Raw genomic sequence first — 56663 nt, 5'->3', positions numbered from 1 at the left:
CTCTGATATAACACTAGCATAAATGTTATTCCAAATTGCATTGATATTACCAACTCTCGGTTCATATCTTGCTTCTTCGTTATACTGAACTTTAGACCAGTGTTGCGCCCAACATTCACCCATGTCACCACCTAATTGTGCTGAATACATGGTATTCATGAATATTCTTTGAGTTCCTCCCAACAAAAGGTGGGCAGGAATCGCTGTGGAGTTGTTTGGATCCACATTTAACTCTTCGAAGCCTTCATCACATCCTGTTAAAAGAATGAAGCTTAGAAAAGCATATATAATTATATTTATTTTTTTCATAATATGTTTCTATTTACTTTATTAAAATCTCATGTTAATATTGAAACCAATGTTTCTAGCTGATGGATATTGACCAAATTCTTGACCTTGATTTCCATTTGAGCTACTAAATCCTGTTTCAGGATCAATATGTGGAGCTTTCTTGTATAAGATAGCAAGATTTCTACCAACTATCGAGAACTTTAAAGATTGTACTATTGATTCTTTTAAAAATCTGTTTGGTAAAGTATACCCAATTGATATTTGTCTTAATTTAACATAAGAAGCATCAAATACAGAACTAGACTCTACACCATTAGAAAAAGATGCTTGGTTATATGCTTTTGCACTAACTGTTACGTTATTTGGCACAAAACCACCATTACCGTCAGACATTACACCATTACCAACTACACCAGTTTCACGACCAATAACAGTTTCTGATAAAGTACCTGCGTATCTACCCCATGCATAAGTCATACTGTGTACATCACCACCAATTTTCGCATCTAACAATGTAGATATATCAAAATCTTTGTAACGAAATGCGAAATTTGCACCACCTGTCCAGTCTGGAGCGATATTACCAATAACTTGTTGCTCAGAATTTATCAATGGTAAACCATTTTGATAAATTACTTGACCACTAGCAGTTCTCTGGAAATCTCTACCAATTAATGTTCCATAAGGCTGTCCTGGTCTAGCTTCTAAACTAACTCCCCATTGACCACCTAAAACATAACTATCTAATTCACCTAAAGAAACAACTTCGTTTACGTTAGCTGCAAAGTTTAAATCAACATCAAAAGAAAAATCTTCTTTTTTAATGATTGTACCACCTAACTGAAATTCAAAACCTGAGTTATTCATGTCGGCAACGTTATCCCAAACACTTGTAAATCCTGTAGCAGCAGATACTTGTATTGGTACTAATAAGTCCTCACTTCTTTGATCATAGTAAGAAGCACTAAAACGTAATCTGTTGTTAAACATTTTAGCATCAAGACCAAATTCTATTCCAGTTACAGTTTCCGCTTTTAAGTTAGGGTTAAACTGAGTGTTTGGAACACTAGCCTGATTTCCAAAACCTGTATTATTTAAACCAAAAGTTTGATTTAAAGAATAAGCACCTAGTGCACCTGTACTACCAACTCTAGACCAACCACCTCTTACTTTTAAGAAGTTTATGTTGTTAGCTTTTAATCCTTCAAATACATCAGACAATACTGCCGAACCTGTAACAGATGGGTAAAAGAATGAATTGTTAGCTACTGGTAAAATACTTGAGTAATCTTTTCTTCCTGTAAAATCTAAGAAGAACATGTCTTTGTAAGAAAATTGTCCATAACCATAAAAACTATTAATTTTTTGGTCACTATGAAAATTACTTATGTCAGCAGTAGATCCTGTTTGTAAATTTGATAAACTATATAAATTTGGTAATTCCAATGCTGGTAAACTTCCACGAACATTATCACCTTTTTGATACATGTGATTTCCACCTAAACTTAATGAGAATCCAATATCTTCAGATAAATTTCTGTTATAGTTTAATAAGAAACTAGCATTTAATTCCTCAAATCTTCTAATTCTTTCTTCATAAGCACCATTTTGAGCACTATTACTACCAACAGCTTGTCTGTTAGTTGTACGTTGGCTAAATTGATCTATACCAACAACAGTTGTAAGTGTTAAATGATCTGTTAATTGAGAAACTAAATCTACATTACCAATAATACGATCTTTTTCAAATGTATTTCTATTTGTTTCTAAAATCCAATATGGGTTATTTTGGAAGTTATGATTCCAGTTTAAAGGAGTTCCTTCTGCTGCAGTACCAACTGGTGCTAAAGGAAAGTTTCTCCAATCTCTTAATTCAGTAAAATTAACTTGTCTTGCAGACCAGATAAATTGTTGAAAAGGATTTTCATTATTATAACCACCAGTAGGGATGTTATCACTATCTTGATTAAAGTAGTTCAAAGATACTCCTGCTTTTACATAATCTCCAAGTTGTAAAGAACCACTAACACCTACAGAAAATTTCTTTAATTCTGTAAATGGCACCATTCCTTTTTCTTCACTGTTACCAATAGATAATCTAAAAGCACCACTAGTTACAGAAACGTTATTAGAAATATTAACACCTGTATTCAAGAAATCTTTAACATTATCTGGGCTAGAAACCCAAGGAGTTGCTAAACCATTATTTGTTAATTGAGAATTCCACTGTACAAATTCTAATCCAGCATCTAAAGCAGGACCCCAGCTCTCATCAACACCATCACCAACACCACCACTAGCACCATCAACATATTTAAAGAAAGTTGGATCACCACCTTGTCCATAAGAATTTTGATAATCAGGTAAAAGTAAAGGATTAGAGAACGTAATATTTGTATTTATAGAAACACTAAATTTTTTGTTTGCATTACCTCTTTTAGTAGTAATAACAATTACACCATTACCAGCTCTAAGACCGTATAATGCAGCAGCATTTGGTCCTTTTAATACTGTGATAGATTCAACATCATCAGGATTAATATCTGCAGCTCCGTTTGGTAAATCAACTCCACCACCAGAACCAGCATTACCAAAAGAAGAGTTATTAATCGGTATACCATCAACTACATACAAAGGCTCATTATTACCTGTAATAGAAGAGTTACCTCTTAATACAATTCTAGAAGATGCTCCAACACTACCAGATGTACCAGTAACTTGAACACCGGCAACTTTACCACTAATAGCGTTTGTAATGTTGCTTTCTCTTGCCTCTGTCATGTCATCTCCTTTGATGCTCTGTACAGAATAACCAAGTGCTTTTTCTGATCTTTTGATACCAAAAGCAGTAACAACTATTTCATCAAGTACTTCACCACCTTCTTCTAAGGTAACGTTAATTACATTTGATGCTCCAACTGTTTTCTCAGAAGATTTATAACCAAGATATCTAAAAACTAAAACGCTTCCAGATTTAGCTTTGATAGAATATTTACCATCAAAGTCAGTTTCAACACCTTTTACAGTACCCTTAATTGTTACACTAACTCCAGGTAAAGTTCCTGACGAATCAGATACCTTTCCGGAAATAGTCTTTTCTTGTGCAAACGAAATTTGCACGACCAACGCTAGTAATAGCGTTAAAATTCCATTAAACTTTGTCTTCATTTTATAATTATTTGAATTAATTAACCCCAAAAGTCTTAAATAAATCTTAAATAAACAATTTTTTAACATAAAAATGAACTATAATTCTTAATAAAGATGTTTTATGATGTAAAAAAGGATATCTAATGCACAGAAAAACAATTTATTAGACTTTTTATTGCTGACCATTTTAATTCTCGAAAACATTAATTTGTCTTCTTTTTATATGATATCTATGGTTTAAAGTGTGCAATAATTAGAATAATACCTTCCAATTAATAATTATTTTCGCATTTTTAGTTAGAATTTGTGAGTTATCTTCTTTGTTTACAACAATACCTAAATCAATGATTGTTTTGTTATTTATAAATTTAAAACCAAGACCAAAACTTACCAAATTTCTCTTTTCCTCTTTAACTTTTCCTAAATCTGTAATAGAGTATAAATAGGATGTTTCAGAAGTTAGAAACCTGTATTCAATATTAAAAAAAGTGTAGTTTCTTGTAAAAACACTTTGTTCATTAAACCCTCTAATAGAATTTGCCCCGCCAATTCTAAAAAGTTCGTTGTTTAAATAAGAGTCAGAATTTAAAACCCCTGTGTCATTTTTAACATATATGCTATTTCTATAATTTATATCCCAAATATAAGAAGTTATGGCTTTAATTTTAAATTGATTCGAAGATGCTATTGCTATTTTTCTTTTTCCAAACTCAGGTTTTATCTCTAAATGAAACTTATTGTTAAAAAATTTATCATTCTTTGGTATTGTGTAAGATAAATAGAACCCAATAAAATTACTATTAAAAGTATCAATTTCATCTGTAGAACTTAAAGTTTGTAAAATGTTAGAAGTTTCTGAGTTGTAAGATACGCCAACTTTTAGTTTATCATTAATTTGATATTTTATTTTTGAATTAAATGTAGTGTTTAAAAAACTTGAATCTTGTTTATATATAGAAAATGAAAGCTCTGGTGTTATCAGTGTATTAAATACATACGGAATTTCAGTTAATATTTTAAACTCTTGTCTTTCATAGCCTATACTATTCCAAAACATCTCAAATTTCTCTCCACTGTCTAAAATGTTATTAAATTTTAAATCAATAGTACCATTAAACAATAATTTACCAGTTTCATCCGAAGCAAAATTAACCAAACCATCAAAACTATTGTTTGGATGTTTTTTTAGATATAGGTATAGCAATGTAGAATCTTTTGTGAAAAGAATTTCAGGAGTTTTAATTTGTTGTATAAATTTTATTCCTTTGGATAAATTCGAAATTTCTGTTATTTTTTTTTGATTTATTTCTGCGTCTGATTTTATATTGAAATAGTTTTTTATAAATGATGCAGGGAAGTTATCATAACCTTTTACAAGTATTTTGTTTAGAACTCTTTTTTCTGATGGTTTAATTTCTAAGTCTGCAAATAGGATTTTACCAGTAATTAAAATATTCTTTAATTTAACCTTAGAAAAGGATCTTCCATCTTTATCTAATAAACTCGAAATTTCAAGCAGAAGTATTTCTAGTTTTTCTATAGGTACATAAATTAAGTCCTCTACAATTGTATGTTTTTTAAGTAAAAATATTATATCAGAATTCGATTTTAAAACTACTTCTTCGATCCTATCTTCTAAATTGAAGTAAGCATTATATTCTTTAGTTGTTTTTGTAATGCTATCAAGAGAGTGTGTAAAATAACCTATATTTTTTAAATGGATCGATATTCTATTTAATTCTATATAAATTGAAATGGAATCAATATGTTTTTTTTGATATGCTATTTTTTCTAAAACCAAATTATCATTAACATTTAAAGACGTTATGTATAAATCTAACTTTTGAGCAAAAAAGGTGCTAGTTAAAAATATAAAAAATACCATATTAAAAAAATGTCTAATTTTTCGATTCAAAGTAGCTGTAATGTTAGGTTCAAATGTAAAATAAAATAGTAAAAAGGCATCGAAATTAAATCAATTTAAAAAAATAACTAGTTGATATTTGAATAATTAGAATTTATTTGTACATTTGCGGACTCTTAAAAAAGAGATAATGTTTAATTATAAACGAAAAACAGGAATAATTTAGTATGCCAACTATTCAACAATTAGTTCGTAAAGGAAGAACCAAAATAACTAAGAAGAGTAAATCGGCTGCTTTGTCGTCTTGTCCGCAAAGACGTGGAGTATGTACTCGAGTTTATACCACAACACCAAAGAAACCTAATTCTGCAATGCGTAAAGTAGCCAGAGTTAGATTGACAAATGGTAATGAGATAAACGCGTACATCCCAGGTGAAGGACATAACTTACAGGAGCACTCGATAGTATTAGTTAGAGGTGGAAGGGTAAAAGATTTACCAGGTGTTAAATATCACGTAGTACGTGGTGCATTAGATACAGCAGGTGTTGAGGGTAGAACCCAACGTAGGTCTAAGTATGGTGCAAAACGCCCAAAAAAGTAATTTAGTAACTTTTTTAATGTAAAGACATGAGAAAAAGAGCAGCAAAAAAAAGGGTCTTATTACCAGATCCGAAGTTTAACGATCAGCTTGTAACGCGATTCGTTAATAACTTAATGTGGAGTGGTAAAAAGTCTGTAGCGTTTAAAGTATTTTATGATGCTTTAGAACTAGTAGAAGAAAGAAAAGGAGAAGGCGAAGAAAAATCGGCTTTAGAAATTTGGAAAGACGGTTTGTCTAATGTAATGCCTCATGTAGAAGTAAGATCTCGTAGAGTAGGTGGTGCAACATTTCAAATACCAATGCAAATTAGACCAGATCGTAAAGTGTCTATGGCTATAAAATGGATGATTTTATATACTCGTAAGAGAAATGAAAAAACCATGGCGCAACGTTTAGCAGCAGAAATTTTAGCAGCAGCTAAAGAAGAAGGAGCAGCGGTAAAAAAACGTACAGATACTCATAAGATGGCAGAAGCAAATAAAGCATTCTCTCACTTTAGATTTTAATATAAGAAATGGCAAGAGATTTAACTTTAACTAGAAATATTGGTATTGCTGCACATATTGATGCAGGAAAAACCACTACAACAGAGCGTATTCTTTATTATACAGGAGTTTCACACAAAATTGGAGAAGTACATGATGGTGCTGCGACAATGGATTGGATGGAGCAAGAGCAAGAACGTGGTATTACTATTACATCTGCGGCAACAACATGTGAATGGATGTTTCCAAGAGTTGATGGTGAGCCAATCGAAGGGTCTAAAGAGTATCACTTTAATATTATCGATACTCCAGGCCACGTTGATTTTACGGTTGAAGTAAACCGTTCATTACGTGTTCTTGATGGTTTAGTATTTTTATTTAGTGCAGTTGATGGTGTTGAGCCTCAATCTGAAACTAACTGGAGATTAGCTGATAACTATAAAGTGCCAAGAATTGGATTCGTTAATAAAATGGATCGTCAAGGGTCAGACTTTTTAGGAGTTTGTCAACAAGTAAAAGACATGTTAAAATCTAACGCAGTGCCAATTGTTTTAAACATTGGTGATGAAGAAGATTTTAAAGGAATTATAGATTTAGTAAAAAACCGTGCTATTGTTTGGCATGATGAAACTCAAGGGGCAACTTTTGATGTTATTGACATACCTGAAGAATTAAAAGCAGAATCTCGTAAATATCGTGCACTTCTAATTGAAGAAGTTGCAAGTTATGATGAGAACCTTTTAGAAAAGTTTATGGAAGATGAAAATTCTATTACAGAAGAAGAAGTGCATGCTGCACTTAGGGCTGCTGTAATGGATATGGCTATTATTCCTATGATTTGTGGTTCTGCATTTAAAAATAAAGGTGTTCAGTTTCTTTTAGATGCTGTATGTCGTTATTTACCTTCTCCAATGGATAAGGAAGGTATTATTGGTATAAATCCAGATACAGACGAAAAAGAAATTCGTAAGCCAAGTGTTCATGAACCATTCGCTGCATTAGCTTTTAAAATTGCAACAGATCCTTTCGTAGGTCGTTTAGCATTTTTTAGAGCGTATTCAGGTCGTTTAGACGCTGGTTCTTATGTTTTAAATAATCGTTCAGGTAAAAAAGAACGTATTTCTAGAATCTATCAAATGCATGCTAATAAGCAAAATGCCATCGATTTTATCGAGGCTGGAGATATTGGTGCGGCTGTAGGATTTAAGTCTATTAAGACTGGAGATACTTTAACGGATGAAAAACACCCAATAGTGTTAGAATCTATGGATTTTCCTGATCCAGTAATTGGTATTGCCGTTGAACCTAAAACAAAGGCAGATGTTGATAAGTTAGGAATTGGCTTATCAAAATTAGCTGAAGAAGATCCAACATTTACAGTTAGAACAGATGAAGCTTCTGGACAAACTATTATTTCTGGAATGGGTGAATTACATTTAGATGTAATTGTAGATCGTTTAAGACGTGAGTTTAAAGTAGAAGTAAATCAAGGTCAACCTCAAGTAGAATACAAAGAAGCTATTACAGCAGAAGCAGAGCACAGAGAAGTTTATAAAAAACAATCTGGTGGTCGTGGTAAGTTTGCTGATATTGTATTTACCATAGGTCCAGCTGATGAAGGTGTTCAAGGTTTACAATTTACATCTGTTATTAAAGGTGGAAATGTACCTAAAGAATTTGTTCCTTCTATTGAAAAAGGATTTAAAGAAGCTATGCGAAATGGTCCTTTAGCAGGATATGAGATGGATTCAATGAAAGTTACATTAAGAGACGGATCTTTCCACGCAGTGGATTCTGATGCACTGTCTTTTGAACTAGCTGCAAGAATGGGGTATAAAGCTGCTGCAAAATCTGCAAAAGCAAAAATTATGGAACCATTAATGAAGGTAGAAGTGTTAACTCCTGAGGAAAACATGGGAGATATCGTAGGTGATTTAAATAGAAGAAGAGGTCAAGTTAATGATATGAGCGATCGTGCTGGTGCAAAAGTTGTTAAAGCTTTAGTCCCATTATCAGAAATGTTTGGTTATGTTACTGCTTTAAGAACAATGTCTTCTGGTAGAGCAACTTCTACTATGGAATTTTCACATTATGTTGAAACTCCTTCTAATGTATCTGAAGAAGTAATCGCAAAAGCAAAAGGTTAATCTACTAAATAATATAAGATGAGTCAAAAAATTAGAATTAAATTAAAGTCTTACGATTACAACTTAGTAGATAAATCTGCTGAAAAAATTGTAAAGACTGTAAAAAGTACTGGTGCAGTTGTAAATGGACCAATACCTTTACCAACACATAAAAAGATTTTTACTGTTTTACGTTCACCTCACGTAAATAAAAAATCTAGAGAGCAATTTCAGTTAGCTTCGTATAAAAGATTATTAGACATTTATAGTTCTTCTTCGAAAACTATTGATGCTTTAATGAAACTTGAATTACCAAGTGGTGTTGAAGTTGAAATTAAAGTATAATTAGAAAGTAAATGATTAACTTTCGGTTTAATTTTTTTAAACCGAAAGTTTTTTATACTTTTGCAACCCGAATTAGAGTAGGGTAAAGCTATTTTTTGAGTAAAATTAAATAATAGTTACATGTCCAGAGCGTTTCGCGAAGGAAAAACGGAAAAAACAAAATCAGCGTTGAATTTGTTTTACGCTGTTTTTTTTGCAACAAACTCAAAGGATTATTCGAAACGATAGTTTCAAAAATAAATATTAATAATAGACGCGCTGGATAATTATATTTATCGTCTAAAATTTTAACTAAATGTCTGGGTTAATAGGAAGAAAAATTGGGATGACCAGCTTATTTGATGCAAACGGGAAGAATATTCCTTGTACTGTAATCGAAGCGGGTCCTTGCGTTGTTACCCAAGTCAGAACCAAAGAGGTTGACGGCTACAATGCATTACAACTTGGTTTCGATGACAAAAAAGCAAAGAGTTCTAACAAAGCGTTAGATGGCCACTTTAAAAAAGCTGGTACTACTGCTAAAAAGAAAGTCGTTGAATTTCAGGGATATGAAGGAACATTTAAATTAGGAGACTCTATCACAGTAGCACATTTTGCTGAAGGAGAGTTTGTTGATGTTTCTGGAGTATCAAAAGGTAAAGGTTTTCAGGGTGTTGTTAAACGTCACGGTTTTGCCGGAGTTGGACAAGCTACTCATGGTCAACACAACCGTTTAAGAGCTCCTGGTTCTATTGGTGCTGCGTCATATCCTGCAAGAGTGTTTAAGGGAATGCGTATGGCCGGAAGAATGGGTGGAGATAAAGTGAAAGTACAAAACTTAAGAGTATTAAAAGTGGTTGCTGAAAAGAACTTACTTATTGTTAAAGGAGCAATTCCTGGACACAAAAATGCTTTTGTAACTATTCAGAGATAATGGAATTAGCAGTTTTAGATATTACAGGAAAAGATACAGGTAGAAAGGTTCAACTTTCTAGCGATGTATTTGGTATAGCACCTAACGATCATGCAATTTATTTAGATGTAAAGCAGTACTTGGCAAATCAACGTCAAGGAACTCATAAATCTAAGGAGAGAGCAGAGATAGCGGGTTCTACAAGAAAGATAAAAAAACAAAAAGGAACTGGTACTGCAAGAGCAGGTTCTATCAAGTCTGGAGTTTTTAGAGGTGGAGGTCGTATGTTCGGTCCAAGACCAAGAAGTTATTCATTTAAATTGAATAAGAACTTAAAGCGTTTAGCACGTAAATCAGCTTTAAGTATACAAGCAAACGATAATAATTTAGTAGTTGTAGAAGACTTTGATTTTGAAAGTCCGAAGACTAAACATTTTGTAAATGTTTTAAAGGCTTTAGAACTTGGAACTAGAAAATCATTGTTTGTGTTAGGTAGTGAAAATGCAAATGTGTATTTATCATCACGTAACTTAAAAAACTCTAAAGTTATAAACGCTTCAGAAATTAACACTTATGGTGTTTTAAACGCTAGTAAAATAGTGATTACTGAAAGTTCTTTAGAAGAAATCAACACTAATTTAAGCAAATAGGGATTCAAAATGAGTATTTTAATAAAACCTATTATTACGGAAAAAGCAACAAATCATAGCGAATTATTTAATCGTTATACTTTTGTAGTAGATAAGAAAGCTAATAAATTAGAAATTAAAAATGCTGTTGAGTCAGCTTATGGAGTTTCTATTTTAAGCGTTAAGACTTTAAACTACCCAATTCAAAGAAATACAAAGTTTACTAAAAAAGGTTTAGTTACAGGTATTAAGAGTGGGTACAAAAAAGCTGTCGTTCAATTAGCAGATGGAGAAAGCATTGATTTTTATAACAATCTTTAAGAACAAAGACACAAAATGTCAGTTAGAAAATTAAAACCAATAACACCAGGTCAGCGTTTTAGAGTTGTAAATGGGTTCGACGCCATAACAACTGATAAGCCGGAGAAAAGTTTACTTGCTCCGAAAAAAAGATCTGGAGGTCGAAACAGTCAAGGTAGAATGACAACTCGTAATATAGGAGGTGGTCATAAACAAAGATATCGTATTATCGATTTTAAGAAAGATAAGAATGGTATTCCTGCAACAGTAAAAACGATAGAGTACGATCCAAATCGTACAGCATTTATTGCACTCTTAAGTTATGCTGATGGTGAAAAACGTTATGTGATTGCACAAAACGGTTTAAACGTAGGTCAAGTAGTTATTTCAGGAACTGGAGTTGCTCCAGAAATTGGTAACTCTATGGCTTTAAGTGAAATTCCTTTAGGAACTACAATTTCTTGTATAGAATTACGTCCAGGTCAAGGTGCTGTTATGGCGCGTTCGGCTGGTTCTTTTGCTCAATTAATGGCAAGAGCAGGTAAGTATGCAACTGTAAAATTACCATCTGGTGAAACAAGATTAATCTTGTTAACTTGTACAGCTACAATTGGAGTTGTATCTAATTCAGATCATCAATTATTAGTATCTGGTAAAGCAGGTAGAAGAAGATGGTTAGGTAGAAGACCAAGAGTAAATGCAGTAAGAATGAATCCTGTGGATCACCCAATGGGTGGTGGTGAAGGTCGTGCTTCTGGAGGTCATCCAAGATCTAGAAATGGTATTCCTGCTAAAGGATTTAAAACTAGATCTAAGACTAAAGCTAGTAATAAGTATATTATAGAACGTAGAAAGAAATAATAAGTTATGGCAAGATCATTAAAAAAAGGACCTTACGTTCACTATAAGTTAGAGAAAAAAGTGTTAGCTAATGTAGAAGCTGGTAACAAAACTGTAATCAAAACTTGGTCTAGAGCAAGTATGATTACTCCAGATTTTGTAGGACAAACAATTGCCGTTCATAATGGACGTCAATTTGTACCAGTTTATGTTACTGAAAACATGGTAGGGCATAAATTAGGCGAATTTTCACCAACTCGTTCATTTAGAGGACATGCTGGTGCAAAAAATAAAGGAAAAAAATAGCAGGAAATGGGAGTTCGTAAAAAAAATATGGCATATCAGTTAAAAGCAGATAGAAAGCAACGTGCTTTCGCGAAGCTGACTAACTGTCCTACGTCACCAAGAAAAATGCGTTTAGTAGCAGATCAGGTAAGAGGTGTTGAAGTTGAAAAGGCTTTACAAATCTTAAAATTTAGCCCTAAAGAAGCATCGATAAATTTAGAGAAATTGTTATTGTCTGCAATTGCAAACTGGCAAGCTAAAAATGAAGATGAATCTATAGAAGAAGCTAAGTTATTTGTAAAATCTATTTGTGTAGATAGCGCAGGGATGTTAAAAAGATTAAGACCAGCTCCACAAGGGCGTGCTCATAGAATTCGTAAGCGTTCTAATCACGTTACTTTAGAGTTAGGTAGTAAAAATGTAAGTAATTAATCAAAGTAGAAATGGGACAAAAAACTAATCCAATAGGAAATCGTTTAGGAATCATCAGAGGTTGGGAATCTAACTGGTATGGTGGTAATGACTACGGAGATAAATTAGCTGAAGATTTTAAGATAAGAGAGTATGTGAATGCTAGATTATCTAAGGCAAGTGTTTCTAGAGTAATTATAGAGCGTACACTTAAACTTGTAACCGTTACTATCACTACTGCTAGACCTGGTATCATTATCGGGAAAGGTGGTCAAGAGGTAGACAAGTTAAAAGAAGAACTTAAAAAAATTACTGGTAAAGAAGTTCAAATAAATATATTCGAAATAAAACGTCCAGAATTAGATGCTAAATTAGTAGCAGTTAGCGTAGCCCGTCAAATTGAGAATAGAATTTCTTATAAGAGAGCTACTAAAATGGCTATCCAAGCTACAATGCGTATGAATGCTGAAGGAATTAAAATTCAAATTTCAGGTCGTTTAAACGGAGCTGAAATGGCACGTTCAGAGCATTATAAAGAAGGTAGAATTCCTCTTTCTACTTTTAGGGCTGATATCGATTATGCACTTGTAGAAGCTCATACACAATACGGAAGACTCGGTGTTAAGGTATGGATTATGAAGGGTGAGGTTTATGGTAAAAGAGAATTATCTCCATTAGTTGGTTTGTCTAAGAAGCAAAGTGGCGCAAAAGGAGGAGATAGAGCAAAACGCCAACAACCTCGTAGAAGAAAATAATTTTTAAAATTAGAAATTAAAAATGTTACAGCCAAAAAGAGTAAAATACCGTAAGGTACAGAAGGGGAAAGGAAATATGTCTGGTTTATCTGGAAGAGGAAGTCAACTTTCTAACGGAATGTTTGGTATCAAATCTATAGACCAGAATCTATTAACTTCTCGTCAGATTGAGGCAGCGCGTATTGCAGCAACTCGTCACATGAAAAGAGAAGGTCAATTATGGATTAAAATATTTCCAGATAAGCCTATTACTAAAAAGCCTTTAGAGGTTCGTATGGGTAAAGGTAAAGGAGCACCAGATCATTTTGTTGCGGTTATTAAACCGGGTAGAATTTTGTTCGAAATTGGTGGTGTACCAATCAACGTGGCAAAAGAAGCTTTACGTTTAGCAGCTCAAAAACTTCCAGTAAAAACGAAGTTTGTAGTAGCAAGAGATTTTGATATTAACGCATAATTCGAGATATAATGAAACAATTAGAAGTAAAAGAATTATCTACAGCTGATCTTAATGAGAAGTTGGGAGCGTTGCAAAAGAATTATACTGATCTTAAAATGGCTCACGCAATAACTCCTTTAGAGAATCCATTGCAATTGAGAGGTTTAAGAAGAACTGTAGCAAGAATTGCAACAGAATTAACAAAAAGAGAATTACAATAATTCTATAGTCAGTTTTAAAGATGGAAAAAAGAAATCTTAGAAAAGAGAGAATTGGTGTTGTTTCTAGTAGCAAAATGGAGAAATCTATTGTTGTAGCCGAAACTAAAAGAGTAAAGCACCCAATGTACGGAAAGTTCGTATTAAAGACTAAGAAGTACGTTGCACACGACGAAAAGAATGATTGCAACGAAGGAGATACTGTTAGAATCATGGAAACTAGACCTATGAGTAAATCTAAACGTTGGAGATTAGTAGAAATCCTAGAAAGAGCTAAATAATATGTTACAGACAGAATCAAGATTAAAAGTAGCAGATAATACTGGAGCAAAAGAAGTTTTAGTTATCAGAGTTTTGGGAGGAACGAGAAAACGTTATGCAAGTATTGGAGACAAAATTGTTGTAGCTGTTAAGTCTGCAACTCCTAACGGAACTGTAAAAAAAGGTCAAGTATCTAGAGCAGTTGTTGTAAGAACAAAGAAAGAAGTAAGACGTAAGGATGGATCATATATCAGATTTGATGACAATGCTTGTGTTCTTTTAAATCCTACAGAGGAGATGAGAGGAACACGTGTATTTGGTCCAGTTGCTCGTGAGCTTCGTGAGAAACAATTCATGAAAATAGTATCATTAGCACCTGAAGTGCTTTAAATCATTATACAAAATGAAGAAGTTCAAAATTAAATCAGGAGATACTGTAAAAGTAATCGCAGGAGATCATAAAGGGTCCGAAGGAAAAGTTTTACAAATCATAAAGGATAAAGATAGAGTTTTAGTAGAAGGTGTAAACTTAGTTTCTAAACACACTAAACCTAGCGCTCAAAGTCCTCAAGGTGGAATTGTAAAAAAAGAGGCATCACTTCATATTTCTAACTTAATGTTAGTTGAAGATGGTGTTGCTGTAAGAGTAGGTTATCAAGTTGATGGAGATACTAAAACTAGAATCTCTAAAAAAACTAAAAAATAAGAATAATCATGAGTTACGTACCAAGATTAAAAGCAGAATACAAAGAAAGAGTAATTAAAGCTCTTACTGAAGAATTCAGTTATAAGAATGTAATGCAAGTGCCTAAACTAGAAAAGATTGTTATTTCTAAAGGTGTTGGTGCTGCAATTGCAGATAAGAAATTAATAGATTACGCTTTAGAAGAAGTAACTAAGATTACTGGTCAAAAAGCTATATCTACGATGTCTAAAAAAGATGTTGCAGCGTTTAAATTGCGTAAAGGAATGCCAATTGGTGTCAAAGTTACCTTACGTGGAGATAAAATGTATGAATTTTTAGATAGATTAGTTACAGCTTCTTTACCTCGTGTAAGGGACTTTAACGGTATAAAAGCTAGTGGTTTTGATGGAAGAGGTAATTACAATTTAGGTATTACAGAACAAATCATTTACCCAGAGATTAATATTGATCAAGTGAAAAAAATTAACGGTATGGATATTACTTTTGTAACTTCTGCAAATACTGATAAAGAAGCGAAGTCATTATTAGGAGAATTAGGTTTACCATTCACAAAAAATTAAGAAATGGCTAAAGAATCAATGAAAGCTCGCGAACGTAAAAGAGCAAAGACAGTTGCAAAATATGCAGAAAAGAGAAAAGCTTTAAAAGAAGCTGGAGACTATGAAGCATTGCAGAAATTACCAAAGAACGCTTCACCAGTTAGAATGCACAACAGATGTAAATTAACAGGTCGTCCAAAAGGATACATGCGTCAGTTTGGTCTTTCTCGTGTAACGTTTCGTGAAATGGCAAATCAAGGATTGATACCCGGTGTTAAAAAGGCAAGTTGGTAGAAATCAAAAATAAAGTATAAAAATAAAAATAGAATGTGTATCTTTGCACGCTCTATTTTTTTTGAGTATTAGAATTTTAACTGATTATAGGTTTAGTTATCACAGAGAAATCTGTAGGAAAATAGAGGTAATTAAAAACCGTAATCGCAATATAAATAAATATGTATACAGATCCAATCGCGGATTTTCTTACTAGAGTAAGAAATGCAATCGCAGCAGGGCACAGAGTAGTGGAAATTCCAGCTTCAAATTTGAAGAAGGAAATGACTAAAATTTTGTTTGATCAAGGGTATATTTTAAGCTATCAGTTTAATGATAACAAGGTTCAAGGATCTATCAAAATAGCTTTAAAATATGACAGAGAAACAAAAGAGTCAGTAATTAGAAAAATTCAACGTATCAGTACACCTGGTTTACGTAAATATGTTGGCTCTACAGAGATGCCAAGAGTATTGAACGGACTTGGTATTGCTATTGTCTCTACATCAAAGGGTGTAATGACAAATAAGAAAGCACGTCTCGAGAAAGTTGGAGGAGAAGTTTTATGTTATGTTTATTAATCTATAAGAAATGAGTAGAATAGGAAAAAATCCCGTTAGCATTTCACAAGGTGTAGATGTAAACATAAAAGACAACGTTGTAACTGTAAAAGGAAAGTTAGGAGAATTATCTCAAACTATTTCAAACGGTATATCGATTGTAATTGAAGATGGTATTATCACTTTAGATAGAGCATCAGAAAGTAAAGACCATAAAGCACAACATGGTTTAATGAGAGCGTTAATCAGTAACATGATTGATGGTGTAAGTAAAGGTTGGACTAAGGATTTAGAACTGGTTGGTGTAGGTTATAGAGCATCTTGTCAGGGTCAAAAATTAGACTTAGCTTTAGGTTACTCTCATAATATTGTTTTAGAAATAGCTCCAGAAGTTACTGTTGAAACAATATCTGAGAAAGGGAAAAACCCAGTCATTAAATTATCTTCATTTGACAAACAATTAGTTGGTCAAATTGCTGCTAAGATTCGTTCTTTCAGAGCTCCAGAGCCTTACAAAGGAAAAGGAGTTAAGTTTGTTGGTGAATTATTAAGAAGAAAAGCAGGTAAATCTGCATAATACATAGCATTATGGCATTATCAAAGCTACAAAGAAGAACTAGAATTAAGCGTAGAATTAGAAAAATTATTTCTGGTACTCCTACTAAACCAAGATTATCGGTTTATAGAAGTAACAAAGAAATTTACGCTCAACTAGTTGATGATGTAAACGGAGTAACATTAGCTTCAGTTTCATCTAGAGATAAAGAAATAAAAGCAGATACAAAATTAGAAGCAGCAGCAGCAGTTGGTAAATCAATCGCTGAAAAAGCTGTTAAAGTTGGAGTTGAAACAATTGCTTTTGACAGAAACGGATATTTATATCACGGTAGAGTTAAAGTATTAGCTGATGCTGCAAGAGAATCTGGTTTAAAATTTTAAGAAATTATGCAAGGTTATAAAAACGTAGAAAGAGTTAAGCCAAGTGGACTAGAGCTTGTAGATAGATTAGTTGGTGTACAACGTGTTACTAAAGTAACGAAAGGTGGTAGAGCATTTGGTTTCTCTGCAATCGTAGTAGTTGGTGATGGTAATGGAGTTGTTGGACACGGATTAGGTAAATCTAAAGATGTTTCTTCAGCAATTGCTAAAGCAATTGAAGACGCAAAGAAAAATTTAGTAAGAATACCGATTTTAGAAGCAACTTTACCTCACGAACAGAAAGGTAAGTTTGGTGGTGCAAAAGTGTTCCTTAAACCTGCATCTCATGGTACAGGGGTTATTGCAGGTGGTGCTGTAAGACACGTGTTAGAGTCAGTTGGTATTCATGATGTATTATCTAAGTCTCAAGGTTCATCAAATCCTCACAACGTTGTTAAAGCAACTTTTAATGCTTTATTACAATTACGTAGTGCTGGTTCGATAGCTAAACAAAGAGGAATTTCTTTAGAGAAAGTATTTAACGGATAAATCTAAGAACGATGGCAAAAATTAAAGTTACACAAGTAAAAAGTCAAATCGGGCGTTTACAAAGTCAAAAAAGGACTCTGGAAGCATTAGGTTTACGTAAAATGAACCAAACTGTTGAACACGAGGCAACTCCTTCAATAGTTGGTATGGTAAATACAGTTAAACACTTAGTTTCTTTCGAAGAAATTAAATAAGACATAGAAAAATGAGTTTACATAATTTAACACCAGCAGAAGGTTCCATTAAAAAAGGAAAAAGAATTGCACGTGGTGAAGGTTCTGGTCATGGTGGTACAGCTACTAGAGGTCATAAAGGACAAAAATCTCGTTCAGGGTATTCTAGAAAAATTGGTTTTGAAGGTGGTCAAATGCCACTTCAAAGACGTGTTCCAAAATTTGGTTTCACAAACATAAATCGTAAAGAATATCAAGGAATCAATTTAGATAAATTACAATCTTTAGTTGATAGCGGAAAGATAACGGATACAGTTAATTTAGAAAATTTGGTTGCTATTGGTTTAGCAGGTAAAAACGAGCTAGTTAAAATACTAGGTGGTGGAGAATTAAAAGCTAAATTAAATATAACTGTACATAAATTTACAGCAACAGCAAAAGCAGCTATCGAAGCAGCTGGCGGTGAAACTGTTACTTTATAAGAAATTGTAAATGATGAATTTTATAAATAGATTAAAAGACATTTTTAGCATAGAGGAGTTAAAGAATAAGATTCTTCTTACAATCGGTTTAATTGCTGTGTATCGTTTTATGGCTGCTGTTCCACTACCTGGAATAGATCCATTACAATTAGCAGCTTTAAAAGAAAGTACTTCAGGTGGTCTTTTAGGTTTATTAAATGCATTTACAGGAGGAGCATTTGCTAGAGCGTCAGTAATGGCACTTGGTATTATGCCATACATTTCTGCATCTATTGTAGTTCAGTTAATGGGAATTGCGGTTCCGTATTTACAGAAACTTCAAAAAGATGGAGAAAGTGGACGAAAAAAAATTACACAAATAACGAGATGGTTAACTATTGGTATTACGCTAGTGCAAGCACCAACGTATATTACTGCTATTAAAACACAGTTTGGTCTTGGGCCAGAAGCGTTCTTAGTAAGTGGTGCTACTTTTTGGATATCATCGATCATTATTTTAACTGCGGGTACTATTTTTGCAATGTGGTTAGGAGAGCGTATTACAGATAAAGGTGTTGGTAATGGTATTTCATTATTAATTACAGTTGGTATTATCGCTAACTTCCCAGCAGCTTTTTTACAAGAATTTGTTGCTAAAACAACAAATGCAGGAGCAGGTGGTATCATGATGGTCTTAATTGAAATTATCGTTTGGTTTGTAGTAATTTTATTAACTGTTTTATTAGTGACCGCTGTTCGTAAAATTGCGGTGCAATATGCTAGAAGAACAGTTGCAGGTAACACTCAAAATGTTGCGGGTTCAAGAGATTATATCCCTTTGAAATTAAATGCAGCAGGTGTAATGCCTATTATATTTGCACAAGCAATTATGTTTTTACCAGTTGCTTTGGCTCAAAGGTTTCCGTTTATGGCTGGTTTACAGGATATGAATGGTCTTGGTTATAATGTTATTTTTGCATTATTAATTATCATTTTTAGTTTTTTCTACACAGCTATTACTATTCCAACGAATAAAATGGCTGAAGATTTAAAAAGAAGTGGTGGTTTTATACCAGGTATTCGTCCAGGAAAAGACACAGCAGACAGGTTAGACAGTGTTTTATCAAGAATTACGTTCCCAGGTTCGTTATTCTTAGCAGCTTTGTCTATCTTACCAGCTATTGTAGTTCAGTTTGGAGTACAACAAAGTTGGGCGATGTTTTATGGCGGAACATCCTTAATAATTATGGTAGGAGTTGCAATTGATACTTTGCAACAAATAAATTCTTATTTATTAAATCGTCATTATGATGGCTTAATGAAAACAGGGAATAGTAATAGAAAATCGAATAAATAATATGGCTAAACAATCAGCTATTCAACAAGACGGGACAATTACAGAGGCATTATCAAATGCAATGTTTCGTGTGGAATTAGAAAATGGACATGTTGTTACGGCTCATATATCGGGTAAAATGCGTATGCATTATATTAAATTGCTACCCGGGGATAAGGTGAAATTAGAAATGAGCCCGTACGATTTATCAAAAGCAAGAATTACTTACAGATACTAAAAAAAAATATAGAACAGATGAAAGTTAGAGCATCAGTTAAAAAAAGAAGTGCCGACTGCAAGATAGTGCGCAGAAAAGGTAGATTATACGTAATTAATAAACAAAATCCTAGATTTAAACAAAGACAAGGGTAATGGCAAGAATAGCAGGTATAGACATTCCAAAGAATAAAAGAGGAGTTATTGCTTTAACTTATATCTTTGGTGTAGGAAGTAGTAGAGCTAAAGAAGTTTTAGCAAAAGCAAGTGTTGATGAAAGTATCAAGGTTCAAGATTGGACTGATGATCAAATCGCAGCAATTAGAGAACAAGTAGGTACTTTCACTATTGAAGGTGAACTACGTTCAGAAATACAGATCAACATCAAGCGATTGATGGATATTGGTTGTCAAAGAGGAATTCGTCATAGACTTGGTCTCCCATTAAGAGGTCAAAGAACTAAGAATAACTCTCGTACAAGAAAAGGTAAGAGAAAAACCGTAGCTAACAAGAAAAAATAAAGTTAGATAAAGTAATAAAGATCTATTAATAGTGTGAACTATAATTTTAGAAAACTAAATTACTAAACTTAGATAATTATGGCAAAAGCAAGTACAAAAAAGCGTAAGGTAATAATAGATGCTATAGGCGAAGCGCACGTAACTGCGTCCTTCAATAATATCATTATTTCTTTAACAAACAAGAAAGGTGATGTAATTTCATGGTCATCTGCAGGTAAAATGGGTTTTAGAGGTTCTAAAAAGAATACTCCATATGCAGCTCAATTAGCAGCAGAAGATTGTGCAAACGTTGCAAAAGAAGCAGGTTTACGTAAAGTAAAAGTGTATGTGAAAGGTCCAGGAAATGGTAGAGAATCTGCTATTAGGTCTATTCATAATGCAGGTATTGAAGTATCAGAAATCATTGATGTTACTCCTATTCCTCATAATGGATGTCGTCCACCTAAAAGAAGAAGAGTTTAAGCTGAACTAGCTTAAACTTTTATTTTTATTAATTTAATTTATATTTTAACAAAGTAGGACTTATAAGATTATCGAAGGAGAAAGCCTTAATTCATAATCCCTATTTATAACAAAAACAAAATGGCAAGATACACAGGACCAAAAACTAAAATTGCTCGTAAATTTGGCGAAGCAATATTTGGAGAAGATAAAAACTTCGAAAAAAGAAATTACCCACCAGGACAGCATGGAAATGCGAGAAGAAGAGGTAAAAAATCTGAATACGCTACTCAATTAATGGAGAAGCAAAAAGCTAAATATACTTATGGTATTTTAGAGCGTCAATTCAGTAATTTATTTAAGAAAGCGCAAGCTGCATCTGGAATTACAGGTGAAATCTTATTACAATTATGTGAATCTCGTTTAGATAATGTAGTTTATAGAATGGGTGTTTCAAACTCTAGAAGCGGAGCGCGTCAATTAGTTTCTCACAGACATATCACCGTTAATGGTGAAATCGTTAATATTCCATCTTATAGTTTACAAGAAGGTGATGTTGTTGCGGTAAGAGAGAAATCTAAATCTTTACAAGCTATTGATAATGCATTAGCTTCAAATAGTAATGTATTTGAGTGGTTAACATGGAATTTAGACACAAAAACTGGAACTTTTGTTAAAGTACCAGAAAGATTACAAATTCCAGAAAATATCAAAGAGCAATTAATCGTAGAATTATATTCTAAGTAATAAATTAATCATATTGAGATTTAGCCAAAGGGTTTATATTAATTTCTTCACACTTATAAACCGCGCAACTAAATGTCAATTAAAACGAAGAAAATGGCAATTTTAAATTTTCAAAAACCGGATAAGGTTATAATGATTGAATCTACAGATTTTTCTGGTAGATTTGAATTTAGACCTCTAGAACCTGGTTTTGGTTTAACAGTAGGTAACGCCCTAAGAAGAGTACTTTTATCTTCATTAGAAGGATTTGCAATTACATCATTAAGAATTGATGGTGTAGAACATGAATTTTCTACTGTTTCAGGAATCGTAGAAGATGTTACAGAAATTATATTAAACTTAAAACAAGTACGTTTTAAGAAACAAATAGAAGAAACGGATAGAGAAACTGTTTCTATATCAGTATCTGGTCAAGAGCAATTCACTGCTGGAGATTTACAGAAATTTATTTCAGGTTTTCAAGTATTGAATCCAGATTTAGTAATCTGTAATATGGATAAATCTGTTAAGTTAAATGCAGAAATTACAATAGAAAAAGGTAGAGGATTTGTGCCTGCAGAAGAAAATAAGAAAGCTACTGCACCTATAGGAACAATATTTACAGATTCTATTTACACGCCAATTAAGAACGTAAAATATGCAATCGAAAATTTTCGTGTAGAACAAAAAACGGATTATGAAAAATTAGTTTTCGATATCGATACTGATGGATCAATCAATCCAAAAGAAGCATTGACTGAAGCTGCAAAAATTCTAATTCACCACTTTATGTTATTCTCTGATGAGCGTATCACTTTAGAGGCAGACGAAATTGCACAAACAGAAACGTATGATGAAGAATCATTACACATGCGTCAGTTATTAAAAACTAGATTAATCGATATGGATTTATCTGTTAGAGCTTTAAATTGTTTAAAAGCCGCGGAGGTAGATACATTAGGAGATTTAGTTTCTTTTAACAAAAGTGATTTAATGAAGTTCCGTAATTTTGGTAAAAAATCATTAACAGAACTAGAAGAATTAGTTATTGTTAAAGGTTTAAACTTTGGAATGGATTTAACAAAATACAAATTAGATAGAGATTAATCTTTCATATTTTGCTCCTCAAAATGAGTAGATGCAAGATGAAAGTATAAAACAAACGTCATGAGACACGGAAAAAAATTCAATCATTTAGGTAGAAAAACAGCGCATAGAAAGGCGATGTTAGCAAATATGACTTGTTCCTTAATAGAGCACAAGCGTATAAATACCACTGTAGCTAAAGCGAAAGCTTTACGTTTATTCGCAGAACCAATTATTACAAAATCTAAGTCGGATACTACACACAACAGACGTATTGTATTTGCTTATTTACGTGATAAATTTGCAGTTACAGAGTTATTTAAAGAAATTTCAGTTAAAGTAGCAGATAGACCAGGAGGATATTTACGTATCATCAAATTAGGTAATCGTCAAGGAGATAATGCTCCGATGGCAATGGTAGAATTTGTTGACTATAATGAAATTTACAATCCTAATGGAACCAAAGCTAAGAAAACAACTCGTAGAGGAAGAAGCAAAAAAGCGGATGATGCTCAAGTTGAAGGCTCAACATCAGAAAAAAAATCTGAAGAATAAAAAATGAAAATTTTTTAAATTATATCAAAGGGATAAGCGTTTACGTTTATCCCTTTTTTATTATATTTGATTAACTAAAAATTTATATTATGAAAAGTTTTATTTTTTTATTTTTGATGTTGGTATTTTCTTCTTTTATTTTCTCTCAAGAAACTAGTGATGAATTTAATTCAAGATTAGATGTTGTTGGAGATTTAAATGGTGGAAATACAGGTTTATGGGTTAGAGCAAGTTCGGATGTAAAAATTAAAGGAAATTATTATTTATTTGACAACTGGGTAAATTTAGCCAAAATTATTTCAGGTGATGGTAAAAAATTTAATATAAAAAATATAAATTATGATACTAAGGAACAGCGGTTTGTAACAAAAATTTCAGCTGATTCTATTTTCATATTTAATGTAAATACTATCAAACAAATTAACGTTAATAACACTACTTTTAAACTTTATGAGGCCGATAAGAGTTTTGGTTATTATGAGTTAATTGCCTATGGAAAAGGTAAAGAGGTTTTAAAGAAGAGTGTAAAAACAATTAAAAAGGGTGTGAAAGACCCCTTTACAAATTCATATAAACAGGATGAATTAGTTTTGAAAACCCAATATTTTTTTAACTCAAAGGATGGTTTAAAAGAGATTGAACTAAAAAAGAAACATTTTTTAAAGCTTTTTGGAGATGATGCATCTATTATAAAAAAGATTATTTCAAAAAATAATTTATCTACAAAAAAGGATGAAGATTTAGCAAAAATTTTTCAAATTTATAAGGAACTATAATTTACTGAAATAGATACAAGACTAATTTTAACATTTTCACTTCTTATTCTATCAAAAAATAACACGAATAAATGAAATATCAAACGCGTAAAAAAGCATTAGTTTTATTAGCAGACGGAACAATTTTTTATGGAAAATCTGTTGGAATAGAAGGTACATCATCTGGAGAAATTTGTTTTAACACAGGAATGACTGGTTATCAAGAAATTTTTACAGACCCTTCTTATTTTGGTCAATTATTAGTAGCTACAAATGCACATATTGGAAACTACGGAATCAATAATGACGAAGTAGAATCTGACGGAATTAAAATTTCTGGATTGATTTGTAGAAATTTTAGTTTTACCCATTCAAGAGTAGACTCTGACGGGAATTTAAAAGATTGGTTTACAAAACACAATGTTGTTGCAATATCTGATGTAGATACAAGAGCTTTAGTAGCATATATTCGAGACAATGGAGCAATGAATGCAATTATTTCTACAGAAGTTGACAATATTGAAGAGCTTAAAAAATTACTCGCCGAAGTGCCAAGTATGGAAGGTTTAGAACTTGCATCAAAAGTATCAACAAAAGAGTCTTATTTTGTTGGGGATGAAAATGCGACTATCCGAATAGCTGCTTTAGACATCGGAATCAAAAAGAATATTTTAAGAAATTTTATAAAGAGAGGAGCGTGTATAAAGGTTTTTCCTTATAATGCAAGTTTTGAAGATTTGTCTGCTTTTAATCCGGATGGTTACTTTATTTCAAATGGTCCTGGAGACCCAGAACCTTTGTTAGAAGCACAGACTTTAGCTAAAGAAATTATTAATAGAGATTTACCTTTATTTGGTATCTGTTTAGGTCATCAAGTAATTGCCTTAGCAAACGGAATATCGACTTACAAAATGCATAATGGTCATAGGGGAATTAATCATCCCGTAAAAAATTTAATTACAGGAAAAGGTGAGATTACTTCTCAAAACCATGGTTTTGCTATAAATAGGGCGGAAACTGAGGCAAATGATGATATAGAAATTACACATGTTCATTTAAATGATCATACAGTAGCTGGTATTAGAATGAAAAATAAGAATGTGTTTTCAGTACAATATCATCCTGAAGCAAGTCCTGGTCCGCATGATTCTGAGTATTTATTTGACGAGTTTATTAGCAATATCAACCAAGCCAAAAAAGTCTTGTCGTTACTTTAGGGTTACTCATCGATACGTTCTTGTTTTTTAACAATTTATTAATAATTAAACAACTTATATATATTACTTTTATAATGTGATGTAAAAATCACATTCTTTTTCATAGCAATTTTCCCACTCAATTTATTGAGTGGGTTTTTTTTGCACCTTAAATTTAAGTTTAGCAAACGTTTTCGTAATTAATTTAAGACAAATTATTAAATCCTTTCTACATTTCGTAATTTAGCATCAGATAAAAAATAAATTAATTAAACAAACAACAATATAATGAGTATAATTATTCGCGTTCATGCAAGACAAATTTTTGATTCAAGAGGTAATCCTACAGTAGAAGTAGATGTAACTACAGAAAACGGAATTCTTGGAAGAGCTGCAGTACCCTCTGGAGCTTCAACGGGAGAACATGAAGCTGTTGAATTACGTGATGGTGGAAAAGATTACATGGGTAAAGGAGTTTTAAAAGCTGTTAAAAATGTAAATGAAATAATTGCTGAGGAACTTTTAGGAGTCTCTGTTTTTGAACAGAATGCTATCGATAAGTTAATGATAGATTTAGATGGTACGCCAAACAAATCTAATTTAGGTGCAAATGCTATTCTAGGTGTTTCTTTAGCAGTAGCCAAAGCTGCAGCTAATGAATTAGGAATGCCTTTATATAGATACGTTGGCGGTGTTTCTGCAAATACTTTACCTGTGCCAATGATGAATATCATTAATGGTGGTTCTCATTCTGATGCACCTATTGCATTTCAAGAATTTATGGTAATACCTGTTAAAGCAAATACTTTTACGGAAGCTATGAAAATGGGTTCTGAAATTTTTCATAATTTAAAGAAAGTTTTACATGACAGAAACTTATCTACGGCTGTCGGTGATGAAGGAGGTTTTGCACCAACTTTAGACGGTACCGAAGACGCAATTGAAACAATTGCTTTAGCTGTTAAAAATGCAGGTTATGTGTTCGGTGAAGACATAAAAATTGCGTTAGATTGTGCTGCTGCTGAGTTTTATGTAAATGGCAAATATGATTATTCTAAGTTTGAAGGTGAAACAGGAAAAATTAGATCGAGTAAAGAACAAGCTGATTATTTAGCAGAACTATCAGAAAAATACCCTATCATCTCTATTGAAGATGGTATGGATGAGAACGATTGGGATGGTTGGAAATACTTAACTGAAAAAATTGGTGATAAGGTTCAATTAGTTGGTGATGATTTGTTTGTTACAAACGTAGAGCGTTTATCTAGAGGAATAGAAAACGGAATAGCAAATTCTATTTTGATTAAAGTAAATCAAATTGGTACTTTAACAGAAACTATTGCTGCGGTTAATATGGCTAAAAATGCAGGTTATACTTCTGTGATGTCTCATAGATCAGGAGAAACAGAAGATAATACGATTGCAGATTTGGCAGTAGCTTTAAATTGCGGTCAAATTAAAACAGGTTCTGCTTCTCGTTCTGATAGGATGGCAAAATACAATCAATTATTACGAATAGAAGAAGAATTAGCAGAAACGGCTTATTTTCCAAAAGAGAAAGCTTTTAAGATATAGAAGCTTAATTAAAACATTTAAAGCACCTCATAGTTCTATGAGGTGCTTTTTTGTTATATAATGAATAAGCTAATTTTATCTTAAAATATTAAAAATCTATCAATGTTCACTTTTAAAATCCCTTTAAAAATGATATCTTCGTAAAATTGAACAAATAGTTAAAAAATTATCATAAATGTCAGATATAGCAAAATTACAAATTGGAGATAATACATATGAATTTCCTTTAATCAAGGGAACAGAGAATGAAGTTGCCATTGATATTAAAAAATTAAGAGAAGTAACAAATGGTGTAATAACGATAGATCCTGGATATAAAAATACGGGTTCTTGTGAAAGCGCTATTACTTTTTTAGATGGTGAAAAAGGTATTTTAAGATACAGAGGTTTTGCAATTGAAGAATTAGCAGAAAAGGCAGATTTTTTAGAAGTTGCATTTGCGCTAATTTTTGGGAATTTACCAAACAAAGTTCAGTTAGATAAATTTCATTCAGATATAAAAGCGCAATCTCTTGTTGATGACGATATTAAAAAGATTATTGATGCTTTTCCAAAAACAGCGCATCCAATGGGTGTCTTGTCATCATTAACAAGTGCATTAACAGCATTTAATCCTTCTTCAGTAAATGTAGATTCAGAAGAAGATATGTATAATTCTGTAGTTAAAATAATGGGTAAATTTCCTGTTTTAGTAGCTTGGACAATGCGTAAAAAACAAGGTTTACCTTTAAATTATGGATCTAAATCTTTGGGTTATGTAGAAAATATCTTAAAAATGATGTTTGAACAACCAAATGAAGATTATGTAATAAACCCTATTGTAAAAAATGCTTTAGATAAACTATTAATTCTACATGCAGATCACGAACAAAACTGTTCTACATCTACAGTTAGAATTGCAGGTTCTTCTCATGTAGGTTTATTTTCTTCTTTATCAGCAGGGATTTCTGCACTTTGGGGGCCACTTCACGGAGGTGCAAATCAGGCAGTTTTAGAAATGTTAGAAGCAATTCAGGCAGATGGCGGTGATACAGATAAATATATGGCGAAAGCTAAAGATAAAGAGGATCCTTTTAGATTGATGGGTTTTGGACATAGAGTTTATAAAAACTTTGATCCAAGAGCAAAAATTATCAAAAAAGCTGCAGATGAAGTTTTAAATGATTTAGGAGTTGAAGATCCAATTTTAGAGATTGCGAAAGCATTAGAGAAAGAAGCTTTAAATGATCCTTATTTTGTTGAAAGAAAACTATATCCAAATGTAGATTTTTATTCAGGTATCATATACAGAGCTATGGGTATTCCTGTAGATATGTTTACAGTAATGTTTGCTCTAGGACGTTTACCAGGTTGGATAGCGCAATGGAGAGAAATGAGATTAAATAAAGAACCTATAGGTAGACCTCGTCAAATTTATGTTGGTGAAACAGAAAGAGGTTTCATAGAATTAGAGAAAAGATAAAAAAATAGATTATTTTTACTAAAAAATTAAAGGCTTCATAATTTATGAAGCCTTTTTTATAGATTTAGAAATATGTTACAACTTAATATTCAAAATGAAACTTCAAGACTAAGGTCTGTAATTTTAGGAACTGCCAAAAGTATTGGACCCGTTCCAAAAGTAGAAGACTGTTACGATCCTAAAAGTATTCAGCATGTTTTGGCAGGCACGTATCCAAAAGAAGAAGATATGATTTTAGAAATGGATGCTGTTGCTAAAGTTTTTGAAAAATACAATGTAGAAGTTTTTAGACCCACTATTCTTCAAAATTATAATCAAATTTTTTCAAGAGATATCGCTTTTGTGATTGAAAATAAATTGATAAAAGCAAATATTTTACCCGATAGAGAAAAAGAATACTTAGCAATTAAACATGTTTTGGAGCAGATTGATGATGAAAATATTATCCAATTGCCAAAAGAATGCCATGTTGAAGGTGGTGATGTAATGCCTTGGAATGAGTATATTTTTGTAGGCACGTATTCTGGAGCTGATTATGCAGATTATATTACAGCTCGTACAAATATGGATGCAGTAATTGCTTTACAAGAATTGTTTCCTGATAAAATTGTGAAACCTTTTGAGTTAAGAAAATCGAATAATGAACCCAAAGATAATGCGTTACATTTAGATTGTTGTTTTCAACCAATTGGGAAAAATAAAGCTATTTTGCATAAAAACGGGTTTTTAATTGAGAGAGAATATGAATGGTTGTTAAATTATTTTGGAAAGGAGAATGTGTTCGAAATTACTAAAGATGAAATGTATAACATGAACAGTAATGTTTTTTCAATTTCTGAAGAAGTAATTATCTCTGAACAAAACTTTACACGTTTAAATACTTGGTTAAGGGATAAAGGTTTTACCGTTGAAGAAGTACCTTATACAGAAATTGCAAAACAAGAAGGATTATTGCGTTGTTCTACAATGCCTTTAATTAGAGATTAAATTGTATTTATAAATTTATCTTACATTCTTGGTAGGGTAAAAGATATTATAATTGTTTTAATACTAGTAACAGTAAAACATTTGTTAACTATATAAAACGATTATTATGAAAACAATAAAATCTATTTTTACTATAATTATCTTTATTTCAGCAACTTTCGTTTTTTCTCAAGAAGCAAAAAAAACTTCAAAAGAGGATTTAAAAAGTTATTATCAGAAAAGAGCCAATGAAGATGCAAAATTTGAGCAAAACTTTAAAGCTACATCAAAATCCGAAGAAAGAAAATTTTGGAAAGAACAAAAACACTATGAAGAAGATTTAAAAGAAAAAGATAGTATTGCGCACGAAGCCTACATGAATGGTAAAAGAGATGCGTATGCAGCACATTCTAAAAATTGTAATAATCATTGTCATCACAGTCGTTATTATCATTCTCATGTAGTTTTTTATTATCAAGCGTCTTATCATCAAGAAAGAAGACCTTATAGTAGGCCTGCAGAAACAAGAGTGCAAATTAGAACGCCAAGAGTATCTTTAGGAATTTTCTAATTAAGAAACTAAGATCTACCAGAACTAAAAAAAAAGCTACAAAAAAAATGTAGCTTTTTTTTAGTTAAAATTTAAACTACAATTAACCTCATTAATATAAAATAAATAGGATGTTATAATTTTTTTGACAAGGATCTTAAAAATCATTTTTAAAAACTTAATTTTGCCAATAACAAATAAATAGATATGCATCAAGCTACAAATTCAATCTTAATGATTCGTCCTGTAAATTTTAGGATGAACGAACAAACTGCGGTAAATAATTACTATCAAAAAGTTTTAAAAGATTTATTGCCAGCCACAGTGAATCAAAAAGCACAACAAGAGTTTGATGCGTTTGTAGAAAAATTAAGAAGTTTTGGTGTAGAAGTGGTTGTAGTATCAGACACAAAAGAATTAGATACGCCAGATTCTATTTTTCCTAATAACTGGGTTTCTTTTCATGCGGATGCGACTGTAGCAATGTATCCAATGTTTGCTGTAAATAGACGCTTAGAAAGAAGAGAAGACATTTTAGAAGAATTAGAAAAGAATGGTTTTTTAATTGAGAATATTGTCGATTATACTTCTGCAGAAGACGAGCAAGTGTATTTAGAAGGTACAGGAAGCATGATTTTAGATCGTGAAAATAAAAAGGCATACTGCGCTTTGTCTCCAAGAGCAGACGAAGATTTATTTATAGAGTTTTGTGAGGATTTTGAATATACTCCGGTTATTTTTACCTCTTATCAAACGGTAGAAAATAAAAGAGAAGCAATTTATCATACAAATGTAATGATGTGTGTTGCAGAAACTTTTGCTGTGGTTTGTTTGTCTTCAATAGATGATAAAACTGAACGCAAAAACGTGTTAAAAAGTCTAAAGGAAGATAAAAAACAAGTAATTGAAATTACAGAAGAACAAGTAAATAATTTTGCAGGTAACATGTTACAAGTAAAAGGAGCAAATGACGAACTTTTTTTAGTGATGAGCCAGGCAGCACATGATTGCTTAACGCAGAGCCAAAAATCTCAAATTAACAGGCACTGTAAAATAATTTCGAGTTCTTTAGATACAATTGAGGCTTGCGGCGGTGGAAGTGCTCGTTGTATGATGGCAGAAGTTTTTTTACCAAAAAATTAAAATAGATTTATAAAATGAGTTTATTACTTCTTGCTGTAGCACCCGTTATGGTAATAATTTTATATATCTATTTTAAAGATAAATTTGAAAAAGAACCAATTCTTTTTTTATTTAAAAACTTTCTTTTAGGTGCTTTTGTAAGTATTTTAATCACTTTTATTTTAAGTATTGTTGGCAGTATTATTTTTACATTAACAGACTATGAAAGTGTTTTTCAGCAATTTATAAAAGCATTTATTGTAGTTGCCTTGGTTGAAGAGTTTTCTAAATATATAATTGTAAGATATTACGCACAAACCAATAAAGAATTTAACGAACCTTTTGATGGCATCGTTTACGCTGTAATGGTTTCTATGGGTTTTGCTGCATTAGAAAACGTTTTATATGTTTTTCAGCATGGAGTAGAAACGGGTATTACAAGAGCTTTTACAGCTGTTCCTGCACATGCAACTTTTGCTATTTTAATGGGGTATTTTATGGGTAAAGCAAAATTTTCTAAAAATAAAAGGACCTTAAATTTACTTGGTTTATTAGTGGCAACACTTTTTCACGGGGCGTACGATTTCTTTTTGTTTATTAACTTTATACCAGGAACTATAATTGGTGCCTTTGCTTCTTTATTGGTGGGGATTTTCTTATCGAGAAAAGCAATTAAACAGCATCAATTAAACTCTGTTTTTAATATTTAATTATTTTTTTAATTACAAGTTGTTTGTCATCAAACTGAATTTTTAATAAGTAAATTCCTTTTGAAAGAGAGGAGACATTAATTTCTTTTTGGGTAGTGTTAAAGACCATCATTTTCTCGCCCAGAAGATTATAAATAGTAATTGCTTGGATATTTTTTTTACTTTGGATGCTTATTTTACCGTCTGTAGGATTTGGAGCTATCGTAAAGTGTTCAATTTCATTTTTTTTTGTTGATAAAACTCTAGCTCTATTATCTTTAAACTCAAATAACTTTTGAGTTAAATTTATAAATTGATTACTTACAGCTTCTCTAGATATATAAAATTTACCAGTATCAAAACTTGTAATTCCTTCTACTTGATTGCCAAAACCAAGTTCTGTAGACAAAGAAGTTTTATCAAATCCAGATTTAAAGATGTCGTCACCAGTAATTCTATTAGCACTTATAAAAACTAAAAAAGGAATTGCGCTAGTGTCAATTCCACAAAGTAAAAAATTATTGTTTTGCACAGTTGCGCCAGTAATTAAACCTGCAACATTTGCACTACTAATTTTTACAGCGGTATGATTGCCAATTGTAGTCGGAATTTTATAAACATTAGTTTTTAAATCACCTCTGTTTTTAGTAAAAATAATAAAATTATTTTCGGAAACGACTAAAGCTTCTGCGTCAAAATTATGGTTATCAGAACTTTTAAAATTTGTTTGATCTTGGTAAGAAAAAGAAATTATTTCTGCAGAAACAGTGTTATTGTTTTTAAAATCAGTTTTTAAAATCCTGTAAATTTTAAGGTCTGTTCTTGTGCCTTTATTGTTTCCTGTATCACTAATATAAATATAAGTTTCATCTTCAGTTATATCTTCCCAGTCAACATGAGTTGCATTTTTGATTGTAATTCTTCTTAAAAAAGTTCCTGTTAAACTATCTATTTCATATAAGTATGCAGCATCTCCACTATCATTATGGGTAATGATTTTTCCATCAAAAAAAAGTAACCCAGATGTTTCTTTAACGATTGCTGGAAGTTCAAATTTTTCTTTAAAGTCTGTTACTTGTCCATAAGTTACAAAAGTAAATAATATTGATGTAAATAGTAGAATACTGCTATTTTTTAGCATAATTTATTATTTTAATGCCTCATCAATAATTTTTCCTGTGGATGAGTTTGGCGCTTCTATTTGTAATAAGTTAGAAATTGTTGGCGCAATATCAATAATATCATATCGCTTTTTTGAAACACCTTTTTTAATACCTTTTCCATAAAAAATTACAGGTATATGTGTGTCGTAAGAATAACCCGAGCCATGCGAAGTACCAGTTCTTCCACCAGTTAAAGTAGCAGGATATGGAATAAGCATTACATCACCAGAAAATTTTTGGTTATAACCGTTTTGTAATGAATTTAAAATTCCGTCTGTAAATCTAGTTGTTTGCAATGTTTTTGCAGTTACAATTTTATAAATGCCATCAAAATTAATAAGTTCTTCGGCCAACTTGTCTGCTACTTTATTTCTATCCAAACCTAAAGAATCAATCTTATCTTTATTTAAAAATATTTGATAATTAGAAATGTTTTCTATTAACTCATCAGATTTAAAATATTTTTTGGTAACCTGCAAAGCGGCATCGTTAAATTTGTTAAAATTTAAATAATGAGCAGGTATTTTTAGTGATTGCAAATAGGCAGGTATATCAACTGCGGCATGATCTGCAGTTAAAAAAATAGTGTAGTTATTTTGTCCAACTTGTTGGTCTAAAAAGGATAATAAATTGCCTAAATCTTTGTCTAAACGCAGGTATGTATCTTCAATTTCTTTGGATGTAGGTCCGTATTGATGACCAACATAATCTGTAGAAGAAAAGCTAACCGCTAAAAAATCTGTATGCTCAGTTTTTCCTAAATTCTCACCAATAATTGCTGCTTTTATAAAATCTGCTGTAAAAGAATTACCTGCAGGAATTCCTTTTAAAATATCAAAATCGCCATTTTGCATTCTTAAATTAGGAATGTCATGCGGAAAAGCTGTTGTTGTTTCTCCTTTAAATTTTCCTTCAAAAACATTGTCATCAACAATACTATTTGTGTAGGTATCTATATTATAAAGTGTATTCCATGGTGTTTTTAAATAATTATCTGCTTTGCCAGACTTGTTAAAATCTACAACCCATTTAGGCAATTCATTCATGTAAAATGATGAAGAAATCCATTGTCCATTTTTTTCTCCATCAAACCAATATGCACCATTAGCGGTATGACCGGCAGGCAAAATTGCAGATCGATCTTTTATGGCAATTCCGATGGTTTTTCCTTTCATATTTTGTGCCAAATGCAATTGATCTGTTACGGTTGTTGTTTGCATTCTTGACGGCGATTTTTTTCCTGCAAAACTTTCATTTCCAATAGTTTTATAGGTGTGGTCATCTACACAGTAAATAAATTTTTTTAAATATTTATCGTACCAATCGTTAGAAATTATTCCATGATTATCAGGCGTTGTTCCTGTATATATAGATGCATGCCCAACAGCAGTATAGGTGGGTATATAATTATAGTGTGCATTTTCTAATGAAAAACCATTTTTTAATAAACGTTTAAAACCGGTATTACTATACCTATTAGAAAAGCGTGTTAAGTAATCATATCGCATTTGATCAATAACAATTCCTACAACAAGTTTTGGTTTTACATATTTAGTTTGTTGTTTAATTTCTTGCGCTTTACATTCTGAAAATAGAATTGTAAATAAAGTTAAAAAGAAAATATTTTTTTTCATGAATAAATAAACTTTAGTATTACCATCAAAAGTACTTAAATTTTATTTTTGATTGATGGATTTCGCCCTCTATTCACCTAAATTTAATACTTTAGCACAAAATTTAATCTATGAATTACATAGAGCATACTGGTAAATATTTTATGATGCTTGTTCAGGTTTTTAAAAAACCGCAAAGAGCAAGGGTTTTTTACGACGCATTGTTCAAAGAAATAGAAGAACTTGGTTTAAAATCATTAGGTATTATTATGTTTATCTCTTTTTTTATTGGTGGTGTAATTGCACTACAAACTGCACTAAATTTAGATAGTCCTTTTATACCGGACTCTTTAATAGGGTTTGCGGCTAAAAGATCTATTATTTTAGAATTTGCTCCTACATTTTGTTCAATTATTTTAGCAGGAAAAGTAGGTTCTTATATTACGTCTAGCATTGGCGCTATGAGAGTAACAGAGCAAATAGATGCATTAGAAGTTATGGGTATAAATTCATTAAATTACCTAGTGTTACCAAAGGTTTTAGCAACGGTTTTATTTTATCCTTTTCTAATTGTTTTAGCAATGATATTAGGAATTTTTGGAGGTTGGCTAACAGGGGTTTTATCAGGCTTGTTTAGTGGTGTAGATTATGTAACAGGTTTACAAACAGATTTTAAACCATTTTTGTTGGTATATTCAATGGTTAAAACTTTAATTTTTGCTTTTTTTATTGCAACAGTGCCGTCTTATCATGGTTATTATGTAAAAGGAGGCTCAATTGCGGTTGGTAAAGCAAGTACAAAAGCAGTTGTTTGGACTACCATTTTAATAGTAATTGCTAATTATTTTTTAACCCAAATGCTACTAACCTAAATGATAGAAGTTAAAGATTTACATAAAGGCTTTGGTGATGTGCAGGTGTTAAAAGGAATCTCTACAACATTTCATCCAGGAAAAACGAGTTTAATAATTGGTCAAAGTGGATCAGGAAAAACAGTTTTTTTAAAAACATTAATAGGACTTCATACCCCAGAAAAAGGTACAATTTCTTTTGATGGTAGAATAAGTACGAAATTTACGATTGAAGAAAAAAGACAATGGAGGCAAGAAATAGGAATGGTTTTTCAAGGAAGTGCGCTATTTGATTCTCAAACTGTAGAAGAAAATGTAATGTTTCCTTTAAAAATGTTTACAGATAACGCTAACTCAGAAATGTTAGATAGAGTAAACTTTGCGTTAAATAGAGTTAATTTAGAAAATTCTAACTCAAAGCTTCCTGCAGAATTATCTGGGGGAATGCAAAAAAGGGTAGCAATAGCAAGAGCGATTGTAATGAATCCTAAATATCTATTTTGTGATGAGCCAAACTCTGGTTTAGATCCGCAAACTGCCATTGTTATAGATAAATTAATTAAAGAAATTACAGACGAATATAACATTACAACGGTAATTAATACCCATGACATGAATTCTGTTATGGAAATTGGAGAAAAAATAATTTTTTTAAAGAATGGATTAAAAGCATGGGAAGGCAGCAGTAATGAGATATTTAAAACTGATAATGAGGCAGTTGTAGACTTTGTGTATTCTTCCAATTTATTTAAAAAAGTAAGAGAAGCATATTTAAAAGAAATAAAATAGAAAAGATGTTTGTTTTTTTAAAAATAAAATATATATTTGCAGCCGCTAAGAAAGAAAAGATGACCTGGTAGCTCAGTTGGTAGAGCATCTCCCTTTTAAGGAGATGGTCCTGGGTTCGAGCCCCAGCCCGGTCACAATCAAAGCTAAAACTCTGCAAATTTTTGCAGAGTTTTTTTATGCCTCAAATTTTTTTTAAAAGTTTACATACCTACATTTTCTATATATTTACATATTATTAATTACGGAGAGATGGAAAAAAATGATCAAAATATAGATACCACAGAGCATTCTAAGAATGAAATGAAAAATGAAGCAAAAGGATTGTTTCAAAGTGTAAAAAAATATTTAATAGAACTTTTAGATTTTAGAGAAGATACAGATCATGAAGCTACCATAAATGCAATAAAAGCAGATATCCCTTTTAAAGGTGCAACAGCTTGGATTCTTATTTTCGCAGTCTTTGTTGCGTCTATTGGTTTAAATGCAGACTCAACAGCAGTTGTAATAGGTGCCATGCTTATATCGCCTTTAATGGGGCCAATTCTTGGAATTGGAATGTCTTTTGCAATAAATGATATTGAGATTTTTAAAAAATCGTTAATAAACCTTGGAACCATGATTGTTTTAAGTTTATTAGCCTCGTTTTTATTCTTTTACTTTTTTCCATTAAGTGAAGACAACTCAGAATTATTGGGTAGGGTTAGCCCAGATATTAGAGATGTATTGATTGCTTTTTTTGGGGGACTAGCTTTAATGGTTGCCAGAACAAAAAAAGGCACTGTTGCGTCGGTAATTTTTGGTGTGGCTATTGCAACAGCTTTAATGCCGCCCTTATGTACTGCAGGTTATGGTTTGGCAAAAGGTAACTTCTCTTACTTCTGGGGAGCTATGTACCTGTTTACAATAAATACAATTTTTATTGCTTTGGCTACTTTTGTTGTTTTAAAGCTTTTAAGTTTTCCAATGCATAAATACGCAAATGCAGCAAAAAGAAAACGATATGCAATTATCGCTTCCGTTATTGGTATCGCTGTAATGATTCCTGCTATCTTTACTTTTATAAATGTATTTAATAAAAGCTTAATAGACACACAAATAGGTGAATTTATAAAAAATGAAATTAAAAATAATAATTCTTTACAGTTAATAGATTCGGATAAAGACTACGATAAAAAAGTATTAAATCTAAATTTTTTTAATGAAATAGCTGAAGCAACAATAAACGACTTAAATAACGAACTTTTAAACAAAACATTATATCCTAATTTGGGCGATTTTAAACTTAGAATTAAAGGTAGTGATACAAAAAGTTTTGACTTAATTACAACTGCCTATAAAGATAATAGAGTAGAGTTAAGAGAAAGTAAAAATATAATTACCGGTTTAAATAGGCAAATTGCCGATCTGCAATCAACAATTTCTTCTTTAAATACTAGAATTGAACAAGATGCTTTAAATAAACATCAAAAATTTATTGCTTTTAGTAGAATCGCAAAAGACACAAAAATTAGATTTAATGATGTTGATAAAATTAGTTTTGCAAATATTTTATCATCAAAAGATTTTATAAAAGTAGATACAATTCCTACGGCAATTATTAAATGGAATTACAGATTGTCAGACAGTGTTATTAGGCCTAAAGAAAGAGAGTTAAGAAATTGGCTTCAAAAAGAACTGGAGTTAGATACATTATTTATTCAAAGAGAGAAATAAAAAAGAAGCATCCGTTTGGATGCTTCTTTTTTTTCAAATTAATTAAGAGTTGTAAATTTTCACTTCTACATTTTGATTAAATAAATACACTTTTTTTGTGTGCATATTTAAACATTCGTATCTTGTTCTGCGTTTGTTTCCTCTTTTGTAAATGGCGTTCTTAAATTCAAACAACGTTCCAAAAGTAATCGCAAATATAAAGTCCTTTCCTGTATCCGCAGAAAAACCTTTTAAAGCTAAAGACAAGTTTACGTCTGCATCTGTGCTTGCTTTTGGGTTTTTTAAATAGTTGGCTAAATAAGGTAATATTTCCTTCGGATAAATTTCTGGATGTATAAAAGGCAGCATTAAATGCTGAAAAACTGTTTTCCATTCTTGTCCATGCGGTTGCACGCGTCCAAATTTTTGATGCGTTACATGATGTGCAATTTCATGAACTAAAGTTAATAAAAACTGATATTTATTAAGGTTATTATTTACCGTAATTTGAAAACGACCACTAGGAAGTTTTCTAAAATCGCCATGTTTTGTTGCTCTTTGGTTTACGATAAACAAATCAAAAGAATGTTCATCAATTAAAAATTGAACAAACGGAATTGCTTTTAACGGAATGTGTTTTTGGTATTCTAAACTCAAATTTTTAAATTTGCTTACTGCTTACTGCTTACTGCTTACTGCCTACTGCTTACTGTACTGCTTACTGTTTTCTGCCTACTGCCTACTGCTTACTGCTTACTGCCTACGGCTTAAGGTGTCGAAGCGGAAACTTGCAATACCTTTCCGTTGTAAAATTTATTTCCGTTTAAAGAAAAATCATAAATATAATTTGCCATTTCTGTTGCAGAAAGCGGCGCTTTATAATCAGGAAAAGCTTCTTCTAACATTTCTGTTTGTACAGCTCCTAGCGCTAAAACATTAAAGGCAATTTGTTGCTCTTTATACTCTTCTGCTAATAATTCTGACAGTGTAATGACAGCTCCTTTTGCAGATGAATATGCTGCTAAACCAGGAAATTTCATGCTTCCTTGAATGCCACCCATACTACTAACTGTAACCACGTGGCTTCCTTTTTGTAAAAACGGAATCATATTTTTTGTGATTTCTGCCACTCCAAAAACATTTACTTTATACACTTCTAAAAAATCATCCGAAGTTAGCTCAGTAAAAGGTTTGTTTATAAGTTTGCCTGCATTATTGATTAAAATATCTACCTGTTTCCAGTTTTTTTCGATGTAATCTGTTACTTTTTTTACATCAGCATTTTTAGCAATGTCAACAGAAAGTAAAGATATATTTTTATGATTTACAGCTTCTAAGGGTTTTGTATTTCTAGAAATAGCCAACACTTGATGTCCGTTTTTAGCAAACAGTTTAGCTAGTTCAAAACCAATTCCTCTACTAGTTCCTGTAATAACAACGTTTTTCATTAAATTTCGAATTTTGAAGAAGCAATCTACTCAAATTTTCATACATTTCAGAATTAAAATCAAACAAATGAAAAAAATAGTTTTACTTTTTATAGCATTTATTTTTATTCAAAATTTAGTTGCACAAACCACTTATATTTTATGTGGGAAATTAATAGATACTAAATCAGGAAAAATTAGCACAAAAAAGACGATCGTCGTTCAAAAAAATAAAATTATTGATGTGATGGATGGCTATGTAATGCCAAAATCTGGAATTTCTATAGACTTAAGAGATAAGGTTGTAATGGCTGGTTTAATTGATTTTCATGTACATATAGAACAAGAATTTACAGCAAATACTAGATTAGATGGCTATATTTTAAATGAAGCCGATGTTGCTTACAATTCTGTAAATTTTGCAGAAATAACCTTAAAAAATGGATTTACAACCGTGAGAGACTTAGGTGGTTCTGGAGTAAATATTTCTTTAAGAAACGCCATTAATGCAGGTAAAATTATTGGGCCAAGAGTTTTTACAGCAGGTAAATCTCTTGCTACAACCGGTGGTCATGCAGATCCAACAAACGGTAGCAGCAGAGTGTTAATGGGAAATCCTGGGCCAGAAGACGGTGTTGTAAATTCTGTTGAAGAGGGCAGAAAAGCGGTGAGACAACAATATAAAAACGGTGCAGATTGTATAAAAATTACCGCTACTGGTGGTGTTTTAAGTGTTGCTAAATCTGGCGATAACCCTCAATTTACTATTGAAGAAATTAAAGCTATTTGTGAAACTGCAAAAGATTACGGAATGCATGTTGCAGCGCATGCGCATGGAGATGAAGGAATGCAAAGAGCCATTATTGGCGGTGTAAAAACCATAGAACACGGTACGTATATGAGTGATGAAACAATGGAACTCATGAAAAAACACGATGCGTATTTAGTGCCAACAATTACAGCTGGTAAAGAGGTTGAAGAAAAAGCGAAAATAAAAGGATTTTATCCAGATATCGTTGTGCCAAAAGCCTTGGCAGTTGGCCCGCAAATTCAAGGTACGTTTGCAAGAGCGTATAAAAAAGGAGTAGGAATTGCATTCGGTACAGATGCAGGTGTTTTTAAGCACGGTAATAATGGTAAAGAGTTTGGTTTTATGGTAGAAGTAGGGATGCCTGCAATAGAGGCAATACAAGCTGCAACGATTACAAATGCCATGTTATTGAAGATGGAAAACGAAATAGGGCAAATTCAAAAAGGTTTTTTTGCAGATATTATTGCTGTGGATGAAGACCCTACAGAGAATATTGCTACCATGGAAAATGTTGTCTTTGTAATGAAAGATGGCGTTGTTTATAAAAAGTAATTACTAAATATGCAGTTTGAATACGTAATCAAATTAAATTAATTTTGCATTATTAGCAGCAAAATAGATTCTTGATTCCATTTTTAACTAAAAAAGTATTCGAACTCAAACCATAACAACTATTAAAATGAGAAATAAAAATTGGGATTTAGCCTTTGTAATTATTGGAATATTAAATATTGCTTTCTCTTTTGCCGGTAATAATACAATTGAAGTTATTTTTGGGTTTGAAATAAATATCTGGACTTATAGAACAATTTGGGGGTTTATTGTTATTGGTTCTTTTCTTAGTTACAGAAAGAAAAAGAAACTAGAATTAGAAGCTAATGATTAAAAATAATTAAACCCTTCAGGTTTTAAAATCTGAAGGGTTTAATTTATTTCTATCGTTGTTAATTATTCAAAAATAATATGCTGATAAGCGCCAATATCAGGATTTGTAGTTCTATCAACTCCTAATATGTCGAGGTTAAAAATTGAAGTTTTGGCTTTATTAATGGCATCAGAATCTTGGCCAATAATAAAATCTTGATTTCGAGAATTTCTAAAATTAGAATTTCCGTTTAAAATTATATTTTGATAAAATGGGTTTGTAAAATCTAATTCAGAATTCCCTTCAAAAGAGTTACTACTATCATTAAACTGAATCATACAGTTGCTAATTTTGTAATTAAAGATCCCGCCACCTTCAACTTTATCGATTAGAAACTCAATATTATTGTTTCCATCAAAAATACAATTGGTAAAAGTAGCAGCATGTAAATCTCTGGTTTCAATAATTTCCTGTCCGTTATCAACATAAGTAAAGAAATTATTTATTAAAACCGCTGGTAATTGGCGAATTCCATTATTCCAAAAATTAGCAAATGTGCTGTGCGTAAAATTGTATGTTCCACCAATGGTGGCAGCTAAAGATGCTTCGCCAGCCGAACCGATAACCACATTATGCGCTTCAATATTTGTTTCTCTGGCAAGAATACCAAAGTTTGAGTGGTTGTAAATTTCTGAGTTTTGTAACTTTAAAGTTGGTGCAGAAGTAGCCCCGATACTGTCAATTAGAATTCCTATAATTCCGTTTTTAATTTGAGCATGGTTAATTTCATTGTCTTTACTACCTGCGCGCATCCATATTGTGCCCCATTGTCCGGGTATTTTACTAAAACCACTTTCTAATCGGTCACCTTCAAAAATTACTTTTTCAGCCAAAGTTCCGTTTACTTTTAAAGTTGCTTTCTTATCAATAATTAAACCCGAATTGTTATGAAAATGCACTCTTGCACCAGCTTCAATCGTAAGTGTTTTATTTGCAGAAACTGCAGCATACCCATAAATAACGGTTGGTTTAGTATTGGTAAATGTAAGTTCGGCATCCGTTAAAAATCGACCTTTAATAGAAGTCGCCTGTCCGTTAATAGTTAAACTATCAATCTTCATGGTTATTGGGTCTTTACCCGGAAAAATAAAGTTGGCATCTTGCACCAATGTTACTAAATCTACACCTTGTTGGTTTGTGCCATTATCAAACAAAATACGATCTGTATATAAAGGATTTACAGCAGTACTAGCGTCAATAGTCGTTTCTATAAAAACAAAAATACTGTCTTTAGCTAAAATATCGATATCATTAAATTCTTTTCCAGAAATGCCATCAACATTTAACCTGTAGTTTGAAAAAGCACCATTTTCTAGCGCAATTTTAGGAATCGTTATTGATTTATTTCCTCTATTATACACCTTTAAATTATAGGTTGCAGAACCAATATTTGTAAAAACAGTGTCTAAAAAAACAGTGTCTTTAGAAAACTCTAAGCTACCAAAATTAGGAATCGTAGAAAAATCTTTTCGACAAGAACTCATAGAAATTAAAGCAACACAAACAAGAAATGTAATGAAATAGCGCATAAATCAATTTTGTATAAAAATAGAACTTAAAAATGATAGGTTTATTATTTTTTGATCAATTCAATTTCAAAAAGTTTTCCCCAGTTTTTACCAGTAACAAAAAGACGGTTATTTTCTTTGTCAAAAGCAATTCCGTTTAAAACTTCATCCTCTGGAACTAACTTTTGCGTTTTTTCCATTTCTTTTTTTAAATCGGATAAATCTGCAACGCCCAAAACAGCACCAGTATGCACATCGATAATTACAATGGCATTTTGCTGATATTTATTAGCATAAATTTTGTCATCGATGAATTCTAATTCATTCAAGTTTTCTAAAGCATATTTATTAGTATACACTTGTAACGACTTTTTTTCTTTAAAAGTTACTGGGTCTAGAAACCAAATTTTGTTTGTACCGTCAGATTTTATAAGGTCTGTACCGTTATTTGTTAAACCCCAACCTTCTTCACTTTTATTAAAAGCAAATTCTTTTTCTAGTTTAAAAGTTTCTAAATCATATACAAACCCTTTTTTAGCTTGCCAAGTTAACCAGTAAATTTTATTGTTTAAAATGGTCAATCCTTCACCAAAATATTGGTTATCTAAAGCTATTTTTTGTAAAACTTTACCAGTAGTAAGCTCTACTTTTCTTAAAGAAGATTGTCCTTTTCTACCAGTCGTTTCATATAAGAAACCATTATAGAATTCTAAACCTTGCGTATACGCTTTTGTGTCATGAGGAAAAGAATTTATAATTTTATACGAATAAATTGCTGGCGCTTTATCTGCCAAAACCTCAAAAGAATCATTTATTTTTTTGGTTTTCCCTGGGTAAAAAGCCAGCGCAGAAACTACGTGCTTACCAACACCAAAATCTGATGTGTTTATTGTAAATGAATTTTCGTTAGCAGTAACTTCTTGGCCGTCTACAAAAAACTGAACCTTATCTACCGGTTTGTCGTTTTTTTCTTTTAAAGTAATTGATAAAGAGGTGTTTAAAGTTGTTTTTTTAACAACATCTAACGTAAATTTGTAATCATCGTTACAAGAAGTAACAAAGAATAGGGTTAAAAAGGAAATAAAAACAGCAATTTTTTTCATTTTGTATGTATTATATGTTGGTTTCAAACAGTTAAAAATCAGATATAGTATCTTATTTTAGAAGCAAAGTTAAATTGTTTTTTACGTAAAGTATTTAAAAGTCTAAATAAAAACATTTTTTTATTTGTAAATTGAAAAATAAGGTTAAATTTGCAACCTCAAAATGGTTAATTATTAACTGTTTAGAGCATCGCGTAAAACTTTACCAATTTTTCGCATACAAACATAACATTAAAGTATTAAAATATAAAACAATGAAGAAAGGAATTCATCCAGATAATTATAGAATGGTAGCTTTTAAAGACATGTCTAATGAAGATGTTTTTTTAACTCGTTCTACTGTAGACACTAAAGAAACTTTAGATGTTGACGGTGTAGAGTATCCTTTAGTAAAATTAGAGATTTCTAGAACGTCTCACCCATTTTACACTGGTAAATCTAAACTTATTGATGCTGCAGGACGTATTGATAAATTTAAAAACAAATACGCAAAATTCAAAAAAGAGTAATTCTTCTAGAATTTTAAAATATATAAAACTCCAACATTCACTTGTTGGAGTTTTTTTTTAAGCTAATAAAAAAGTTTGCTACATAATCAATATATTTAATAGCCTAATTTTTATTTGGGCATTCCCACGCAGAAAAAGCGTGGTCAGGCTTTTCGTTGCAATCTTTTTATTCATTCTTCATAAAAAGGATTTACACTGCAATCCTTAATGCTACATGTTTTCTAGCTCATTTGGCACATCTAAAACTAAAAAGAGTACCTTTCAGTTTCTTAAAATAAGAATCAAAAAAATGAGGAATACCCTACTTACCATTTTTATTAGCGTAACTATTTTATTCGGAGTTCTAGTCTATTTTATTCCGCAAACAGGTACTATAATTCTTTTATCAATAGCTGGCTTTTTAACAATTATTGCAATTTATGATAGTTTGCAAACCAAACACTCTTTATTACGCGCTTTTCCTGTAATTGCTCGTTTGCGTTGGTTTTTTGAAGATGAAAGAGACAAAATTCAACAGTATTTTATCGAAGATAATTTAAACGGTACACCTATCAATAGAGAAAAGAGAAGTATTGTGTATCAGCGTTCTAAATTATCTAAAGACACAATTCCTTTTGGCACACAACACAATGTGTATGCAAAAGGCTATGAGTTTGTAAAACATTCGTTGTTTCCAAAAGACCACCATCATATTGCAGGAGATCGAGTTCTTTTTGGCTCAGACAAATGCACACAAAAATACGATGCTTCTATTATTAATATTTCTGCAATGTCTTTTGGCTCTTTGAGTAAAAATGCAATTATGGCTTTAAATCAAGGTGCTAAAATGGGAAACTTTGCACACAATACGGGCGAAGGCGGTATTTCTCCTTATCATTTACAAGGCGGAGATGTTATTTTTCAAGTAGGAACAGGATATTTTGGTGCAGGAAAATCTGTAAACGGAAAACGTGTTTTTGATGATGAAACTTTTAGAGAAAATGCAATTCGTCCAGAAATAAAAATGATTGAAATTAAGTTTTCGCAAGGCGCAAAACCTGGTCATGGAGGAATTTTACCTGCAAAGAAAAACACTCCTGAAATTGCAAAAATACGATCTGTAGCACCGGGCACACAAGTAGATTCCCCGCCAAGTCATTCGGCTTTTACAAATTACGAAGAAATGATTTCTTTTATTCAAAATGTAAGAGATTTATCCGAAGGAAAACCTGTAGGAATTAAGTTTTGTGCAGGAAATAATGAAGAAATTGAAACGATGATAAAAGCTTTTGCAGAGGCAAATAATTATCCAGATTTTATTTCTGTAGACGGTGGAGAAGGAGGAACAGGTGCAGCACCAATGGAATTCACAAATTATATTGGTACACCTTTAACAGAAGGATTGGTTTTTGTAAATAAGTTACTTATTAAATACAACTTAAAAAATCAAATTAAAATTATTGCAAGCGGTAAAGCAGTCGATGCTTTTGATATTGTTAAAACTTTGTCTTTAGGCGCAGATGCCATTGGTATGGCAAGAAGTTTTATGCTAAGTTTAGGGTGTATTCAAGCTAGAGAATGTAATTTAGATACTTGTCCTGTTGGCGTTGCAACACAAGATGAAAGTTTGGTAAAAGCCTTAGTGGTAGAAAAGAAAAATATTAGGGTAAAGAATTATCATGATCAAACTATTAAAGCAGTAAAAGAAGTTGTTGCGGCTATGGGCGTTGCGTCTATTGCAGATTTAAAAGCTAGTCATGTTTTTAGGCGCAGAAAAGACGAGGAGATTGTGAGTTTTGAAGATATTTATTATAAATAGTAAACAAGAATTTAGTTTTATGGATTTTTTTGATATTGTTATTATTGGTGGCGGTCCTATAGGAATTGCTTGCGGATTAGAAGCTCAAAAAAAAGGGTTAACGTATGTTATTCTTGAAAAAGGTCCTATTGTAAATTCGTTGTACAACTATCCAGCCAACATGCAATTTTTTTCATCTTCAGAAAAGTTAGAGATTGATAACATTCCGTTTATTAGTAATGAAGCAAAACCAAGAAGAAGTGAAGCGTTAGAATATTATAGAAGAATTGCAACTTCTAATAAATTAAACATCAACTTGTTCGAGAACGTAACTTCGGTTTCTAAAACAGCAAATGGGTTTGTAATTACTTCGGATAAAAATGCATATAATTCTAAAAATGTAGTGATTGCAACTGGCTTTTACGACATTCCGAATACGTTAAATGTTACAGGCGAAGATTTGCCAAAAGTGTCTCATTATTATAAAGAGCCACATTTTTATGCAGGTCAAAAATTAGCAGTTATTGGTGCAAGCAATTCTTCTGTAGATGCAGCTTTAGAGTGTTATAGAAAAGGAGCAACGGTTACTTTAATTATTAGAGGAGCAGAGGTTGGGCAGCGTGTAAAATATTGGGTACGACCAGATATTATCAACAGAATTGAAGAAGGAAGTATTAACGTGTATTACAATGCCACGGTAAAAGAAATATCCGAAGAAACACTTACTATAAACACAGAAAACGGAACCGAAACAATACAAAATGATTTTGTTTTGGCATTAACGGGTTACAAGCCAAATTTTACTTTTTTAGAGAAAATAGGAGTTGAATTCTCGAAGGATGAAAGAAAAATTCCTTCTTATAATCAAGAAACAATGGAAACGAATATTCAAGGTGTTTATCTAGCGGGTGTTATTTGTGGCGGAATGGAAACACATAAATGGTTTATAGAAAATTCTCGCATTCATGCAAAAATGATTGTTGCGAATGTTTTAGAGAATAAGTAGTTGTTTTTTTAATAGTTTTTTGGGTAGTACGTTTTCCTTGCTTTATTGCTTATTGTGCAGTACCTGTTTCGTTAATGAGGTAGTTTTAATCTAATTTTGGGGGTTACAAAAGAACTAAAAACTTTTCTTATTCTTGAACGTATAAATTTTCTAAATCCTTTGCTGTATTGTTGTTATTTTCTATCCAATTCTATATCAATATCACGGTGCAACGTTTTTATTCTCGTTAACGCATTGTCATACATAGAGATTAGCGCACTTCTTAAAAATATTGCTTCGGATAGCTCTATTGCAAATTCTCGGTCGTTTTGTAGCAAATGAACATCAATAGGCTGCAATACATTTCTGTAAAATCTATCATTATAAAACTCCTCATTTCCGTAAGCTTCTTGATCAAATTCAGCTACGCTTCCGTTTGTTTTAAAATATTTTTTATAATACGGTAATATTTTAGCGTAGAAATTATATTCTGTCTGGTTGTTTTGTGCCTCGATTAAAGATGGGTAAAAGTAGTCGTAATTGCGGTCTATTTTCTTTTTTAGATCCTTGTTGCGTATCAAATCAGGATTATTGTAGGTCATGTTATTAAAAGAAGCTTTATGAATTACTACAATTAATTTAGGAGGCAATACATCACTATAATTAATACTATCAGAATTTATGGTTGGGTCTTTGTCTAAGAACCTTAAGAGACGTATTTGGCTTTTTAACGCTTTTTTATGCAGGGCGTTATTAAAGTTTAAATCGAGCGTGTCTAGGCTAATATCATTCTGAATGTTGGTAAGTAATATTCGCTCTGAATCTCTGTTTTTAAGATTTTGATTCCAATTATTAATGCTCAAAGCTATCAATATACCAATAACGACTAGCACAATTTCACCAATAGCGTATTTAAAATATTTGGATGTTTTGCCTTCACTAAGAAGATTTTGACGGATTTTTCTATAGAATTTTATCATGGGTTATTACTTGGTTTTGTACATTGAAGTTGAGTATAATCGGTTGTATACAGTCTTAAATTTATTTTTTTGGATTTAAATAGTTTGCAAAGCAAAGGCAGTCTACAATATCCTTTAGTTGGCCATATTTTTCTATCGGGCTATAGCCGTTTCTTTGATAAAGCCGGCTCGCTTCTGGTTGCTTAGAACCTGTAAAGAGAATACATTTAGTGCGTTCTAGTTCTCTAGACCAATCTTCTAATTCCGTAAGAATTTTTTCAGCAATTCGTTGACCTCTAACTTCTGGAGAAACATACATTCGTTTAATTTCCGTTGAAGTAGAATCATATATTGAAATAGCGCCACAACCAACAGGTTTGCCTTCCTTTAAAGCCAAAACGACATATTTTAAATCGGTAATAGCATTAAAATGAGATAGAGCATGTGCAGTTCCATCTCTTTTTGAAAGATCGGAGTTCAATAATAGCACTAGCTTTTTAAAGGCGCTATTTTCTGAATTGGTTCTAATTATTTTAATCATATTTTAGGCAATTCTAACTTTTTTGAGTACTTCTTGACACCTTTTTTATAGTAAGATTTTAGGTTTTCTTAGCAGTTTTTTATGGTTTCAATGTTCTACACACGCAAAGAAATTAACTTTTTTGAACCTATTTCTAATTTCGTTCTAATTCTGTATCAATATCGTTAATAAGTGATTCAACTTTAGGTTTAATGTTGTTTGCTAAACTAAATAATCCAGCTCTTGTGGCACTAAGCGCTTTTGTTCTATTTGTAAGCTGTCTGTTATTTTTTAAATTATCTAAATCATTTTTTGAGAATATAGAATCAAAAAGGTTAATGTTATCAAACAAAATAGGGCAAACTTGGTTTTCATAAAATCGTAACACTCTATTGCTTCTTCCTTTAAGTTCTGGATATTTATCGCTATATAATGATGATATTTTAGAACGAAGAGAATCATTTGATATTACATCTATTCCCGATGCTTTTAGATTTTCGAAAGTAGCCGTATTAAAAATAAAATCCCATTCACCGCCCAATGACCTACGAATGTATTTTCTTAGAGAATCGTTTGGAATCGTTTTGGTGTTATTATAAAACCCACTTAGATTCTCTAAGGCTACTTTTGACTCGTTAAAAAAAATAATTCCCTCAACAAATTCAGTCTTTAAATCGCTTTCTAACCCTTTTTTTAACGCTAATAAAATTACAATTTCTTTTTCTCGCTGTTTTCTCGATTCGTTCCAATTGTTAATTTGCAAAGCAATTAAAATTCCAATAACCACTAGAATAATTTCGCCAAAGGCATATTTAAAATATTTGCCTGATTGCAAAGTAGGTTTTTTTGTTTTATTTTTTGTTATCAATTTGAAGCGTATTTTTCTAAATAATTTAATCATTGGTTCGTGTTTGGTTATAACAAAATACAGTTTAAAACCGATAGGGCTTCGTTACAATACTAAAGTAATTTTATCGTAAATATATGATTTATTGGTTTTTAGCTTAAAAAGGAGTAGGGAATTTATTTAAAACTTTAGCGTATGCTAACCTTTGGGAATAAAGATTGTTGGGTAATTAAGCGCCTAATCAATCAAATACAAACCAAATAGAAAATTCTTTAGTATATTAATATGCAGACCAAAACTAGCTGTAAATTGTATCTATTTTTAATTCGGTATAAAGGCTATTGTTTAACTTCTTCTGGTAAAGGAGAAATCATAATGTGCGCTCTATGTGTTCCAGGATTCATAATCCAAGGATGATTTGATGCTACCGGTGCATTTGGCAAACCCGTAGATGCTGAGGTAGCCCAAGGCATATATACCACATAACGAAGTTGCGCTCCGCCAACTTTTGAAGTTTCAGGGTTATATAGTGCATTTGCTCCATAGTAGATGTGTAAAGTAGCTCCAGAAGTTATTTTAAGCTTCTCCGATTTCATTTCTGCTTCACGGATCGCAAAGATTTCTTCACTCGTTTTTCCTGCTGCTTTTAAAGCCCTGCCTCTCGCCATAAACGGCTCTAAGTCTTTATGGTAACATGCGGCATTAAAGCCAGCCTGTTTAGGGTTATCAGCAAGAACAATAAATTGATTACTTCCTTCTTTTAGCGTTACAAATTCACCAGCCATATTATAACCAATAACTTTACAAGTCGCCCTACTTTCTTCGGGAGCCGCCATTAATGCGGTGGCAATTAAAGCTTCATCTGTATCAATAGCTTTTAATTGTGTGTCTATACTAGAAACACTTTCTGTTACTGTTTTTGTTGTAGAAGATTCCTTTGTAGTCGTTTTTGTTTTGTCTGATGAATTACAGGAAATTAAAATTCCGGTAAAAACAATTGCTGTAATAATACGTTTCATATTTTATAATTTTTTAGCATGGTTATAAGGAAGCTCAACTTAATACTGATAAAAGGCTGTTTTAATGACAGATATCGGCAGATAGCGAAGTTAACTTTTTTAAGTTAAAGAGTCAAAAAGTGAAGGGTTCCTTTTTTTAACGCGCAAGCTCGTTTATAAATTAAATGATTTAAAGCGTATTTGAGAGTTTTAGAAAGCGACTGAGAAATACAAAAGGCTTTCATTTAATCTTCGTAAAGTATTTTTAGATACGATTTAATTTAATTTTAATACCGTGTTCTAGTTTTTTTGCTACTATTTTTTCAAGTTCATTTTGTTGAAATTCAAACCATGCTTCTCTAAAGCTTGAAGTTTCAATAGGATGCTTAAACCGTTCAAATGGTTTTTTATTTTCTAAAACTTTTTTTAAGAGGAATTTCAATTCAATTTCTGGCATTTGGGCTGTGAAAAGTTCCATTATTTTAAAGGACTCAAAGCTTTCTGGCGGCTCTATTTTTATGAAGTCCTCTGTATGTTCTTTTACCTTTTCTAATTCGCTTTTAAAAATTTATTGAAACTCTTCTTCATCAAAACCAATAGACGCATTGGGTATTGCGATTAGTTCTTCTGTTTTGTAATTATAATAAGAATCTTCGCTGCAAATACTATTCTGGACAATTTGTTTGATTATTTGTGAGTTTTGCATTATTGAGTTATGTTTTTAGATGAGGATGCAGACCATTTTTGTTTTCAAGAAAATAAGCAGAGGTTTCTGTTTAATTATGTTATTTTTTATCGATTTCTCTTCTTTGTTTTGATAAATGATATTTTGAAATGAGAATTTTGAATTTGAAAAAAATGTTTAACATAAAACGAAAATAAGGAGAATTTACTTTTAGAAACTATTCAAAAATAATTTACCAGAATTATCTTTATCGTTTAGTCTTAGACAAATATCTTTATTTTCAATTAAATTAGACATATCTTTTGGTAAATCAGAATCAATTAAAGTTACTATATATTGTAAGTCATATTCTTCACAAAACTCCTTTATTAGTTTTATATATCTGATTTTAATTCTATCGTCTAAACCTTCTAAAACTCCATCGTGATATACAAATTTGTAGAATGATTTATCCGAATAACTAACTAATAAAGATAAGTCAAATGCAACGCAAAGTAATTTTTTATATGTTGTTCCTTGTGATTCAGAAGTATTTATTAAGTCTACTTTATTTAAATAATCAGCATTGAATTCTATATTCCCTTGATTATTTAACTTCAAAGAAATCAAAGCATTTGTATCTAATATTTCTTTTATAATAGAGTTGAAAACTTTATTAATATTAGAGTGTTTTCTTTCAGTTAAAGATTCCTTTAATTCTGAAATTTTATCATTTATTATTTCTCGCTTGTCTTTTATATCATTTTCTAAAATTAAAGTACTATCGATAGTTTCTAATTTAATTTTAATGCGCTCAATTTCAACTTCAATACCAATTGTTTTTTTCTGATATTCTTTAAATTTAAAATAACTATCTTTTTCTGTTAATAAGGATAATAAATCGCTTTTTTGAAATTCTATTTCTTTAATGTTTTTGTTTAATTTGGTGTAATCAAGTTTTAGCAGAAATAAAGTTTCAGAAAGGTACACTTTACGTTCTGTTGTTAAGGATTTTTGAAAGTTAATTAAATCGCTATATTCCTTTTTTAATTGATTCGGGTAATACAAGTTTACATCATCAAACAGACTATTAATTTCTTGGTCGTCAACATCATCATTTATTTCTGATAATGAAGATTCTATTTTGTTAATTTCATAAGAAATTCTATATCTATCGGTATTAAAAGCTTGAAGCTTAGAGTCTATTTCTTCAACAAGATGTTTATTGGTTTGAATGTCTTCTTTAAAGAAATTGAATTTATCTATTTGGTTTTTAATCTCGGAAAGTTCAATTTTTTTTATTTCTAAAAGCCCTACTAATCTATCTTTTTCGGAAGTATCTATTTGTGCTTCTAATCTTAAAGTTTGTGTTTTTTTCTTTAAATTATCTATTTCCTCTTCAATTTCTAATTTATCTAAAATTAGAGTTCCATTAAATCCAAGTATATCAAAAACTAAGGGCTTCCAATCTTTATGTTTGCCTTTAAATTTGTTTAATTTAAATACATCTAAAAAATCCTGTTGACTTCGTAAAAAGTATGTTATAGCCTTTCTGTAATCCCAATTTGGTAAAACATTAAAATCTAAATATTCATCCAATTTTGCTCTTGCTTTTTTGAATGTTAATTCTTCATCCCAGTTAATATTCAATTTAAAACTATCAAGTTTATAATCATTTAATTTGAAAAATATTTTAGTGGCTGAATTTATAGAGCGTTTAATAACTAAATACTTTCCGTTATTTAGTTTTAATTCTATGTAAAACTCTTGACCAATAAAAAGATTGTTACCTAATAATTTATCTGTATTTTTATTATAACTTGATATAAGTAAAAAATCAATAATTCTAATTAAGGTAGATTTACCTAACCCGTGTGTATCTTTTTTTTCTATCGATTGTTTTGACGCAACAATAGCATTGAATTTTTCATTAAATTCAATATTTTTAAAATTTTTATTAGAATATATTTTACTAATTTTCATTCTTATCGTTGATTAACGTAATTGCGTCAATATTTTTTAAGTACTCTATTTTTCCAATTGCAAATAAAAAAGTTAAAGAAAAATCGATATTGTTTTTGGCTTTTACTCCAATTTCGTTTACTAACATTTCTTTTAAATCTTCATATTTTATGAGAGTTTCCTTTTTCAGGAAGCCCAAGATTTTACCTGCAATATAAATTACAGAATATTTAATGTTCGTATGTTTTGTTGGTTTTAGCATAATTTATTCATTAATTCCAATATCACAGTTATAATACATATAATGCAAAAATAAACGAACTAATCTTCTGTTAGATTTTAGCTCAGGATTATTTTCTATGATAAACTTATATAAATAATTAAAGATAAAATCAAATTTTTCAAATTCATGTCTGTGAATGATGATTTCTTCATTTATATCATCGATTGTATTTTCATATTTACCTAAATACTCTGAATTAATTGGATTTGTTAAAAACTCTCTGATTTGTTCTAAATACAAAAGGTTTCTTTTAATTACGTAATTAAAGTATTCCTTACTTAAATTATTTATTTCATTTTTCTTTACAATATCTCTTTTAGGAATTTGAGGTAAATCACCTTTTTTCTTATCTACTTTACTAAAAGAATTTATTATTTCTTTCAAATCATTTTCGTCAAAACTTAGAGGAAGTAAAAGTTTATTTAATGTTCTAGCAATTTTAGGATATTGGTTTATCCAATATTCTATAGTTTCTAATCCAATAACCCTATTTTCAATTCCAGTTTTTGTATCAATTATATCTTCAATTCTAAAATCTTGTACTCCGCTTAATTTTCTGTTAGTAAAAAGTAAGTAGAAATCTAACTTATTAGCTTCTTTCAGACCATTAATGGCAGGAATTACACTATTTTTAATTATAGTTTTGAAAGCGCTATCAGAACAACTAGCGTTTACCTTTTCGGAATGTTTAGCTTGTATAATAATTTTACCTTCCCAAGGCTTTGATTCACTAGGAAATTTGTTTGCTCTTCCATAAAATTTGGCATCTTTTCCAAAATCAGTCCCTTTGGAAAATACAACTGTACCCATTCCTAAAATTTCGCTACAAATTAATGCAACTAAATCTTCAAATTCCAAGTCTGTTAAGTTTTCTAATGGGTATTTCATAGTGTTCGCAAAGATATTAAATTATGTCTATCTGAATGTTTGAATCTAATTTTTAAATGCTTTAAAACTTAAAAGGTAATTACATTCGTTTAATAATCTATTTCTCTTACTAGCTAAGTTACAATTTCCCATCAAAAAACCATCAAAGAAAAACCCCTTTATGTACATCCATAAAAAACCTTACAAACAACTATGTAAAACCTTAGTAACTTTTATACAAAAGTTACCTAACTTTTGATGCGTTGCTTATAAGGTTCTGTGTAAAAGTTGAGGTATATTTTGTATTTTATTGTACAATAGTTTTGTAAAAGTTGTACAATAAATTTTAAAAAGTTGTAGAATATTTATTTGGTTCGCTCAAAAGGCATGTTTTGCTAGTAGTACAGCTGTGTTATAAAGGTAAACAAAAGAAACTAAAACGGTTACTAAAAACGTGTTTTTATCAAAAATAAAACCATTTAGAAGTTTAGATAAAAAAGCGAAAACAATAACAGTTTAGTATCAAAATTTATTGTTGTACTATAAAAGACAAAAGAGCGCTTCTCTTTAAGAAGCAAGAACCAAGACAAGGTGTTAACTATCTTAAAAATAATTTATTTAAAAAGGTTTATCAAACTAAAAATGTTTTTAATTGGGCATTAATGATAAAGATTAGCTGAAAATAATCATCCAAAGTAGAACTTTATCAAAAAAGAGAGTACGCTGTTTTAAGGTTCTTATTTTTTTTAAAAGCATCGCTTTTGGGCTGGTTAAACCAAGAAAATCAATCAAAACATAAAGTTCGTTTTTAACGGAATTCTTTGTCTTTAAAATAACAATGCTAATATTTTTTACTTTTGTGTGCATCAATAATTAAAATAGTTGCAAGCTTGTTTGCTTTTACAAACTCACAACCTATTTCTATAACTTCGCCATAAGTAATTTGTTGTTGTTTATTACTAATTATTGAGCATCGGTTGGTTATATTTTGCTAAGAAGACTTATCTATCTTTTGTAATACAGTTACTATTTTAAGCATAATACTTTTTCTTTAACCAGAATGAAACGCGAACCAATAAAATCAAGGCTGGCACTTCTACCAACGGTCCTATTACGCCTGCAAAAGCTTGGCCTGAATTGAGTCCGAATACTGCAATCGCCACTGCAATTGCCAATTCAAAATTATTTCCTGCTGCTGTAAAAGCCACGGCTGCTGTTTTGTCGTAGGTTGCGCCCGTTGCTTTGGTAACGAAAAAGCCAATAATAAACATAATGGTAAAATAGAGCAATAAAGGCACCGCAATAATTAAAACATCCAAAGGGATTTCTACAATTAGTTCGCCTTTTAAAGAAAACATCACTACAATTGTAAATAACAGCGCAATTAATGTGATTGGCGAAATAGTTGGTATAAATTTATTTGTGTACCAATCTTCGCCTTTGAGTTTTACCAATATAAGTCGACTTAAAATACCCATCACAAACGGAACACCTAAATAAATAGCAACGCTTTCGGCAATGGTTGCAATAGAAATATCAACAATTGCGCCTTCAAAACCAAAATAGGGAGGAAGCACCGTTATAAAAAGCCACGCATAAAAACTGTAGGCAAAAACTTGAAAAACACTATTTAATGCCACTAAACCTGCGCCATATTCGCTGCTTCCTTCTGCAAGATCGTTCCAAACCAACACCATGGCAATACAGCGTGCTAAACCAATTAAAATTAATCCTACCATATATGCTGGATAGTCGCGTAAAAACGTGATTGCCAAAAAGAACATTAAAACCGGACCAACAATCCAATTTAAAATAAGTGAAATAGACAAGATTTTTGTGTTTCTAAACACTTTTGGTAATAATGCGTAATTTACTTTCGCCAAAGGCGGATACATCATTAAAATCAATCCAATAGCAATAGGAATATTCGTTGTTCCGCTATTGAATGAGTTGATAATGTCTGGGAATGTTGGATTAAAATAGCCAAGACTAACGCCAATTGCCATGGCAACAAAAATCCAAAGTGTTAGATTTTTATCTAGAAAACTTAATTTTTTTGATGTCATTTTTTATGATTTTATTTTAGAGAAAACATAGAACATTTCAGTTGCAATTTGCAAACTTCTTTCCTGATATTTTTCTGCCTGTTGCGGCGTATTGTCAAAAGCCTTTGGATCTTCAAATGTAATTGGGATACGCTTTTCTGCACCCGTAATAAACGGACAAGCTCCATCGGCTTGTGAACAGGTCATAATTGCTGCAAATTTTGATTTCGGATTAAATGAGTCGTCTAACTTTTTAGAAAACCCAATAATTGGATGTTCATTTTCTGCATATTTAATGCTGTAAACAGGATTCTTTCCTTCGGATACTGTTTTGATTTCAAAGCCCGCATTTCTTAAAGTTGCTGCAGCCATCGGGAACATTGCTGTTGCTTCTGTTCCGCCAGAATAACAAAAAACGTTTTTAATGTTATAATGAAATGCCATGGTTTGCGCCCAAACTTGTGATAAATGGCTTCTTCTAGAATTATGCGTACAAATAAAATTGATTCTAATTTCTTCTTGATGTGTAACTTTGATCTGAATAAATGCTACCAAAGAATTTAAGATTTCTTTGCGATCATCAGAAATAGTTTTTACATCTAAGGTGTTAATTACTGTAGCAATTTCTAAAAATAAAGTTGGTGTAGTGGTGTTCATTTTAATAAGTATCTTTTTTTTTTATGAATATATTTAGCAACAATCTCCATTTGTTGTAATATCTTGATTTAGAAAAAGCAACATCGTCTCTTTCATCTTTGTCCAATTTTCGGCGTTGATGCAATAACAAACACTAGTGCCTTCTATAGTTCCTTTAATAAGTCCTAAATTTTTTAATTCTTTTAAATGTTGCGAAATGGTAGGTTGTGCAAGTCCTATTTCGTTTACCAAATCGCCACAATAGCAAGCGTCTATTTTAAACAGTTGTTGCAAAATAGCTACTCTTGCAGGATGTCCAAATACTTTTGCGAACAAGGCTATTTCATTTTGAAGGTCGGTAAATATTTCTGTTTTTGCTAATCCCATTTCTTATTTATTATTTAATTGCAATGTTACGATTAATATACAAAGAGTCAAAATTATTTTGGTTCGTTATTTAAAAT

The 56663-nt window shown here is 31.3% G+C and carries 69 protein-coding genes and 1 tRNA gene (1 of these 70 only partly in view); 49 read left to right on the top strand and 21 right to left on the bottom strand.

The window, feature by feature from the left end:
• The 3 genes from BTO16_RS08285 to BTO16_RS08275 all read right to left on the bottom strand — a co-directional run.
• Positions 1-309 carry the 5' end (the start) of a SusD/RagB family nutrient-binding outer membrane lipoprotein gene (locus BTO16_RS08285; RefSeq protein ID WP_105021121.1) on the bottom strand. 1125 nt of this gene lie to the left of the window's left edge, so 309 of the gene's 1434 nt are visible here — the first part of the coding sequence; the start codon lies at positions 307-309; its stop codon lies beyond the left edge, outside the window.
• Positions 310-330: 21 nt separating this feature from the next.
• Positions 331-3459 carry a SusC/RagA family TonB-linked outer membrane protein gene (locus BTO16_RS08280; RefSeq protein WP_105021557.1) on the bottom strand — a complete coding sequence of 1043 codons (3129 nt, stop codon included), beginning with the start codon at positions 3457-3459 and terminating at the stop codon, positions 331-333.
• A 235-nt stretch (positions 3460-3694) separates the two neighbouring features.
• A complete protein-coding gene (locus BTO16_RS08275) occupies positions 3695-5326 on the bottom strand; it encodes a BamA/TamA family outer membrane protein (protein WP_105021120.1) in 1632 nt (543 codons plus the stop codon).
• A gap of 206 nt (positions 5327-5532) precedes the next feature.
• Between BTO16_RS08275 and rpsL the strand changes: the two genes are divergently transcribed.
• The 40 genes from rpsL to BTO16_RS08075 all read left to right on the top strand — a co-directional run bounded on the left by rpsL (position 5533) and on the right by BTO16_RS08075 (position 31286).
• Entirely contained in the window at positions 5533-5907 is a 375-nt protein-coding gene (rpsL, locus tag BTO16_RS08270) for a 30S ribosomal protein S12 (RefSeq protein ID WP_018943587.1), read from the top strand.
• Between the two features lie 26 nt (positions 5908-5933).
• The gene (gene rpsG, locus BTO16_RS08265) at positions 5934-6413 is read left to right on the top strand and encodes a 30S ribosomal protein S7 (RefSeq protein WP_026775259.1); all 480 of its coding nucleotides are present in this window, start codon (positions 5934-5936) and stop codon (positions 6411-6413) included.
• 8 nt (positions 6414-6421) lie between these two features.
• Positions 6422-8539 (top strand): elongation factor G, encoded by a 2118-nt coding sequence (gene fusA, locus BTO16_RS08260; RefSeq protein WP_105021119.1) that lies wholly within the window; start codon positions 6422-6424, stop codon positions 8537-8539.
• A gap of 18 nt (positions 8540-8557) precedes the next feature.
• The gene (gene rpsJ, locus BTO16_RS08255) at positions 8558-8863 is read left to right on the top strand and encodes a 30S ribosomal protein S10 (protein WP_004568745.1); all 306 of its coding nucleotides are present in this window, start codon (positions 8558-8560) and stop codon (positions 8861-8863) included.
• 295 nt (positions 8864-9158) lie between these two features.
• A complete protein-coding gene (rplC, locus tag BTO16_RS08250) occupies positions 9159-9776 on the top strand; it encodes a 50S ribosomal protein L3 (protein WP_104808439.1) in 618 nt (205 codons plus the stop codon).
• Positions 9776-10405, top strand: a complete 630-nt coding sequence (gene rplD / locus BTO16_RS08245) for a 50S ribosomal protein L4 (protein WP_105021118.1) — start codon at positions 9776-9778, stop codon at positions 10403-10405. Before rplC ends, rplD begins: the two co-directional genes overlap by 1 nt.
• Before the next feature lie 9 nt (positions 10406-10414).
• Positions 10415-10705 carry a 50S ribosomal protein L23 gene (gene rplW, locus BTO16_RS08240; protein WP_105021117.1) on the top strand — a complete coding sequence of 97 codons (291 nt, stop codon included), beginning with the start codon at positions 10415-10417 and terminating at the stop codon, positions 10703-10705.
• A 15-nt stretch (positions 10706-10720) separates the two neighbouring features.
• Positions 10721-11545 carry a 50S ribosomal protein L2 gene (rplB, locus tag BTO16_RS08235; protein ID WP_105021116.1) on the top strand — a complete coding sequence of 275 codons (825 nt, stop codon included), beginning with the start codon at positions 10721-10723 and terminating at the stop codon, positions 11543-11545.
• Between the two features lie 6 nt (positions 11546-11551).
• Positions 11552-11830, top strand: a complete 279-nt coding sequence (rpsS, locus tag BTO16_RS08230) for a 30S ribosomal protein S19 (protein WP_015482224.1) — start codon at positions 11552-11554, stop codon at positions 11828-11830.
• 6 nt (positions 11831-11836) lie between these two features.
• Positions 11837-12241 (top strand): 50S ribosomal protein L22, encoded by a 405-nt coding sequence (rplV, locus tag BTO16_RS08225; protein ID WP_105021115.1) that lies wholly within the window; start codon positions 11837-11839, stop codon positions 12239-12241.
• Between the two features lie 11 nt (positions 12242-12252).
• Complete coding sequence (gene rpsC / locus BTO16_RS08220) at positions 12253-12975, top strand: 30S ribosomal protein S3 (protein ID WP_105021114.1); 723 nt, start codon at positions 12253-12255, stop codon at positions 12973-12975.
• A 22-nt stretch (positions 12976-12997) separates the two neighbouring features.
• On the top strand, positions 12998-13429 hold the full coding sequence (rplP, locus tag BTO16_RS08215) for a 50S ribosomal protein L16 (protein ID WP_105021113.1): 432 nt from the start codon (positions 12998-13000) through the stop codon (positions 13427-13429).
• A gap of 11 nt (positions 13430-13440) precedes the next feature.
• Complete coding sequence (gene rpmC / locus BTO16_RS08210) at positions 13441-13632, top strand: 50S ribosomal protein L29 (RefSeq protein ID WP_105021112.1); 192 nt, start codon at positions 13441-13443, stop codon at positions 13630-13632.
• A 20-nt stretch (positions 13633-13652) separates the two neighbouring features.
• On the top strand, positions 13653-13910 hold the full coding sequence (rpsQ, locus tag BTO16_RS08205) for a 30S ribosomal protein S17 (RefSeq protein WP_004568734.1): 258 nt from the start codon (positions 13653-13655) through the stop codon (positions 13908-13910).
• Between the two features lies 1 nt (position 13911).
• Positions 13912-14280, top strand: coding sequence for a 50S ribosomal protein L14 (rplN, locus tag BTO16_RS08200; RefSeq protein ID WP_068451523.1), 369 nt, complete (start codon positions 13912-13914; stop codon positions 14278-14280).
• 13 nt (positions 14281-14293) lie between these two features.
• On the top strand, positions 14294-14596 hold the full coding sequence (rplX, locus tag BTO16_RS08195; protein ID WP_105021111.1) for a 50S ribosomal protein L24: 303 nt from the start codon (positions 14294-14296) through the stop codon (positions 14594-14596).
• 8 nt (positions 14597-14604) lie between these two features.
• Positions 14605-15156, top strand: a complete 552-nt coding sequence (gene rplE / locus BTO16_RS08190) for a 50S ribosomal protein L5 (RefSeq protein WP_105021110.1) — start codon at positions 14605-14607, stop codon at positions 15154-15156.
• A gap of 3 nt (positions 15157-15159) precedes the next feature.
• Positions 15160-15429 carry a 30S ribosomal protein S14 gene (gene rpsN / locus BTO16_RS08185; protein ID WP_087522448.1) on the top strand — a complete coding sequence of 90 codons (270 nt, stop codon included), beginning with the start codon at positions 15160-15162 and terminating at the stop codon, positions 15427-15429.
• A gap of 161 nt (positions 15430-15590) precedes the next feature.
• Positions 15591-15989 carry a 30S ribosomal protein S8 gene (rpsH, locus tag BTO16_RS08180; RefSeq protein WP_105021109.1) on the top strand — a complete coding sequence of 133 codons (399 nt, stop codon included), beginning with the start codon at positions 15591-15593 and terminating at the stop codon, positions 15987-15989.
• 10 nt (positions 15990-15999) lie between these two features.
• On the top strand, positions 16000-16545 hold the full coding sequence (gene rplF / locus BTO16_RS08175) for a 50S ribosomal protein L6 (RefSeq protein WP_105021108.1): 546 nt from the start codon (positions 16000-16002) through the stop codon (positions 16543-16545).
• An 11-nt stretch (positions 16546-16556) separates the two neighbouring features.
• A complete protein-coding gene (gene rplR / locus BTO16_RS08170) occupies positions 16557-16907 on the top strand; it encodes a 50S ribosomal protein L18 (protein ID WP_105021107.1) in 351 nt (116 codons plus the stop codon).
• Positions 16908-16910: 3 nt separating this feature from the next.
• Positions 16911-17435: a 30S ribosomal protein S5 gene (gene rpsE / locus BTO16_RS08165; RefSeq protein ID WP_104808452.1), complete on the top strand. Its 525-nt coding sequence runs from the start codon at positions 16911-16913 to the stop codon at positions 17433-17435.
• Between the two features lie 11 nt (positions 17436-17446).
• A complete protein-coding gene (rpmD, locus tag BTO16_RS08160; protein WP_105021106.1) occupies positions 17447-17629 on the top strand; it encodes a 50S ribosomal protein L30 in 183 nt (60 codons plus the stop codon).
• 11 nt (positions 17630-17640) lie between these two features.
• Positions 17641-18090, top strand: coding sequence for a 50S ribosomal protein L15 (gene rplO, locus BTO16_RS08155; RefSeq protein ID WP_105021105.1), 450 nt, complete (start codon positions 17641-17643; stop codon positions 18088-18090).
• 13 nt (positions 18091-18103) lie between these two features.
• Complete coding sequence (secY, locus tag BTO16_RS08150) at positions 18104-19426, top strand: preprotein translocase subunit SecY (RefSeq protein WP_105021104.1); 1323 nt, start codon at positions 18104-18106, stop codon at positions 19424-19426.
• Position 19427: 1 nt separating this feature from the next.
• Positions 19428-19643, top strand: coding sequence for a translation initiation factor IF-1 (infA, locus tag BTO16_RS08145; RefSeq protein ID WP_104808455.1), 216 nt, complete (start codon positions 19428-19430; stop codon positions 19641-19643).
• A gap of 17 nt (positions 19644-19660) precedes the next feature.
• Positions 19661-19777, top strand: a complete 117-nt coding sequence (gene ykgO / locus BTO16_RS08140; protein ID WP_004568720.1) for a type B 50S ribosomal protein L36 — start codon at positions 19661-19663, stop codon at positions 19775-19777.
• Entirely contained in the window at positions 19777-20142 is a 366-nt protein-coding gene (gene rpsM / locus BTO16_RS08135) for a 30S ribosomal protein S13 (RefSeq protein ID WP_105021103.1), read from the top strand. The genes ykgO and rpsM overlap by 1 nt, the downstream gene beginning before the upstream one ends.
• 78 nt (positions 20143-20220) lie before the next feature.
• Positions 20221-20604 carry a 30S ribosomal protein S11 gene (gene rpsK / locus BTO16_RS08130; RefSeq protein WP_105021102.1) on the top strand — a complete coding sequence of 128 codons (384 nt, stop codon included), beginning with the start codon at positions 20221-20223 and terminating at the stop codon, positions 20602-20604.
• A gap of 120 nt (positions 20605-20724) precedes the next feature.
• Positions 20725-21330, top strand: coding sequence for a 30S ribosomal protein S4 (rpsD, locus tag BTO16_RS08125; protein ID WP_105021101.1), 606 nt, complete (start codon positions 20725-20727; stop codon positions 21328-21330).
• Between the two features lie 93 nt (positions 21331-21423).
• Positions 21424-22416: a DNA-directed RNA polymerase subunit alpha gene (locus tag BTO16_RS08120; RefSeq protein ID WP_105021556.1), complete on the top strand. Its 993-nt coding sequence runs from the start codon at positions 21424-21426 to the stop codon at positions 22414-22416.
• 60 nt (positions 22417-22476) lie between these two features.
• On the top strand, positions 22477-22950 hold the full coding sequence (rplQ, locus tag BTO16_RS08115) for a 50S ribosomal protein L17 (protein WP_105021100.1): 474 nt from the start codon (positions 22477-22479) through the stop codon (positions 22948-22950).
• Positions 22951-23039: 89 nt separating this feature from the next.
• Positions 23040-23726, top strand: coding sequence for a hypothetical protein (locus tag BTO16_RS08110; protein WP_105021099.1), 687 nt, complete (start codon positions 23040-23042; stop codon positions 23724-23726).
• A gap of 71 nt (positions 23727-23797) precedes the next feature.
• The gene (gene carA / locus BTO16_RS08105; protein WP_105021098.1) at positions 23798-24922 is read left to right on the top strand and encodes a glutamine-hydrolyzing carbamoyl-phosphate synthase small subunit; all 1125 of its coding nucleotides are present in this window, start codon (positions 23798-23800) and stop codon (positions 24920-24922) included.
• Positions 24923-25189: 267 nt separating this feature from the next.
• The gene (eno, locus tag BTO16_RS08100) at positions 25190-26476 is read left to right on the top strand and encodes a phosphopyruvate hydratase (RefSeq protein WP_105021097.1); all 1287 of its coding nucleotides are present in this window, start codon (positions 25190-25192) and stop codon (positions 26474-26476) included.
• Positions 26477-26651: 175 nt separating this feature from the next.
• Complete coding sequence (locus tag BTO16_RS08095; protein WP_105021096.1) at positions 26652-27938, top strand: citrate synthase; 1287 nt, start codon at positions 26652-26654, stop codon at positions 27936-27938.
• 72 nt (positions 27939-28010) lie between these two features.
• Entirely contained in the window at positions 28011-28925 is a 915-nt protein-coding gene (locus BTO16_RS08090; RefSeq protein WP_105021095.1) for a dimethylarginine dimethylaminohydrolase family protein, read from the top strand.
• Between the two features lie 106 nt (positions 28926-29031).
• The gene (locus tag BTO16_RS08085; RefSeq protein ID WP_105021094.1) at positions 29032-29475 is read left to right on the top strand and encodes a hypothetical protein; all 444 of its coding nucleotides are present in this window, start codon (positions 29032-29034) and stop codon (positions 29473-29475) included.
• 186 nt (positions 29476-29661) lie between these two features.
• Positions 29662-30597: a citrulline utilization hydrolase CtlX gene (gene ctlX, locus BTO16_RS08080; RefSeq protein WP_105021093.1), complete on the top strand. Its 936-nt coding sequence runs from the start codon at positions 29662-29664 to the stop codon at positions 30595-30597.
• A gap of 14 nt (positions 30598-30611) precedes the next feature.
• Complete coding sequence (locus BTO16_RS08075) at positions 30612-31286, top strand: PrsW family intramembrane metalloprotease (RefSeq protein WP_105021092.1); 675 nt, start codon at positions 30612-30614, stop codon at positions 31284-31286.
• Here BTO16_RS08075 and BTO16_RS08070 read toward each other — a convergent pair.
• Positions 31276-32406 carry a T9SS type A sorting domain-containing protein gene (locus BTO16_RS08070; RefSeq protein ID WP_105021091.1) on the bottom strand — a complete coding sequence of 377 codons (1131 nt, stop codon included), beginning with the start codon at positions 32404-32406 and terminating at the stop codon, positions 31276-31278. The genes BTO16_RS08075 and BTO16_RS08070 overlap by 11 nt on opposite strands.
• A 6-nt stretch (positions 32407-32412) precedes the next feature.
• Positions 32413-34062, bottom strand: coding sequence for an alkaline phosphatase PafA (gene pafA / locus BTO16_RS08065; RefSeq protein ID WP_105021090.1), 1650 nt, complete (start codon positions 34060-34062; stop codon positions 32413-32415).
• A 110-nt stretch (positions 34063-34172) separates the two neighbouring features.
• Between pafA and BTO16_RS08060 the strand changes: the two genes are divergently transcribed.
• From BTO16_RS08060 to BTO16_RS08045, 4 genes are all read left to right on the top strand, one after another.
• Positions 34173-34913, top strand: a complete 741-nt coding sequence (locus BTO16_RS08060) for an MlaE family ABC transporter permease (protein ID WP_105021089.1) — start codon at positions 34173-34175, stop codon at positions 34911-34913.
• Positions 34914-35681, top strand: coding sequence for an ABC transporter ATP-binding protein (locus BTO16_RS08055; RefSeq protein ID WP_105021088.1), 768 nt, complete (start codon positions 34914-34916; stop codon positions 35679-35681).
• A gap of 61 nt (positions 35682-35742) precedes the next feature.
• Positions 35743-35815: transfer RNA gene (locus BTO16_RS08050), tRNA-Lys, on the top strand.
• Positions 35816-35930: 115 nt separating this feature from the next.
• Positions 35931-37394: a DUF389 domain-containing protein gene (locus BTO16_RS08045; protein WP_105021087.1), complete on the top strand. Its 1464-nt coding sequence runs from the start codon at positions 35931-35933 to the stop codon at positions 37392-37394.
• Between the two features lie 42 nt (positions 37395-37436).
• Here the strand turns inward: BTO16_RS08045 and BTO16_RS08040 are convergent, their stop codons facing one another.
• Together BTO16_RS08040 and BTO16_RS08035 are read right to left on the bottom strand one after the other, a co-directional pair.
• Positions 37437-38030 carry a SprT-like domain-containing protein gene (locus BTO16_RS08040; RefSeq protein WP_105021086.1) on the bottom strand — a complete coding sequence of 198 codons (594 nt, stop codon included), beginning with the start codon at positions 38028-38030 and terminating at the stop codon, positions 37437-37439.
• Between the two features lie 110 nt (positions 38031-38140).
• Positions 38141-38821, bottom strand: coding sequence for an SDR family NAD(P)-dependent oxidoreductase (locus tag BTO16_RS08035; protein ID WP_105021085.1), 681 nt, complete (start codon positions 38819-38821; stop codon positions 38141-38143).
• A 67-nt stretch (positions 38822-38888) separates the two neighbouring features.
• On the opposite strand from BTO16_RS08035, the gene BTO16_RS08030 reads away from it, so the two are divergent.
• Together BTO16_RS08030 and BTO16_RS08025 are read left to right on the top strand one after the other, a co-directional pair.
• Positions 38889-40163, top strand: coding sequence for a metal-dependent hydrolase family protein (locus tag BTO16_RS08030; protein ID WP_105021084.1), 1275 nt, complete (start codon positions 38889-38891; stop codon positions 40161-40163).
• Positions 40164-40290: 127 nt separating this feature from the next.
• A complete protein-coding gene (locus BTO16_RS08025; protein WP_105021083.1) occupies positions 40291-40497 on the top strand; it encodes a hypothetical protein in 207 nt (68 codons plus the stop codon).
• A gap of 62 nt (positions 40498-40559) precedes the next feature.
• Here BTO16_RS08025 and BTO16_RS08020 read toward each other — a convergent pair whose 3' ends face one another.
• The gene (locus BTO16_RS08020; RefSeq protein WP_105021082.1) at positions 40560-42065 is read right to left on the bottom strand and encodes a hypothetical protein; all 1506 of its coding nucleotides are present in this window, start codon (positions 42063-42065) and stop codon (positions 40560-40562) included.
• 44 nt (positions 42066-42109) lie between these two features.
• Positions 42110-43147 (bottom strand): glutaminyl-peptide cyclotransferase, encoded by a 1038-nt coding sequence (locus tag BTO16_RS08015; RefSeq protein ID WP_105021081.1) that lies wholly within the window; start codon positions 43145-43147, stop codon positions 42110-42112.
• Between the two features lie 254 nt (positions 43148-43401).
• Here BTO16_RS08015 and BTO16_RS08010 point away from each other — a divergent pair, with 254 nt between their 5' ends.
• The 3 genes from BTO16_RS08010 to BTO16_RS08000 all read left to right on the top strand — a co-directional run bounded on the left by BTO16_RS08010 (position 43402) and on the right by BTO16_RS08000 (position 46439).
• On the top strand, positions 43402-43656 hold the full coding sequence (locus BTO16_RS08010) for a type B 50S ribosomal protein L31 (RefSeq protein WP_105021555.1): 255 nt from the start codon (positions 43402-43404) through the stop codon (positions 43654-43656).
• A gap of 289 nt (positions 43657-43945) precedes the next feature.
• Complete coding sequence (locus BTO16_RS08005; protein ID WP_105021554.1) at positions 43946-45454, top strand: FMN-binding glutamate synthase family protein; 1509 nt, start codon at positions 43946-43948, stop codon at positions 45452-45454.
• A gap of 19 nt (positions 45455-45473) precedes the next feature.
• Complete coding sequence (locus tag BTO16_RS08000; RefSeq protein WP_105021553.1) at positions 45474-46439, top strand: YpdA family putative bacillithiol disulfide reductase; 966 nt, start codon at positions 45474-45476, stop codon at positions 46437-46439.
• Positions 46440-46612: 173 nt separating this feature from the next.
• On the opposite strand, the gene BTO16_RS07995 is transcribed toward BTO16_RS08000, so the two are convergent.
• The 12 genes from BTO16_RS07995 to BTO16_RS07940 all read right to left on the bottom strand — a co-directional run bounded on the left by BTO16_RS07995 (position 46613) and on the right by BTO16_RS07940 (position 56586).
• Positions 46613-47398, bottom strand: a complete 786-nt coding sequence (locus tag BTO16_RS07995) for a DUF6090 family protein (protein ID WP_105021080.1) — start codon at positions 47396-47398, stop codon at positions 46613-46615.
• A 61-nt stretch (positions 47399-47459) separates the two neighbouring features.
• Positions 47460-47918, bottom strand: a complete 459-nt coding sequence (locus tag BTO16_RS07990; RefSeq protein WP_105021079.1) for a GNAT family N-acetyltransferase — start codon at positions 47916-47918, stop codon at positions 47460-47462.
• A gap of 133 nt (positions 47919-48051) precedes the next feature.
• The gene (locus tag BTO16_RS07985; protein ID WP_146105366.1) at positions 48052-48732 is read right to left on the bottom strand and encodes a DUF6090 family protein; all 681 of its coding nucleotides are present in this window, start codon (positions 48730-48732) and stop codon (positions 48052-48054) included.
• A gap of 350 nt (positions 48733-49082) precedes the next feature.
• Positions 49083-49763 carry a hypothetical protein gene (locus tag BTO16_RS07980; protein ID WP_105021077.1) on the bottom strand — a complete coding sequence of 227 codons (681 nt, stop codon included), beginning with the start codon at positions 49761-49763 and terminating at the stop codon, positions 49083-49085.
• A gap of 244 nt (positions 49764-50007) precedes the next feature.
• Entirely contained in the window at positions 50008-50310 is a 303-nt protein-coding gene (locus BTO16_RS17840; protein WP_262503049.1) for a UPF0158 family protein, read from the bottom strand.
• On the bottom strand, positions 50311-50448 hold the full coding sequence (locus tag BTO16_RS17835) for a hypothetical protein (RefSeq protein ID WP_245892035.1): 138 nt from the start codon (positions 50446-50448) through the stop codon (positions 50311-50313). It lies immediately after the preceding gene.
• A gap of 189 nt (positions 50449-50637) precedes the next feature.
• Complete coding sequence (locus tag BTO16_RS07970; protein ID WP_105021076.1) at positions 50638-52389, bottom strand: DUF2326 domain-containing protein; 1752 nt, start codon at positions 52387-52389, stop codon at positions 50638-50640.
• Positions 52379-52630, bottom strand: coding sequence for an ABC-three component system middle component 8 (locus BTO16_RS07965; RefSeq protein WP_105021075.1), 252 nt, complete (start codon positions 52628-52630; stop codon positions 52379-52381). The genes BTO16_RS07970 and BTO16_RS07965 overlap by 11 nt, the downstream gene beginning before the upstream one ends.
• Positions 52631-52633: 3 nt before the next feature.
• On the bottom strand, positions 52634-53539 hold the full coding sequence (locus BTO16_RS07960; RefSeq protein WP_105021074.1) for an ABC-three component system protein: 906 nt from the start codon (positions 53537-53539) through the stop codon (positions 52634-52636).
• A 1010-nt stretch (positions 53540-54549) separates the two neighbouring features.
• Entirely contained in the window at positions 54550-55584 is a 1035-nt protein-coding gene (arsB, locus tag BTO16_RS07950) for an ACR3 family arsenite efflux transporter (protein ID WP_105021072.1), read from the bottom strand.
• A 3-nt stretch (positions 55585-55587) separates the two neighbouring features.
• Entirely contained in the window at positions 55588-56220 is a 633-nt protein-coding gene (locus BTO16_RS07945) for an arsenate-mycothiol transferase ArsC (RefSeq protein ID WP_105021071.1), read from the bottom strand.
• A 33-nt stretch (positions 56221-56253) separates the two neighbouring features.
• Complete coding sequence (locus tag BTO16_RS07940) at positions 56254-56586, bottom strand: ArsR/SmtB family transcription factor (RefSeq protein ID WP_105021070.1); 333 nt, start codon at positions 56584-56586, stop codon at positions 56254-56256.
• Positions 56587-56663 lie beyond the last annotated feature (77 nt).

The organism is Polaribacter glomeratus, from assembly GCF_002954665.1.
In the GTDB taxonomy this organism is placed as follows: Bacteria; Bacteroidota; Bacteroidia; order Flavobacteriales; family Flavobacteriaceae; genus Polaribacter; species Polaribacter glomeratus.
This window is presented reverse-complemented; position numbering and strand designations above follow the sequence as displayed.

Bases quoted from the DNA above. Each gene is read 5' to 3' on its own strand.
- rpsN (WP_087522448.1), top strand. From the start codon at position 15,160: ATGGCTAAAGAATCAATGAAAGCTCGCGAACGTAAAAGAGCAAAGACA.
- BTO16_RS08280 (WP_105021557.1), bottom strand. From the start codon at position 3,459: ATGAAGACAAAGTTTAATGGAATTTTAACGCTATTACTAGCGTTGGTC.
- BTO16_RS07995 (WP_105021080.1), bottom strand. From the start codon at position 47,398: ATGATAAAATTCTATAGAAAAATCCGTCAAAATCTTCTTAGTGAAGGC.
- rplQ (WP_105021100.1), top strand. From the start codon at position 22,477: ATGAGACACGGAAAAAAATTCAATCATTTAGGTAGAAAAACAGCGCAT.
- rplC (WP_104808439.1), top strand. From the start codon at position 9,159: ATGTCTGGGTTAATAGGAAGAAAAATTGGGATGACCAGCTTATTTGAT.
- BTO16_RS08020 (WP_105021082.1), bottom strand. From the start codon at position 42,065: ATGCGCTATTTCATTACATTTCTTGTTTGTGTTGCTTTAATTTCTATG.
- BTO16_RS08070 (WP_105021091.1), bottom strand. From the start codon at position 32,406: ATGCTAAAAAATAGCAGTATTCTACTATTTACATCAATATTATTTACT.
- rplF (WP_105021108.1), top strand. From the start codon at position 16,000: ATGAGTAGAATAGGAAAAAATCCCGTTAGCATTTCACAAGGTGTAGAT.
- rplO (WP_105021105.1), top strand. From the start codon at position 17,641: ATGAGTTTACATAATTTAACACCAGCAGAAGGTTCCATTAAAAAAGGA.
- BTO16_RS08035 (WP_105021085.1), bottom strand. From the start codon at position 38,821: ATGAAAAACGTTGTTATTACAGGAACTAGTAGAGGAATTGGTTTTGAA.
- rplE (WP_105021110.1), top strand. From the start codon at position 14,605: ATGAGTTACGTACCAAGATTAAAAGCAGAATACAAAGAAAGAGTAATT.
- rpsS (WP_015482224.1), top strand. From the start codon at position 11,552: ATGGCAAGATCATTAAAAAAAGGACCTTACGTTCACTATAAGTTAGAG.
- rplP (WP_105021113.1), top strand. From the start codon at position 12,998: ATGTTACAGCCAAAAAGAGTAAAATACCGTAAGGTACAGAAGGGGAAA.
- BTO16_RS17835 (WP_245892035.1), bottom strand. From the start codon at position 50,448: ATGCAAAACTCACAAATAATCAAACAAATTGTCCAGAATAGTATTTGC.
- rpsG (WP_026775259.1), top strand. From the start codon at position 5,934: ATGAGAAAAAGAGCAGCAAAAAAAAGGGTCTTATTACCAGATCCGAAG.
- rpsC (WP_105021114.1), top strand. From the start codon at position 12,253: ATGGGACAAAAAACTAATCCAATAGGAAATCGTTTAGGAATCATCAGA.
- carA (WP_105021098.1), top strand. From the start codon at position 23,798: ATGAAATATCAAACGCGTAAAAAAGCATTAGTTTTATTAGCAGACGGA.
- rplD (WP_105021118.1), top strand. From the start codon at position 9,776: ATGGAATTAGCAGTTTTAGATATTACAGGAAAAGATACAGGTAGAAAG.
- BTO16_RS07990 (WP_105021079.1), bottom strand. From the start codon at position 47,918: ATGATTAAAATAATTAGAACCAATTCAGAAAATAGCGCCTTTAAAAAG.
- rplV (WP_105021115.1), top strand. From the start codon at position 11,837: ATGGGAGTTCGTAAAAAAAATATGGCATATCAGTTAAAAGCAGATAGA.
- rpsM (WP_105021103.1), top strand. From the start codon at position 19,777: ATGGCAAGAATAGCAGGTATAGACATTCCAAAGAATAAAAGAGGAGTT.
- BTO16_RS08095 (WP_105021096.1), top strand. From the start codon at position 26,652: ATGTCAGATATAGCAAAATTACAAATTGGAGATAATACATATGAATTT.
- ykgO (WP_004568720.1), top strand. From the start codon at position 19,661: ATGAAAGTTAGAGCATCAGTTAAAAAAAGAAGTGCCGACTGCAAGATA.
- rpsD (WP_105021101.1), top strand. From the start codon at position 20,725: ATGGCAAGATACACAGGACCAAAAACTAAAATTGCTCGTAAATTTGGC.
- infA (WP_104808455.1), top strand. From the start codon at position 19,428: ATGGCTAAACAATCAGCTATTCAACAAGACGGGACAATTACAGAGGCA.
- pafA (WP_105021090.1), bottom strand. From the start codon at position 34,062: ATGAAAAAAAATATTTTCTTTTTAACTTTATTTACAATTCTATTTTCA.
- BTO16_RS08120 (WP_105021556.1), top strand. From the start codon at position 21,424: ATGGCAATTTTAAATTTTCAAAAACCGGATAAGGTTATAATGATTGAA.
- BTO16_RS08275 (WP_105021120.1), bottom strand. From the start codon at position 5,326: ATGGTATTTTTTATATTTTTAACTAGCACCTTTTTTGCTCAAAAGTTA.
- BTO16_RS07965 (WP_105021075.1), bottom strand. From the start codon at position 52,630: ATGCTAAAACCAACAAAACATACGAACATTAAATATTCTGTAATTTAT.
- BTO16_RS08005 (WP_105021554.1), top strand. From the start codon at position 43,946: ATGAGGAATACCCTACTTACCATTTTTATTAGCGTAACTATTTTATTC.
- BTO16_RS07945 (WP_105021071.1), bottom strand. From the start codon at position 56,220: ATGAACACCACTACACCAACTTTATTTTTAGAAATTGCTACAGTAATT.
- BTO16_RS08085 (WP_105021094.1), top strand. From the start codon at position 29,032: ATGAAAACAATAAAATCTATTTTTACTATAATTATCTTTATTTCAGCA.
- rpsQ (WP_004568734.1), top strand. From the start codon at position 13,653: ATGGAAAAAAGAAATCTTAGAAAAGAGAGAATTGGTGTTGTTTCTAGT.
- rpsJ (WP_004568745.1), top strand. From the start codon at position 8,558: ATGAGTCAAAAAATTAGAATTAAATTAAAGTCTTACGATTACAACTTA.
- BTO16_RS08000 (WP_105021553.1), top strand. From the start codon at position 45,474: ATGGATTTTTTTGATATTGTTATTATTGGTGGCGGTCCTATAGGAATT.
- BTO16_RS08055 (WP_105021088.1), top strand. From the start codon at position 34,914: ATGATAGAAGTTAAAGATTTACATAAAGGCTTTGGTGATGTGCAGGTG.
- rplB (WP_105021116.1), top strand. From the start codon at position 10,721: ATGTCAGTTAGAAAATTAAAACCAATAACACCAGGTCAGCGTTTTAGA.
- rpsL (WP_018943587.1), top strand. From the start codon at position 5,533: ATGCCAACTATTCAACAATTAGTTCGTAAAGGAAGAACCAAAATAACT.
- rplN (WP_068451523.1), top strand. From the start codon at position 13,912: ATGTTACAGACAGAATCAAGATTAAAAGTAGCAGATAATACTGGAGCA.
- rplX (WP_105021111.1), top strand. From the start codon at position 14,294: ATGAAGAAGTTCAAAATTAAATCAGGAGATACTGTAAAAGTAATCGCA.
- BTO16_RS08110 (WP_105021099.1), top strand. From the start codon at position 23,040: ATGAAAAGTTTTATTTTTTTATTTTTGATGTTGGTATTTTCTTCTTTT.
- BTO16_RS08010 (WP_105021555.1), top strand. From the start codon at position 43,402: ATGAAGAAAGGAATTCATCCAGATAATTATAGAATGGTAGCTTTTAAA.
- BTO16_RS07940 (WP_105021070.1), bottom strand. From the start codon at position 56,586: ATGGGATTAGCAAAAACAGAAATATTTACCGACCTTCAAAATGAAATA.
- BTO16_RS08060 (WP_105021089.1), top strand. From the start codon at position 34,173: ATGAATTACATAGAGCATACTGGTAAATATTTTATGATGCTTGTTCAG.
- secY (WP_105021104.1), top strand. From the start codon at position 18,104: ATGAATTTTATAAATAGATTAAAAGACATTTTTAGCATAGAGGAGTTA.
- rpsH (WP_105021109.1), top strand. From the start codon at position 15,591: ATGTATACAGATCCAATCGCGGATTTTCTTACTAGAGTAAGAAATGCA.
- BTO16_RS08075 (WP_105021092.1), top strand. From the start codon at position 30,612: ATGAGTTTATTACTTCTTGCTGTAGCACCCGTTATGGTAATAATTTTA.
- arsB (WP_105021072.1), bottom strand. From the start codon at position 55,584: ATGACATCAAAAAAATTAAGTTTTCTAGATAAAAATCTAACACTTTGG.
- BTO16_RS08090 (WP_105021095.1), top strand. From the start codon at position 28,011: ATGTTACAACTTAATATTCAAAATGAAACTTCAAGACTAAGGTCTGTA.
- BTO16_RS07960 (WP_105021074.1), bottom strand. From the start codon at position 53,539: ATGAAATACCCATTAGAAAACTTAACAGACTTGGAATTTGAAGATTTA.
- rplR (WP_105021107.1), top strand. From the start codon at position 16,557: ATGGCATTATCAAAGCTACAAAGAAGAACTAGAATTAAGCGTAGAATT.
- eno (WP_105021097.1), top strand. From the start codon at position 25,190: ATGAGTATAATTATTCGCGTTCATGCAAGACAAATTTTTGATTCAAGA.
- BTO16_RS08030 (WP_105021084.1), top strand. From the start codon at position 38,889: ATGAAAAAAATAGTTTTACTTTTTATAGCATTTATTTTTATTCAAAAT.
- BTO16_RS08025 (WP_105021083.1), top strand. From the start codon at position 40,291: ATGAGAAATAAAAATTGGGATTTAGCCTTTGTAATTATTGGAATATTA.
- fusA (WP_105021119.1), top strand. From the start codon at position 6,422: ATGGCAAGAGATTTAACTTTAACTAGAAATATTGGTATTGCTGCACAT.
- BTO16_RS07980 (WP_105021077.1), bottom strand. From the start codon at position 49,763: ATGAAACGTATTATTACAGCAATTGTTTTTACCGGAATTTTAATTTCC.
- rplW (WP_105021117.1), top strand. From the start codon at position 10,415: ATGAGTATTTTAATAAAACCTATTATTACGGAAAAAGCAACAAATCAT.
- BTO16_RS07970 (WP_105021076.1), bottom strand. From the start codon at position 52,389: ATGAAAATTAGTAAAATATATTCTAATAAAAATTTTAAAAATATTGAA.
- rpmD (WP_105021106.1), top strand. From the start codon at position 17,447: ATGGCAAAAATTAAAGTTACACAAGTAAAAAGTCAAATCGGGCGTTTA.
- ctlX (WP_105021093.1), top strand. From the start codon at position 29,662: ATGCATCAAGCTACAAATTCAATCTTAATGATTCGTCCTGTAAATTTT.
- rpmC (WP_105021112.1), top strand. From the start codon at position 13,441: ATGAAACAATTAGAAGTAAAAGAATTATCTACAGCTGATCTTAATGAG.
- BTO16_RS08045 (WP_105021087.1), top strand. From the start codon at position 35,931: ATGGAAAAAAATGATCAAAATATAGATACCACAGAGCATTCTAAGAAT.
- rpsK (WP_105021102.1), top strand. From the start codon at position 20,221: ATGGCAAAAGCAAGTACAAAAAAGCGTAAGGTAATAATAGATGCTATA.
- BTO16_RS08015 (WP_105021081.1), bottom strand. From the start codon at position 43,147: ATGAAAAAAATTGCTGTTTTTATTTCCTTTTTAACCCTATTCTTTGTT.